Genomic DNA, 56580 nt, shown 5'->3' on the forward strand with positions numbered 1-56580 from the left:
GGGCGAGAACATTTACCGACATGTTCAGCGCTCTCGCGGAAATATGCGACCTCTTCTCCCCGGACGAGTGCTGGAATTACTTCAAGGCTGCCAGATATGTCTCAGGTTAAAAGTCGGATGCTTTAGGGCTGAGAACAGACTTCCAATTCGGATCTGAAAATGGGAGCCGTGGGAAATCACGTATCAATCGGTCTACAGCCCTCTCTGTGAAACTGTTCCGATCGGTGCTGCAACGCGTCGACGCAGGCTCTGGACAAAGCGGCTCAGCTCCAAGCTAAGAAGCACCGGCCGGCATGTCCGCTGTGTGGCGATCCCGTTGCCGTTGAGGAAAAGGTGATCGCTATATATTGCTCATGGCGATGCGCCAACCTTGTCAGCCAACGGCGCAGCAGAGACGCGGCCAAGATAGGCCGAACCTGTAAGCTGTGCGCGGCGCCTATCTCGGTGGAGAAGAAGGTTACAGCGCAGTACTGCAGCACGAAGTGTAAGAAAGGCGCTTGGCAGCGGCAACGGAAGCAAAGGGGAAGGTGAGCGCTGTTACTTGTCCGGCACCTCAAGACCATACTGGCGACATTTATCTATCAAGAACTCAAGCGCCGAATTGATCACGGATTCGACAACACGATACCACCGCTCAGGCACGCGCCTACAGCAAAAGCGCGGATACCCGGAGGATCATTCTGGGAACAAAAGTTGACAACTCACCGGAATAAGTCGTCAAAAACAGTCACAAGTAATTGATTTTACTTAGCGTTTTTTCGCGGTGGCGGACCGAGGAGGATTCGAACCCCCGACCCCCTGATTCGTAGTCAGGTACTCTATCCAGCTGAGCTATCGGTCCGTCAGGCAGGCATCTATCGCCAGTCGGCGGGCAATGCAAGGGGATCGGATCAAGTTTTCTGCTTCGACCCTCACAGCGTTCCAAACGAGCCTTTCGGCAGAGTGATGAGAAAGGTGGTGCCATCGTCGCCGGTGTCACTCAGGGCAAGGTTTCCGCCATGCCCGCGCACGAGATCCGCCGAAATCGAGAGGCCAAGGCCCGTCCCCCCTTTGCGGGCGCCGCCCTGAAACGGCGTGAACAGATGATCGCGCGCCTTTTCGGGAAGGCCCGGCCCGGTGTCGCGCACCCGCAGATACCACGCCTTGTCATCCTCCTCGGCAGTCAGCCAGATATCGCCCTGCCCGCCACTCGCCGATATGGCCTGCCGGGCATTGCGCACAAGGTTCGCAATCACGCGATAAAGCTGTTCGGCATCGGCACGGATGGTCATGCCCTCGGGCACATCGTCGTGGAAGGCGATCCCGCTTTCTTCGCCTACCGCCAACCGCTCGCTGGCCAGCACATCCTCGACGATTTCGGCCAGCGGCACGATGGCGAGCGTGGGCGACGGTTCTTCGGCCTTGCCGAAAGCAAGCGTCGATTCGCATAGATGCACAGCGCGCTTGATCGACCCCACAAGCTTGGGTGCCAGACGCCGCACCGCAGGATCCTCGCTCATCTCGATCCGGTCGGTAAAAAGCTGGGCCGACGTGAGAATGTTGCGCAGGTCGTGGCTCACCTTCGCGACAGCACCGCCAAGCTGCGCAAGCCGCTCTTTCTGCCGCAGCGCATGGGTGAGCTGCGTTTGCAGAACCTGCAACGTCTCCTCGGCCTCGCGCAGCTCGATCACCCCCGCCGATGGCATGATGAACCCGCGGGCGTCCTCGGGGGATTCGGCGTAGGTCTTCATATTGCCGACCACGCGCTTGATCGGCTTCACGAGGAAAATGCGCACCGCGACGAAAAGCATGACCGCGGTGATGATCGAGATGACCGCCGAAAGGACGAGGATTCGCAGCCCGTAGTCGATCATCGCGCTTCGCAGTTCGGCGGTGTCCATGGTGATCTCGATCAGAAGGCCGCCCATGCGCAATGGCTCTCCCATCACACGTATCACCTCGGGCTCGGGCGTCATCAGGCGATTGATCGCGTCCCGGATCAACCCGAGCGCCGTGGTATCGCGCAAGTCGTATGTTCGTGAAATGGGCTCCGGCATGGGCGAATCCAGCATGAGTTGTCGTGCCTCGTCGCGCCTGAGCACGATGTTGAAAACCCCCGCATTGGCCAGCAACTCTTCCTCAAGGTCCGGGCTGATCTCTTCCCCGGCCAATAGCGCCAGAGACGCGATCTGAGACCGCTCCAGCCGCGACAGAAGAAAGTCCTCGCGATAGCGTGCCACGGAAGGCACGAAAATCAGAACCTCGGCCAGCATCACGAAGATGGCTGTAAGGATCAAGAACCGCCCCGAAAGTGAATTGAGCATTCGTGTCCCCCGACGCCTCTAAGGCAGCCATCTCTGAACAAGTCCCACGATGCGCTTTACCATGGAATTTTCAAAGAGTTTTGGAGAAAAATATGCCCCCGCCGCCCGCTTGTTGATTTCGCCGATGGTCGGGTATGGCGCAACCATGTTGGCCACGTGCTTCATCTTGAGCCGGTTCGCGATGACCAATGCCCAGAGGTTGATCAATTCACCCGCCTGATAGCCCGCGATCGACGCGCCGACGGGACGGCCCTTGACCACCATCACCTTGATCAGGCCGGTCGTCTTGCGCTCGGCGATGGCACGGTCATTGTGGCTGTAGTCAAAGCGCGCCACCTCGAGCTTGTCACCATGCGCCTTCCGGGCTTCGGCCTCGGTCAGGCCCACCTGCGCAAGCTCGGGCTGCGTGTAGGTGGCCCACGGGATATGATCGGTGCTTTGCTTGGCCGGAAGCCCGAACAGGGCCGACCGGATCACAAGACCCGCGTGATAGCCTGCCACATGGGTGAATTGCAGGCCGCCCGCCACGTCGCCAATGGCATAAACACTGCGGTTCGTCGTTCTCAGCCCCGCGTCAACCTTGATCCCGCCGCGTGTCGTCTCGATCCCCGCGGCGTCAAGGTTCAACCGTTCGGTATTCGGCTTGCGTCCAACCGCCATGAGAAGATGCGTGCCCTTGAAAACGCGACCGTCCTCGGTGTCGATTTCGATTGCACCTGCCGTGCCGCGCACTTCCTTGGCCATGGCGTCTTCGGCGATCTCGATCCCTTCGTCACGCAGATGCTCAAGAACGATGGCCGCAAGTTCGGGGTCATCCTTACCGAGCGCCTTGGCGCCTTCGATCACCGTCACCTCACAGCCAAGCCGCCGATGCGCCTGAGCCATTTCCATGCCGATGGGGCCGCCCCCCACGATCAGCAGGTGACCGGGTTTATCCCTCAGCTCAAAGAGCGACTCGTTGGTCTCGAACGGCACCGTATCAAGGCCGGGCACAGGCGGCACGAACGGCGAAGACCCCGTTGCGATGACGATACGTCGCGCAGTGATCACATCCTCGCCCGCCCGCACTTCGGTGGCCGAGATGAATTCCCCATAGGCACGGATCACCTTCACACCCAAATCCTCGAACCGCTCTTGGCTGTCCACCGGGGCGATCTGCGCGATGACATCGGCAACATGATCCTTGGCCGCGGCATAATCCGCCTTGGGGTCCACATTCGCCACCCCGAATTTCGCGGCGGTGGTCTGCGCATGCGCCGCCTTTCCACTCGCGATAAGCGCTTTCGAAGGGACGCAGCCATAGTTCAGGCAGTCGCCGCCCATCTCTCCGCCCTCCAGAAGGATCACGTCAGCCCCCATCTGCACCGCGCCCGCCGCGACCGAAAGCCCGCCGGACCCCGCGCCAATGACCAAAAGGTCAGTTTTCAGGTTGGCCATGTTTCAAATCTCCTTGCGGCCACGAACGGCCCTTATGATAATAGGCAGCGCCGCGAGCACGCTGAGACCCAGAAGCGGGCCGATGATCTGCGGTTCCCACAGAAGGCTGAGGTCCGGGCTCTCGCCCCGGTCAAACACCTCGCCCAACCCGACGCCGATCCATGTGAACACGATGGCCCCCGGGATAATGCCGAAAACCGTCGTGATCGCGAAATTACGGAATTTCACCCCCACAAGCGCGGGCAGCAGGTTGGCCACGAAAAACGGCACCGCAGGCACGAGGCGCAGAAGAAACAGCACGCTGATCTCGTTTTCATGCAGGCCTTGCTTGATCTTCTTGATGGTTCCTTCATTCGCCTCCATCTTCGCCGCAAGGGTCTTGCCCAGACCCGCACGCGCCGCCCAGAAGATCGCGAACGCCCCCAGCGACGCGGCCAGCACGTTGAATGTCGTGCCGATCACCAGATCAAAAAGAAACCCGCCCGTGACCGACGCCACCGCCGCCCCCGGGAGCGAAAACGCCACGATCATGAAGTAGATCAGGATAAAGGCCAGCGCCAACAGTAGAAAATGCTCGTTCCGATAGCTCAGAAGCGCCTCACGATTGTCGCGCAGGGTGTCAAAAGTCAGGTAATCACCGAGTGTAAAATATCCAACGATCGCGGCCACAATGATCGCGGTCAGCGGCGCATGGCGCAAAATGCCGTGCCGGGATTTTCGGGGGGCGTCATCCATCTTGTTCTTGGGCCTCGCTTGTTTCGTTTCGCTGCCAACATGCGCGGAGCCCCGCCATAATCATAGCCGGATCACGAGCGCTTGATCCGGGGTGATGTCGCGGAGGCGGATATAGGGTCAATGTTGCGGTGCTTGTAACATCCCCCTGTGTTGAACGTCGGGTATTTGTTGCATTTCCTGCCTTGTCGGGGTTTGACTTGCCAGCGCGCGCCCTCTATAGACCGGGCTTCGAGTTACATGGGCTGTGATCCGCGATTCCCGCCGGGTCCGCCACGACAATCGGAGACGGAGCGATGAAACGCACCTTTCAACCATCGAACCTCGTTCGCAAGCGCCGTCACGGATTCCGTGCGCGCATGGCCACCAAGGCCGGCCGCAAGATCCTGAACTCGCGCCGTGCGCGTGGTCGTAAGTCGCTCAGCGCCTGAGCCTGAGCCGCGTCACAGGTTAGACAGACATGACACCGCCGGAGGCCCCCGCAACGCATACGGGGAACAGCCACCCGGCGGTTTTGTCGTGTCTGGAAACCTTGAAAACGCGCCGCGATTTTCTCGCCGCCGCACGCGGCCTGCGGCATGGGACTTCCTCGATGATGGTCCAGGCCCGCAATCGCCGCGACACCTCCGCCACGATCCGTGTGGGCTTTACCTGCTCCAAGAAGGTCGGCAATGCCGTTGCCCGCAATCGCGCCAAGCGGCGGCTCCGAGAGGCGGCGCGCGCCGTGCTGCCGGTCTCGGGTCGGCCCGGCTGGGATTACGTTCTGATCGGACGCGCCGAGGCGACCGCCACCCGCCCCTTCCAGGCACTCAAGAGCGATCTTGAACACGCCCTTCGAAAGCTGCATACGCGATGACCCCGCTGGCCCATCTCTTGGCTCTACCGATCCGGGGTTACAGACTGGTTTTCTCGCCCTGGGTCGGACATGGCTGCCGGTTTCATCCGACATGTAGCGCCTATGCCCTTGAGGCACTGCGAAAACATGGCGGGCTGCGCGGTGGCTGGCTTACCCTGCGCCGGATCGCACGGTGCCACCCATGGGGCGGCTCTGGCATCGACAACGTGCCCTGACCTGCGCGGGGGCTGCGGCACGGCCCGCCGACATGCGGGCCGCCTCGGCTCAGCCGGCGTAGGTGCGCCCGCGCCGATCCATGCGCAACGCGGCATAAAGCACATGCGTCCGCCAGCGACCATCAATCTGAAGATAACTTTGCGCGACGCCCTCATATTTGAAACCGCATTTCTCCAAAAGCCGCCGCGAGGCGGTGTTCTCCGGCAAACAGGCCGCCTCGATCCGGCTGAGGTCAAGCCGGTTATACGCGTAATGCACCACGGCATCGATCGCTTCGCGCATGTAGCCCTGCCGCGCATGGCTCTGCCCGATCCAGTATCCCAGCGTTCCCGCCTGCGCCGGGCCGCGCCGGATATTGTCCAGCGTGATCGCCCCAAGAAGGGTCTCGTCTTCACGCCGGACAAGGAAAAGCGGCAGGGCCGACCCGTTGCCGATTGATCGCTGCGCCCAGTAGACCCGGCTGGTGAACGACTTGCGGGTAAGGTGATCGCGCGCCCATGCGGGCTCCCATCGACACAGGAAATCGGCGCTGTCCCGGCGCAATCCAGCCCACATGCGGTGGTCGGTCATCATGGGTTGGCGCAGGGTGAGACGTTCGGTCTCGATCCGCACTTTGCGCCGAGGAAGCAGCATTACGCAGCGCGCCTTTCCTGCAACTCCTCCAGGCTTGGCGCATCCTCAACAGGACCGTAAAGCGCCAAGGCGGCAGGGGCGGTCGCGGCAGTCTCCGCTGCGAAGTCGCGCACATCGCCCAGCGTGACGGCGTCGATTCGCGTGATCACCTCTTCCAGATCGGGCACCCGGCCCCAAATCTGCAACATCCGCGCCATCCGCTCTGCACGGTTCGACGGGCTTTCCAGCCCCATCAGAAGGCCCGCCTTCATCTGCGCGCGGGCTCGCTCTATCTCGTCGGGGCGCATGTCGTCTGCGGCGCGCTTGAGTTCATCCACGGTAATCTCGGCAAGCCCGGCCAGCTGATCCGCGGCGGTGCCTGCATAGATCGTCGTCATGCCGGTATCCGAATAGGCGCCGGCCTGCGCGAAAATGGTATAGCAAAGCCCGCGCCGTTCGCGCATCTCCTGAAACAGGCGCGACGACATGCTCCCGCCCAACGCGTTGGCATAAATCTGTGCAGTGTGAATCCGCGGATCGCGATAGTCTGGCCCCTCGATCGCCAGCGCGAAATGCGCCTGTTCAAGCGGTTTGACCACCCGGCTCTCACCGCCTTCGAACCGCGCAGGCATGAGCACACTGCCCTCGCCCCGAGACATATCCGAGAACGTCGCTTCGGCCTGCTTGACAAGCGCGTCGTGATCCACGGCCCCGGCCGCCGCAAGGATCATCTGCTGCGGCTGATACTGCTCGTCCACGAACCGCTCAAGATCTGGCCGGTCGAAGGCGCGCACCCGCTCCTCGGCCCCAAGAATGGTGCGGCCCAACGGGTGATCGGGATAGGCCTTCTCCTGCAACCAGTCAAAGATCACATCGTCCGGCGTATCAAGAGCCTGCCCGATCTCCTGAAGGATCACTCCGCGCTCGACCTCGATCTCATTGGCGTCAAAGACAGGGTTGCGCAGGATATCCGCAACCACGTCCAGCGCGAGCGGCACGTCCTTCTCAAGCACCCGCGCATAATAGGCTGTCACCTCGCGCGTGGTGTAGGCGTTGATATAGCCCCCCACATCCTCGATCGCCTCGGCAATGGCCAGCGCGCTGCGCCGCTTGGTGCCCTTGAAGGCCATATGTTCGAGAAAATGCGCGATGCCGTTCTGCTCGGAGCGTTCATGACGCGCGCCGGCCAGCACCCAGATGCCGATGGCCGCCGATTGCAGGCCCGGCATCTTCTCACTCGCGATACGAAAGCCATTCGGCAGTTCGGTCAGTCTGACGTTCAATTCCCGGTCCGCTTCTTGATGAGGTTTTCGATCTCGGCAAGGTCGTTGCCGACCCGCGTGATCCGCTCTGACCGCTCATACAGGTCCGCCATATGCGGTGGCAAGGGGGGGCGAAGGCCTGTGGCCTCTTCCACGGCATCGGGGAATTTCGCGGGATGCGCGGTGGCAAGCGTGATCATCGGGGTTCCCGGCACGCGCTGTGTATCGGCCACCTTCGTGCCGATCGCCGTATGCGGGCACAAAAGCTCGGCGGCATCGCGCATCTGACGGGCGATTTCACCGCGTGTTTCGTCCTCGTCCACACGCGCACTGTCATAGACCTCCGAAAGGGCCTCGCGCGCGCCCTGACTGACGGTGAACACGCCCGCCTTGAGCTCGTCCATCAACTGCGCCACGGCCTTGCCATCCCGGCCATAGGCCTCGAACAGGGCACGCTCGAAATTGGAACTCACCTGAATATCCATCGACGGGCTGATCGACGGGATCACACCGTCTGGGCGATATTCCCCGCTGCTCAGACAGCGGTGCAGAATGTCGTTCTGGTTCGTCGCCACCACCAGCCGCTCGATGGGAAGGCCCATGGTCCGCGCGATATAGCCCGCGAAAATGTCACCGAAATTGCCCGTCGGGACGGTAAAGCTCACTTTGCGGTGAGGCGCGCCAAGGCTCACGGCCGAAGTGAAGTAATAAACCACCTGCGCCAGAACCCGCGCCCAGTTGATCGAATTCACACCGGCAAGACTGACCGCATCGCGGAACTCGAAATCGTTGAACATATCCTTCACGAGCGCCTGACAATCGTCGAAATGTCCGTCAACGGCCAGCGCGTGAACATTCGCCTCCTCCGGCGTGGACATCTGGCGCCGCTGCACTTCCGATACGCGGCCATGCGGATAGAGGATGAACACATCCACCGCCTCAAGCCCGCGAAAGGCTTCGATGGCGGCGCTGCCCGTGTCGCCACTCGTGGCCCCAACGATACAGACCCGCTTTCCCGATCGCTTGAGCGAAAACTCGAACATCTGCCCGATAAGCTGCATCGCGAAATCCTTGAACGCGAGGGTCGGACCATGGAACAGCTCAAGCAGGAAATGACCCGGCGCAAGCTGCTTGAGCGGCGCACGCGCAGACACGGCGAACCCTTCATAGGTGCGCGCAATAATGCCGCGAAATTCCTCGTCGGTGAATGTGTCGCCGACAAAGGGCCGCATCACCCGAAAGGCGACCTCCTCATAGGGCAGGCCTTCGAACTCCACGATCTCCGCGGCGCTCAGATGCGAGATCGTCTCGGGGAGGTAGAGCCCGCCATCACGCGCGAGCCCGGTCAGCATCGCTTCCTCGAAATTCAAGGCCGGGGCTTGCCCCCTCGTCGAGATATATCTCACGTTTTCTTACCCTCTGCCGGACGCCTCGTGCGCCACAGGAAAAATCCGGTCATCCCGGCCCAAATCGCGGCCAGCGAAAACCAAGTGATCGCATATTCCAAGTGATCGTTCGGAATGCCCGCACTGTCCAGCCTCAGCGGCGTCGCGAACGGGTCTGTTTCCGACGTCTTGCTCGCAATCACCAGAACCGGCCGCGTCTCCAGATGCGCGGCCATGCGCGGCACATCCCGCGCGAACCAGATGCCAGCCTCAAGATCGGGTTCGGGGGTATATCCATCCACCTCATCAGGCCAGTGAAGATTGCCCGTGATACGCACATCGCGCGACGCCTCCGGGCCGCCCTCGGCATCCGTTCGCGCAAATCCCCGGTCGACAAGAATACGACCGGTCTCCGTCTCCATCACCGAAATGTAACGATACCCCGCGCCCACTTGCTTGAGGCTCACCAGAACACGAATGCCCTCACCGGTGAAATCGCCCTCAACCACCACAGGCAAGTATTTATCACTTTCGGGGTCGGGCGCGTCTGGAAGGGTCACGGGCTCGGCGGCGATGCGCGTCTCGATATCGGACAGAATACGGTTCTTCCATTGAAGCCGCTGAACCTGCCAGACCCCGAGGCTCACCAGAATGGCCACCCCGATGATGCCGAACAGCAAAGGAACGATCACATTTCGCCGCATACCCGATCCTCAAACGGAAAATGCGGAGGCCCTCCCCCGCACTTTCTTCTTGCTTTAAATATCCCCGGCGCACCGCCGGAAGAAGTGGCCAAGATTTTTCGTGCGAAAAATCAGCCGCCCCAGATGTAGATCGCGGCGAAAAGGAAGAGCCAGACCACATCGACGAAGTGCCAGTACCACGCCGCCGCCTCAAAGCCCACATGCTTCTCGGGCGAGAAGTGACCACGATAAAGCCGCATCAGGCATACGAAAAGGAAGATCGTGCCGATAACCACATGCGCCCCGTGAAAGCCCGTCGCCATAAAGAAGTTGGCGCCATAGATATTGCCGCTGAAGCCGAAGGCCGCATGGCTATATTCATAGATCTGGAACGCGGTGAACAGGGCGCCCAGCGCGATCGCGATGATCAGGCCCCATTTCATGTCTTCGCGGTTGTTCTCATGAACAAGCGCATGGTGCGCCCACGTCGCCGCCGCACCCGAGCACAAAAGGATCAGCGTGTTGATCAGCGGCAAATGCCAGGGGTCGAAAGTCTCGATCCCGACGGGGGGCCAGACGCCATCAATGCCAGGGCTTTGGTCACCCATGGGATAGAGCGCGTGCTTGAAAAAGCTCCAGAACCATGCCGCAAAGAACATGACCTCGGACATGATGAACATGATGAAGCCATAGCGCAGACCGATCCGGACAACCGGGGTATGGTCGCCCACTCGGCTTTCTTCGACAACATCGGACCACCATCCGAACATGACATAAAGAACGCCCACAAATCCCACGAGGAACATCCAGGGGCCGTTATCGTGGAACCACAGAACCGCCCCGAAAAGCATGACGAAACCCGCGACCGCGCCCAGGAAAGGCCAGACCGAGGGGTTCAGAATGTGGTAGTCGTGATTTTTTTCATGTGCCATTTAGCTATCCCTCGCATGAAGGCTCAGTTCACGTTTTTATCGTTTTTGTCCGTCTGCACAAGGGCCGCCTGGGCCTCGGGCAGGTCGATCTCATAGAAAGTATAGGACAGCGTGATCGTATGCGCGTATTTCGCGTCCCGGTCCGTCACGATCTCGGGGTCCACATAAAAGCTCACCGGCATCTGAACACGCTCTCCGGGCTCAAGCACCTGTTCGGTGAAACAGAAACAGTCGACCTTGACGAAGAAATTGCCAGCCTCGTAAGGCGTCACGTTATAACTCGCTTGTCCCGCGATGGGCCGGTCTGTGGGGTTATAGGCCTCATAGAAGGCCAGCCCGTTTTCACCGATGCGCAGCTCGATCTCACGCGCCACCGGTTTGAACTCCCAGGGCATGCCCCGCGCCTTGCTCGCGTCGAACCTCACCTTGATCGTCTGGTCAAGGATTTCGTCCGATCCGGCATCGGCGGTATTGGTGACACCGCCAAACCCCGTCACCCGGCAGAACCAGTCATAGAAAGGCACCGATGCCCAGGCGAGCCCTCCCATAAGGGCAACGACACCCACAAGGCGCGTGACTGTTTTGGTCTTCGGATCCATGGCCATTATTCATCGCTCCCGATCTTTTCGGAATTCGGAATCTCGAAATTCTCCTGACCTACCTTGGCAATTGTCAGTCCGAAAATCAGTGCGACAAATCCGACCAGCACGAGGCCAAGGCCAAGGTTCCGCCCGAACCGGCGTTTATGCATGTCGTGCTCGCGCGAAAGACCCATCGATTACCAGCCTCCGAAGCCATAAGGCGCCAGCATCGCCTGCGCGAGAATGGCAAGGAAATGACCGAAAAGATAAAAGAGCGAGAGCGCAAACACCCGCTTTTCCGTGCGGTAAGCGTCGGCCTGCGCCATGGTCTCGTCCCGGCGCCAGATATCCCACGCCCCCTTCAGGAACGCGAGGTTAAGCAGCACCGCAACCACGAGGTAGATCGGCCCGCCGATCGATGTGAACCCCAGCGCCAAGGCGACCGGTGTCAGAAGCACCGTGTAGACAAGAATATGCTTTCGCGTCGACTTGCGCCCATGCGTGACGGTCAGCATCGGAACACCGGCGGTTTCGTAGTCCGATTTCATAAAAAGCGCGAGCGCCCAGAAATGCGGCGGCGTCCACATGAAGATCAGCAGAAACATCAGAACCGATTCGGGCGCGATCCCGCCCGTCACCACGGCCCAGCCGATCATCGGCGGAAAGGCTCCGGCCGCTCCACCGATCACGATGTTCTGCGGCGTCCAACGCTTGAGCCACATGGAATAAACCACGACGTAAAAGAAGATGGTAAAGGCCAGCAGCCCCGCCGCCACAAGATTCGCGGCAAGGCCAAGCATGACCACCGATATCCCTGCCAGTGCGATCCCGAAGGCAAACGCCTCGCTCTCGGTGATCCGGCCTGCCGGAATGGGCCGGTTGGCGGTGCGCTTCATCACCCGGTCGATATCGGCATCCCACCACATGTTGAGCGCGCCTGAGGCGCCGCCGCCGACCGCGATGAACAGGATGGCGGCGAATCCAACCACCGGATGCACGCCGCCGGGTGCGGCCACCAGCCCCACGAAGGCGGTGAACACCACGAGAGACATGACACGCGGCTTGAGCAAGGCGAAATAGTCGCCGAACCCGGCGTCATACTCACCCAGCCCCGTTTCGCTGGCATTTAGACTCGCGTCGGTCATCTTAACCCCTGAGAGGCGGGCAGAGCGCCCACCTTACGCTTCTAGTTTACGATGGTAGGGCGGACATCCGGCCCGCCCAGTCTTGGTCACTCGACCGCGGCCACGTTGTAGTCGCGCGGCGTGCCTGCGTATTCCTCGATCGCGCCGTCCAGCCATTGCTCATAGGCGTCCTCGCTCACCACTTTAACGGTGATCGGCATATAGGCGTGATCCTTGCCGCAAAGCTCGGAACACTGACCGAAATACACGCCTTCCTTCTCGGCTTCGAACCAGAGCTGGGCAAGCCGCCCGGGCACCGCGTCTTGCTTCACGCCAAAGGCCGGGATGGTCCAGCTATGGATCACGTCGGCACCGGTGACAGTCATCACAACCGTCTTGCCCACGGGCACGACCACGGCGGTATCGGTGGCCAGCAGGAACTCGTTACGGCTATAGCCGGCCTCCTGAAGCTGTGCTTCCACGTTGTCGTCCAGCACATAGTTGCCGCCGGTTGCGGGCTGACCGATCATGTAGCTGTCGAACGCGAAATCGTGGTCGGTGTATTCATATCCCCAATACCACTGGTATCCCGTGACCTTGATGTTGATCTCGCCTTCCGGGATTTCCTGCTGTTTGAACAGCACGGGAAGCGAGAACGCCCCGATAAAGACAAGGATGATGATCGGAATGATCGTCCATGCGATCTCAACGGGCGAATTGTGGGTGAACTTCGCCGGGTTCGGGTTGGCCCGCCGGTTATAGAGCACGATGCATGCGCCGATCAGCGCCACGACGAAGATCACGATCGCGGTGATGATCACGAGCAGCATCCCGTCAAGCCAATGCAGGTCGCGGGCCAGTTCCGTTCCCGCCGGCTGAAAGCCCATGGCACCGGATTCGGGCGCGCCGATGATTTCAAGATCCTCCCCGACTTGCTGAGCGGCAGCGGGAATGGCGGTCATCGCGGCCAACGCGGCCAGCATCTTGGAGAAAATTCGCATAAATGCACCCTGATCGGTTGTGGCGTATACGGTATCTTCGGGGCTTTTCGGCGGGTCGCGCCGGATTCCCGTTGTTTCAGGCTCGTGTAAAACCATATTCTGACCCGGCAGACAAGAAAGACCATTGCGGCAAACCGACGCTTTTTCTGATCTGGATCAAAAACACCGCGCGTCACACACCCTCCGCGAGCAAGGACAAACCATGAGCCAGACCGCTTTTCGCCCCTTTGAAACCCTTCTCGATCAGGACACCGCCCTGCGGCGGCTTCGCGATGCCACCGATGGGGCCGACGACGGAGAGCTTTTTCTCGAACGTCGCCGCTCCGAGGCGCTGATCTTCGATGACGGGCGCGTCCGCAACGCCAGCTATGACGCCTCCGAAGGGTTCGGCCTGCGCGCCGTGCGCGGCGAGGTGACGGGCTATGCCCATTCCACCGATATTTCCGACGGCGCGCTGGGCCGCGCGGTCGAAACCGCGCGGCTTGCGGTGGGCGATGGCGGCGGCACGCTGGCCGACGCGCCGGCCCGGACCAATAAACACCTCTATACAGATACTGACCCGATCGCCGGCGCGACCTTCCCGGTCAAGCTCGAGACCCTGCGCGAGATTGACGCCTTCGCCCGCGACCTCGATCCGCGCGTGGTGCAGGTCACGGCCTCGATCTCCGCCTCACTGCAAGAGGTGGTGATCTTGCGCCCCGACGGACAGCTTGTCGCCGACACCCGGCCCATGACGCGGGTTCAGGTCTCGGTCATCGTGGATCAGGACGGCCGGCGCGAATCCGGCACTGCGGGCGGCGGTGGCCGCGTCGGGCTCGATGGTCTTCTCGAACCCGCCTCGTGGCAGGACAAGGCACGCGAAGCACTGCGCATCGCCCTCGTCAACCTGCGGGCCGAGGCCGCACCCGCCGGCGTGATGGACGTGGTGCTCGGCCCCGGCTGGCCCGGCATCCTGCTACACGAGGCGATCGGCCACGGGCTCGAGGGCGATTTCAACCGCAAGGGAAGCTCGGCCTTCGCCGGTCTCATGGGCAAGCGGATCGCCGCCCCCGGCGTGACCGTGCTTGATGACGGCACGATCCCCGACCGCCGCGGATCGCTCACCATTGACGACGAAGGCACGCCTTCGGGGCGCAATATGCTGATTGAGGACGGCATTCTCACCGGGTTCATGCAAGACCGCCAGAACGCCCGCCTCATGGGGGTCGAACCCACCGGAAACGGGCGCCGCGAAAGCCATGCACATGCCCCGATGCCGCGCATGACGAACACATACATGATGGGCGGCGATAGCGACCCCGCCGATATCCTCGCCGATCTCGAGGACGGCATCTATGCAGTCGGCTTTGGCGGCGGGCAGGTCGATATCACAAACGGCAAATTCGTCTTCTCCTGCACCGAGGCGTATCGCGTGAAAAACGGCAAGGTCGGCGCGCCGGTGAAAGGGGCGACCCTCATCGGCGACGGCGCCACCGCGCTTCAGCAAATCCGAGGCTTGGGCAACGACATGGCCCTCGATCCGGGTCTTGGAAACTGCGGCAAGGCCGGTCAGTGGGTGCCCGTCGGCGTAGGTCAGCCCACGGTGATGATCGGCGGACTGACGGTCGGGGGGTCTGCGGCGTAGGGGGTGGGGGTGACCAGGTGCAGCAATTAACGCTAACGCCCACGACGCGCAGCGAGCGGGGCTTGCAAAGTTGTGTCCATTTCTCGACAGAGGCAATTCGTGTCAAATGCGGCAAATTCGGGTTCGAGCCCATCGCAGTCATTGATTTTGTCAAAAATTTATCGGAAACTTTGTTTGTTGTCGGCATACTTAACGACGACGGTGCCGCGCGTTTCTCCAAAAGGGAATGCGATATATGACAGATGATAGGCTGTTGTTTCACTACTGCAGCACACAGACTGGATTTGCCATACTCCAGAAACGAGAGTTTAGGCTTTCGGCTCTGTCTTCAGCGAACGATACACTTGAAGGTCGGGTTCTCGGTCGAGTATTTGCCCAGCTTCTTCGCAACACTGACTTGCCGCCGGAACTGGTGGATGTCGCTTCAGTGATCGTGGAAGGATACGCTGACTCAACCGAAGGATTTGCCTTTTGCCTTTCAGAAAAAAGCGACCTTTTGAGTCAATGGCGGTCCTATGGGCGAGACGGTTCGGGAATAGCCATTGGGTTCTCGCCCGATGTCCTTATGACGGACTTTGGTGAGGTTAACTTTGGGGCAAAATTTTATGAGCTGGTCAAAGTAGAGTATGGTGAAGAAGGTTTGCAGAATTCGCTGAAACCAGTTGCAGATGCGGTGGGAGCGGAGTTTGCAAAGTTCGGAGTTTTTGCAAGTCTCAAAGATGGAATGACGAAAGAGCGTGCCTTGTTGCTGCTTGCTGATCGTGAGCAAGCAGCAAGGGTATTCGCCAGCGCGAACGATAACGCATCCGAGCTTCTAGATCGATTATTGAAATCCCTCGCTCCACTTCATTTCCAGATCTACGGAACCAAGTCAGCGCACTTCTATGAGGAATGTGAATGGCGTTTGCTTCGCCATCGACATAAGGTTGCGTTGCCTGACATCGAGTATTTTGCCGATGAACACTCGATTCGACCCTACATCACATCCCTAGTTGCAGACCCAGCTAGGGAAGCGATTGAGGAAGTAATACTTGGCCCCAAAAATCGAACAAGTCTAGAATGGATGCGGGCATTTTTGACATCTGTTGGGTTGCCAAATGTTCGGGTAAGGCGTTCTGCAATCGATAGTTACAGATGATTGCTTCGTATACGAAGCAGCCTTCAATGTGACTAATTCGAATGACAGCAAAGCCCCGCACCTTACCAATTCGCGACCCGTGCGGCGAAGGTCAGCTATCGCAACTTCGCTTCCAGGGACGTGGGTCCGCCCCGGGCTGAGAGTCCCATCGCATCCAACAGGATGAACGATAGGTCAGCCCTACCAAACGGGCCACCCAAGCCCCCACCTTCATCTTTCCCAAAATACTCATGTCGCCCGGCGCACCGCTTGTCATCCCGTGCCAGCCCTGCGCGCCCCGGTCACACTCGGCCCCCGTCAGCACCCCCTGCATCCGCCACCGACGCGATACCGACAGGATGCCGACGCGATACAGACACTGGCCAATTCCCAAACACAAAAACAATTATCACGACATATCAAAATCTTAGGAGAAATTCCCGAAAAACCCGCGACGCACCCGATTGCGGTTTACCGGGCATTAACCACACGAGCGCTAAACATGTCCCTGCAATCAGGCGGAGTCATGCCGGTCTTGGAACTACATCCTTCCACTCACCCCCCACTCCCACCCACCACGGAAGAATGCCGGCTGGCATGGCTTCGTCTGTTGCGCTCTCGCCGCGTTGGTATCGCGACCTTCTACAGGCTTCTGTCCGAACACGGCACCGCCGGTGATGCGCTCGCCGCCTTGCCGGATGTGGCCCGCGCCGCCGGGGTCGACAACTATTCCGTCTGCCCCGATGGCGTGGCAAAGGCCGAATTGCGCGCGGGACAGCAACAGGGCGCGCGCCTGCTGGCCGTGACCGACGCTGAATATCCCGATCTTCTGCGCGCGATTCCGGATCCGCCGCCACTTCTCTGGGTCACTGGCGACACGGCTCTTCTTGCGCGGCCCGCCGTTGCCATCGTGGGCGCGCGCAATGCTTCGTCTCTGGGGCTGCGCATGGCCCGCGCGCTGGCGACCGATCTGGGCGCCGCCGGGCACATGGTCGTCTCCGGGCTCGCCCGCGGGATCGACACCGCGGCACATCTTGCAACGCTCGACACCGGAACGGTCGCGGTGATGGCCGGGGGCGTCGATAACATCTACCCGACCGAGAATACCCGTCTTGGCGAAGATATCGCCAAACAAGGGCTGCGACTATCCGAGGGCCCGATGGGCATGGTGCCGCAGGCCCGCCACTTTCCGCGCCGCAACCGGATCATCAGCGGGCTGGCCAAGGCCGTTGTCATCGTCGAGGCCGCGGCGAAATCCGGGTCGATCATTACAGCACGCACCGCTCTCGATCAGGGGCGCGAGGTGCTGGCGGTGCCGGGCCATCCGTTCGACGCGCGCGCCGCGGGCTGCAACATGCTGATTCGCGATGGCGCGCGTCTCGTTCGCTCCGCCGAGGACGTGATCGAGGCGCTGGCCGAATTGCCCGCCGAACTGCCCCTAGAAGCGCCGCCCGATCCCCCTGCGGCAGCGCCGCCCGATCGCAGGACACTGCGCGACACCGCCACTCTGCATCAACGCATCCTCGACCGGCTCGGCCCGTCGCCGCTGGCCGAAGATCAATTGATCCGCGATCTTGGCAACACCGCGCATGATGTCGCGCCCGTGCTTGTCGATCTCGAACTCGAAGGTCACATCACCCGTCAGGCCGGTGGCCTTCTGTCGCGCAGCGCCTGATCAGACCGTATCAAGACCCTGGATCACGGATAAACTGTGCGGTTCAGCCTGTGCAGCCATCGGCGTCATTGACAAATCCCCCCGACACCCCACATGTTCCGCCGCCACACCATACGCCCCGAGTCGAAAGGTCCCTTGATGCCAGTTGTTGTCGTAGAATCCCCGGCCAAGGCCAAGACAATCAACAAATATCTCGGGTCCGATTACACCGTCCTCGCGTCCTATGGCCATGTCCGCGATCTGCCGCCCAAGGATGGTTCGGTCGATCCCGAGGCCGGTTTCGACATGACCTGGGAGGTAGGAAACGACTCGAAAAAGCACGTCAAGGCCATCGCCGACGCGCTTAAGGACGACAACGCGCTCATCCTCGCCACTGACCCCGACCGCGAAGGCGAGGCGATCAGCTGGCACCTCGAAGAGGCCCTGCGCAAGCGTCGCGCCATCAAGAAAGACACACCGGTGAGCCGCGTGGTCTTCAACGCCATCACCAAGAGCGCCGTGACCGAGGCCATGAAAAACCCCCGCGAGGTCGATACCGACCTTGTCGAGGCTTATCTCGCCCGTCGCGCGCTGGATTATCTCGTGGGGTTCAACCTTTCGCCCGTGCTCTGGCGCAAACTCCCCGGCGCGCGTAGCGCGGGCCGCGTTCAATCGGTTTGCCTGCGCCTCATCGTCGAACGCGAGATGGAGATCGAGGCATTCAATCCCCGCGAATACTGGTCTGTTCGGGCGCTTCTTTCCACCCCGCGCGGGCAAGAATTCGAGGCGCGGCTCGTCACCCTCGCGGGCAAGAAGCTCGATAAATACGATCTTGAGAACGCCACACAGGCCGAACTCGCGGTGCAGGCCGTCACATCCCGCGACCTCACCGTGCAGTCGGTCGAGGCGAAACCCGCCTCGCGCAACCCGTCGGCCCCTTTCATGACCTCCACGCTTCAGCAAGAGGCCAGCCGCAAGTTCGGCATGGGCGCACGTCAGACGATGTCGACCGCCCAGCGCCTTTATGAAGCCGGGTACATCACCTACATGCGGACCGACGGAATCGACATGGCCCCCGAGGCGGTCGAGGCGGCGCGCGGCGCGATCAAGGATCGCTTCGGCGCCGATTACGTCCCCTCCAAGGCTCGCATCTACAAGAACAAGGCCAGGAACGCGCAAGAGGCGCATGAATGCATCCGTCCCACGGACATGAGCGCCGATGCCGCGGCGCTGAAACTCCGGGACGCCGATCAGCAAAAGCTTTATGACCTGATCTGGAAACGCACGCTGGCCTGCCAGATGGAAGGCGCACGGCTTGAGCGCACCACCGTCGAAATCGGAAGCCAGGATGGGCAGGTCGGCCTGCGCGCCACCGGTCAGGTCGTGCTTTTCGACGGCTTTCTGCGCATCTACGAAGAGGGCCGCGACGATACCGGCCCCGAGGACGACGACAACCGCCTGCCACAGATCGCTGAAGGTGATCGCGCGGCTTTCGGCGCAAGTTCGCTTCGGGCACAGTTCGACAAGGCGGCACCGGATGACACGGCGACCACCACGGCGGAGGGCTCCAAATCGGACATCCGCGCCAATGGCGGCGCACTCCTGTCGGATAACGGTGCCGTGCTCGGGCTTCAGCACCATACACAACCGCCGCCCCGCTATACCGAGGCGACCCTCGTCAAGAAGATGGAAGAACTGGGCATCGGTCGCCCCTCGACCTATGCGTCGGTTCTGACCACGATTCAGGACCGCGAATATGTGCGCAAGGACGGCAACCGTCTTTTCCCCGAGGATAAAGGCCGCATCGTCACGATCTTCCTGCTGAATTTCTTCCGCAAATATGTGGGTTATGAATTCACCGCCAACCTTGAGGAAGAGCTTGACGTGATCAGCGCCGGTAACGCCGATTACAAGGATGTGCTGGCACGCTTTTGGCGCGATTTCTCGGCGGCCATCGCCGAAACCTCCGAACTCCGCATCTCCGAGGTGCTCGACGTGCTTGACGAGGCGCTCGCGCCCACCCTCTATCCCCCGCGGGAAGACGGAACCGATCCGCGCATCTGCCCGCTTTGCGGCGAAGGCAAGCTCCACCTCAAGACATCGCGCTCGGGCGGGTTCGTGGGCTGCGGCAACTATCCCGAATGCCGCTACACGCGCCCCATCGGGGGCGAGGCCGCCGAGAACGAGGATCGCATTCTGGGCGAAGACAACGGCGACGAGATCAGCCTGCGGTCAGGCCGCTTCGGCCCCTATGTGCAACGCGGCGAAGCAACCCCAGAGAACAAGAAACCGCCCCGTGCCTCCCTGCCCAAGGGCTGGACCCCTGCCGCGATGGACCTCGAAAAGGCGCTCACGCTGCTCAGCCTGCCGCGCGAGTTGGGTGAACATCCCGAAGGCGGCATGATCAGCACGAATTTCGGGCGCTTCGGGCCATATGTCTTTCACAAGGGCCCCGAGGATGAGAAAGGCGTCTATGCCAATCTCAAGGATCCCAATGACGTGTTCGAACTCGGCATGAACCGCGCTGTCGAACTTCTGGCCGAAAAACGGGCCAACCCGGGTCGCGGACGGCGCGCCGCCGCAAAGCCGCTCAAGGAACTGGGCGAACATCCTGAAAATGGCGGGCCGGTGAACATCATGGATGGCCGCTATGGCCCTTACGTCAAGTGGGACAAGGTGAACGCCACACTGCCCAAGGACACCGAACCGGATCAGGTGACGATGGACATGGCCGTCGCCCTGATTGATGAAAAGGCCGCCAAGACAGGCAAGAAAAAGGCCACACCAAAGAAGAAAGCCGCCCCCAAGAAGAAGACGGCCTGATCGCCGCCGCGTCCGGGCGTTGCGCAGCGTGTCGCGAAAATCCGCGTCTCGGGTTGTTCGCGAAACGCCCTAGCCCGCGAAATAGCTTCGGTCGCCCCGGCTCTTGACGGCGCGGGCGATGCGCTCAACAGCGAGCGAGTAGGCGGCTTCGCGCGCGGGCACATCCTCCTCGTCCATACGCTCGAACACGCGTGTCGCGGCATCGACCATGCGCGACTTAAGCCGGGCCTCCACCGTTTCGGCATCCCAGTGCGCACCGCTGCGCGATTGCATCCACTCATAATAGCTTACGGTCACACCGCCCGCATTGACGAGAACGCCGGGCAAAAGCGTGTGATCGCGCCGGGTGAGAGTTTCGTCGGCCTCCGCGCTGACCGGGCCGTTTGCCAACTCCACGATCAGCGGCGCCTTGATGTCTCCCACGTTCGCCTTGGTGACCGCATCCTCCATCGCGGCCAGCGCCAGCACATCAACATCAAGCTTGAGAAGATCGTCTTGCGCGATTTCCTCCTGCCCGTCCTGATCGGCCACGGACGAGCTGCAATAAAGCATATCGCCCTCCTCTTTCTCTGCCTGCTTGCAAGCAAAGATCGGGACAGGATCAATCCCCTCGGGATCGCGGATCGCGGCCTTGCTGTCCGACACTGCGACAATGCGAAACCCCGCTTCATGCGCCAGACAGGCAAAATTGCCACCCGCACTGCCAAAGCCCTGCACTGCGATGGTGATGTCTTCCGGGCGCTTGCCCTGTCGCGCGATCCATTCCTGCAAGACGATAAGCGCACCGCGCCCCGTGGCCGTCATCCGCGCCTCACAGCCGCCAAGCTCATAGGGCTTGCCGGTCATCGCCGCAGGCTGATGGCTGCGCGCGATCTTGGAGTATTCGTCGGCCATCCACCCCATAATGCGCGGATTGGTGTTCACATCGGGCGCGGGAATGTCGCGGTCCGGACCGATCAGATCGGCCACCGCGGCCACATACCCCCGCGCGAGTCGCTCGACCTCGAGCGGCGAAAGAGCTTTGGGATCGACCTGAATACCGCCTTTCGCGCCGCCGAACGGCAAATCGAGAAGCGCGCATTTCAACGTCATCCAGAACGACAGTCCCGTCACCTCGGCGCCGCAGACAGCGGGATGGAAACGCACCCCACCTTTGCCCGGCCCGAGGGTGGTGTCGTATTGCACACGCCATGCCGGATAGGCGTCCAGCGTGCCATCGTCGCGCCGCAACGGGATGGTCACCCGCAAGGCGCGGATGGGCGTGGTCAGAAGGGCACGGGTGTCCCCCGACACCTCGGAGCGATCGAAAACACGGTCAAGCAGGGCGGGAATTTCGAAATCTGACATTTGACCTCGGCCTTGTTGCAATCCCTCGCACAACGCTGCGGGCGCCGCGCTGTTCCCTTCCCTGACAAGCCTGTGATCATGCGATCGGCGTTGGCCCGCGCCGCGCCTCGCGAAAATCTGTGTCCCGGGGTTTTCGCGAAACGCTTTAATCACCGGACGTGCCGTTGACTTGCCCGCCTCTGGGGGCCACAACGCTGATCGGATCACGACAGACAGGAGGGTGACGTGGACAAGATCTATGGCTCCGCGGCCGAAGCGCTAGACGGGCTGCTATTCGACGGGATGACAATCGCGGCAGGCGGATTCGGCCTTTGCGGCATTCCCGAGTTGCTGCTTGACGCCATCAGAGACGCAGGCACCAAGGATCTCACCTTCGCGTCCAACAACGCGGGTGTTGACGATTTCGGCATCGGCATTCTGCTTCAGACCCGACAGGTGAAAAAGATGCTCAGCTCCTATGTGGGCGAAAACGCTGAGTTCATGCGTCAGTATCTTTCGGGCGAGCTTGAGATCGAATTCAACCCCCAAGGCACCCTGGCCGAGCGTATGCGCGCCGGTGGCGCCGGCATCCCCGGCTTCTACACCAAGACAGGTGTCGGAACCCAGGTGGCCGAGGGCAAGGAACACAAGGATTTCGACGGCGAGACATATATTCTCGAACGGGGCATCTTTGCAGACCTTTCGGTCGTCAAGGCATGGAAGGCCGACGAGACCGGGAATGCCATCTTCCGCAAGACCGCCCGCAACTTCAATCCGCCGGCGGCCATGTGCGGCAAGACCTGCGTGCTTGAGGTCGAAGAGATTGTGCCCAAGGGCACGCTCGACCCCGATGCCATCCACCTGCCCGGCATCTACGTGCACCGCCTCATTCAGGGCGATCACGAGAAACGCATCGAACAACGCACCATTCGGGAGGGCTGAGATCATGGCTTGGGACCGTAACCAAATGGCCGCGCGCGCGGCACAGGAACTCGAAGACGGTATGTATGTGAACCTCGGCATCGGCATTCCGACGCTGGTGGCCAACTATATCCCCGAAGGCGTTAACGTGACGCTTCAGTCCGAGAACGGGATGCTGGGCATCGGCCCCTTCCCGACCGAGGACGAGGTTGACCCCGATCTCATCAACGCCGGCAAGCAGACCGTTACCGCCCTCCCCCACACCGCCTATTTCGACAGTGCGCAAAGCTTTGGCATGATCCGCGGCGGTAAGATCGCGATGGCCATTCTCGGCGCCATGGAAGTGGCCGAAAACGGCGACCTCGCGAACTGGATGATCCCCGGAAAGCTCGTCAAGGGGATGGGCGGCGCGATGGACCTCGTTGCGGGCGTGCGCCGTGTGGTGGTCGTCATGGACCATCAGAACAAACACGGCGTGAGCAAACTGCTCAAGGAATGCACCCTGCCGCTGACCGGGGCGGGCGTCGTGAACCGCATCATCACCAATCTCGGCGTGCTCGATGTCGTCGACGGAGGCCTGAAGATCGTGGAATGCGCCGACGGCGTAAGCGAGGCCGAACTGCGCGCGGCAACCGAGGCCACGGTCGTCTGATCATTGCTTGTCTGGCGCGGCTCGGTTGCGGGCCGCGTCACTTCACCGACGCAAGAGTGAGCGCACAGCCATCGGTGATGAATTGCGGCCGTGTCTTGCACAGGCCCCGCGCGACGTCATAGGCGGCCAGCACCTTGGGCACATAATCCCGCGTCTCGGCAAACGGCGGCACGCCCTCATGTTTCCTGACCGCGTTTTCCCCGGCATTGTATCCCGCCAGCGCGAGGATCGGATCGCCGTCGAACTCCTTCAATAGCCAGTCGAGATAGGCGACCCCGCCCTTGATGTTCTCGACGGGCTCAAGACTGTCGGCAACCCCGAACCTGTCCGCCGTGTCAGGGATAAGCTGCATGATCCCTTGCGCGCCCGCTTGGCTCAGAGCGTCGGCGCGCCCCCCCGATTCCACCGCGATCACCGCCAGCACAAGGGCCGGAGACACATCCGTCCCAGTCGTTGCCCTAAGGATATGCGGTCCTTGTTGCGCCGCGATTTCCTGAAGCATCTGCAACCGGAACTGGGGCGCGGCTTCGCCCACCGGGGGCTTGGTCAGGCGGATCAGCGCGGAATCCAGCCGCAAGATGGCGCTTTCGCTTGGCCCTGTCGGTACCGTGTCCCAGAACCATCCATAAAGCCCCGAGGCTTCTTTGGTGGGCGCGGGCACCGCCTTGTCATCTTGCGCCGCGACGGCGTCGTCCGATCCGGCGGCACCTCTGCCTGCCTGCGCCGCGAACTCCTCGGCGGTGACCTGAACATTGATCCGCTTCTTGGCCGTATCCTTGGGCGGCGTGCCCATCTTGAAGGTGAAGTCGGGAAAGGGCGCGGGCTCCTCCGCGACCACCATAGGCGCGATCACAGATAGAAGCGCCACCACCGCGACGCACCCAATCCCCGAAGGTTTGGTGATAAACTTCATGAAACTGCCTGCCCGTCTCGATTATATTTTGGAGTCAGTATCGCAGAAACCGGCCTTTGAGGCCAGAAAATCAGACAAAAACCCCAGTAAATTAACGTTTTTTACAGATCAGGGAATTTTTTTGAGAAATTTATTCTTTTATTATCAATACGTTAACAATTGCCACAAAGCTTAACCTCAAACGAACGAAAAAGGCACGAATCGCGCCCCATTCCTGCCTGATTTCGCTGGCTATATCTACGCATACCACGGCGCTGAGGGCCAACAGAGAGAGGCGGCCCAGACCAGCAAAATGGTTGCTAACCTGAGTAAAACTGATCCTTTGGAGGGACCAACAATGATCAAATTTTTCAAAAACTTCAAAAAAGACGAAGACGGTGCTGTGACGGTTGACTGGGTCGTTCTGACCGCAGCTGTTGTGGGCCTTGGTGTTGCCGGTGTCGGCACGGTCAAAGGCGGCATCGACAGCCTGGCAGCAGGCATCTCCTCGGGCGTTTCGGGCACCACTGTCGGTCAGTAAGCTGACCATTCCAGACCCGATTGAGAGCCGCGGATCATCGTATTTGCGGCTCTCGTCATTTCCATATGAGTGCAGCGAATCCGGTTATGGACGCTTTGACGTTCCTCCGGGTCGACCGAGGCAAAACGCCCGCTCACCGTTGCATGCAGGTCAATCTGCAAAAAGGTGAACAGGCTTATGAAATTTTCCATCAAATCTTTCCACAAAGACGAATCCGGGGCCATCACGGTTGACTGGGTCGTTCTCACTGCCGCCATTGTCGGGCTGGGTGTGACCGCGATCGTCACAGCCAAGACCGGAATCTCCGGCATTTCAACCAAGATCAGCACAGCGGTAAGCGGAACCGGCGTCGGCTCCTGAAGCCGTTGAAATACCATGTGCGGGCCGTGTCTTTGCCACAATTCACCCGCATATTTCTGTACTGGGTGACGGGCTGCGCGACCGCGCAGGGCCCTCACCATAGGTAAATTGAAAGGAACATCCCATGCGAGCAGTATTTGGATTGGTCCTGATTGTCGGGATCGGCCTCGCGGGCTTTGCGGTCTATATGGTCAACGCGATGCTGGAAAATGCCCAGGCAGAGGCCGACAGGCTTCGCGCATCACAAGGCCCCGCCATCAAGACAGTCGAGGTGTATGTCGCCACCAAGCCCCTCGCATATGGTCACCGCCTGACCAAAGAGGATGTGAAACTCGTCCAGTTTCCCACCGCTTCACTTCCCGAAGGCGTGTTCAGCACCGAAGAGGCGCTGATACCCGAAGGCAAGGATAGAGCGCGCACCGTCCTACGCAACATGGAGAAGCACGAGGCGATTCTCGAAGTCAAAGTGACCGCGCCGGGCGAAGATGCCGGCATCACCAACAAACTTGCGCGCGGCATGCGTGCTTTCGCGATCAAGGTCGACACCTCCTCTGGCGTCGCGGGCTTCCTGCGCCCGGGTGACCGCGTTGACATCTACTGGACCGGCAACATCGGCCGCGCCGGATTGCGCACCGAGGGTGAGTCCCAAGGCGACGTGACCAAGCTTATCGAAACCGGGATCAAGCTCATCGCCGTGGACCAGACCTCCGATGACAACACGACAGGCGCGATTCTGGCCCGCACCGTCACCGTCGCCGCATCACCACAGCAGGTGGCATCGCTGGCTCAGGCACAATCTACCGGAAAGCTGACCCTGTCGCTTGTCGGGTCCACGGATGACACCGTCGCCGAGGCGATCGAGGTCGATCAGACATCGCTTCTCGGTTTGGCTCAGGCCGAGGTGAAACGGGCCAAGCCCGAGGCGGAAATCTGCACCATCCGTACGCGCCGCGGCTCCGAAGTGATCATCAGCGAGATCCCCTGCACCAACTGAACAACCATGTCCTATGACATAGCAGAAAAGGGGCGCTCAACGAGGGGCGCCCCTTTTTTGTCGCGTCACTTTCCTGCAACGGTTTGCAATCAGACATTAGAAAAAGGGGCTAACTTCCATTGATTCTTGAAAAATTGGCAAAAATGACGCAGCCTGTGGACAATACGGGCAGCAAGACCCGATTAACGAGGCGTGATCGGAAGGCAGGTCACATGAAAATGAAAAACATCTTTTGGGCGGCCCTGATGGGTGCCGCCGTCATGATCGGGCATGTCCCGTCACCCACAATGGCCGAGTCGCTGCACGTTGTGCGCAAAGGCACGGCACGCGATCTGAGCGTTGCCATGAACCGCGCCATCGTCGTCGAAAGCGATGTGCCGTTCGCCGAACTCAGCATCGCGAACCCGTCGATCGCGGATTTCTCGACACTGTCGGATCGCACGATCTATTTGCTGGGCAAGGCGCCGGGGCGCACGACGCTGACCCTTCTCGATGCCAATGGCAGGCTCATCACCAATGTCGAGGTCCGCGTGGGCGCTGATATCTCCGAATTCAAGGAACGTCTGCGCCAGATCCTTCCCAATGAGCGGATTGAAGTGCGCACCGCGAATGACGGCATCGTTCTGTCGGGCACTGTTTCCAGCTCTCCAAGGCTGCAACGTGCGCTCGACCTCGCTGAACGGTATGCACCCGAACGCGTGTCGAACCTCATGTCGGTCTCGGGCAAACAGCAGGTCATGCTCAAGGTCCGCTTCGCCGAAATGCAGCGCAGCGTGACGAAAAGCCTCGGCACCTCGCTTCTCGTCGATGGTCTTGGCAACGGCATCGGCGCTGCGGTCGCAACACAGAGCATCGGCAACTCGGCTGTAAACGCGACCGGAATCACACCCGGCACCTCGAACGGGTCAGCCAACGCGGGCGCGGCCTTCTTTGGGCTCAACGCTGGCTCGGCTCAGATCGGCATTCTTCTGCAAGCTCTTGAAGAAAAAGGGATTGTTCGAACATTGGCCGAACCCAACCTCACCGCCCTTTCGGGGCAGGAGGCCAATTTCCTTGCCGGTGGCGAATACCCCATCCCGGTCAGCCAGGAAGACGGCGCAATCACCGTGGAGTTCAAGCGTTTCGGCGTCGAGCTCAACTTCGTGCCCCGGGTTCTGGACGACGACGTGATCAACCTCGAAATGGCCGCCGCCGTGTCGTCGCTTGACCCGGCCAACGGTTTCACCAACGGCCAGCTCACGATCAGCGCGTTCCGCCGCCGCGACACGTCGACCACGGTTGCCCTCCGCGACGGCGAAAGCTTTGCCATCGCGGGCCTGCTTCAGGACGATTTCCGCGACAACAACAATCAGGTGCCGTGGCTGGGCGATCTGCCCGTCCTCGGCGCGCTCTTCCGTAGCGCCAACTACCGGCGGTCCCAGACGGAACTGGTGATCATCGTCACCGCGCATCTGGTCTCACCCACCTCGGGCGAAACACTGGCCTTGCCCACGGATCGCGTCACACTGCCGTCGGAAACCGATCTTTTCTTGAATGGTCGGGTCGCCCGCACAGTCCGCGAATCCGAAGGTGCTGTCGGAGAAGTTGCCAAACAGGACTTCACCGGCTCTTATGGCTATGTAATGGACTGAGTTGGGGAGGAGGGGCACATGAAACGCACGGTAACAATCCTGACGCTGTTGGCACTGGCCGCCTGCGCGCGCCCCTCGGGCGAAGTATCGGGGTCCTACTTCAAAGAAGCCGGGTCACTTGTCGATGGCGGCGTATTCGGCAACGCCACGATGCAGAACCATCAGGTGATGACCGGCGAACGCTCTTATGTGTATGACCTGTCGAACCGCTTCGCGAACGAGGTGCTGACCACAGTGAACTTCGCGTTCAACTCGGCTCAGCTTGACGCCGGCGCCCGCGATACCCTGCGTGAGCAGGCCACCTGGATCCGGCAGTTCCCCGAAGTCACCTTCCGGGTTTACGGCCATACCGACAAGGTCGGCTCCGCCGGCTATAACAAGCGTCTGGGCCTTGCTCGCGCGCGTGCGGTCGTGGCGTACCTGACATCTCAAGGCATCAGCCGCTCGCGGCTCGAAGCTGTCGTCTCCTATGGCGAAACGCAGCCCCTGATCGTCACCCAAGGCCGCGAACGTCGCAATCGGCGCACCGTGACCGAGGTGTCGGGCTTCGTTCAGTCGCATCCGATCATCATGGACGGCAAATATGCGCAGGTGGTTTATCGCGGTTACATCGAAAGTGCGGTGCCGAAATCGGATCTCACGCTTGTCACCGGTGGCGAAGGTGACGAAGGCGGCGAAGACGGCGGCTGACGCTTGAATTGATTTCTCCCTGCCCGACCAGTCGGGCCAACTTCAAACCCGCCGTTTCGACGGCGGGTTTTTTCTTTGTCCCGGCGCTCCGCACAATTGCGATGATTTGGTCCTAATGTTGCCCACATTTCCCGGCAGGTTCTCCTCAGGCAAAGCTGCGTCCGGCACCACCGAGTCGTGAGGCAGGAGGCACAGGGGGAGTTCTGCGATCATCGCAAGCCCCGGAACATACCGCCGCAAAGGCGGAAAACTAGGACCGTGTTTTATGACGAGTAGTGCAATGCAACAACCTGAACCAAGTCCGATCGTGGCTTGCACGATCAGCAGGGACGTGCGCAATTTTGACCTTCTGATCGAAGACATGGAAACTGCCATGGGGGAATCCTGGGGCGATCTCGGCTTTCACGAGGCCCTTGCTTTCCTCAATCAAGAGGATGCCGCCACGCTTGAATTCGTGGCCATCGCCATTGACGAAAGCGACGAAAGCAATCTCGACATGATCGGTGACCTGATCACGCTCGCCAGTACCGCGGGCGTCAAGGTAATCCTCATCGCCGATGACGTGAGCCCCTCTGCCCTGCACGCGCTTCTGCGCAAAGGCGCGGATGAATTTGTGCCCTACCCCCTGCCCGAGAATGAGCTTCAGGCCGCCATCGACCGCTTGCGCCGCCCCCCCGAGCCCGAACCCGCGCCCTCGCAAAGCAATACCCCCGCCTCGACCGGGCAAGAAGGTATTCTCTTTGCTGTTCAAGGTGTTGCCGGTGGCACGGGCGCCACGACCCTGAGTGTGAACCTCGGGTGGGAACTGACACTGACGGACAAGAAAAATCCGCCCAAAGTATGCATTCTCGATCTGTCGCTGCAATTCGGATCTGTCGCGACGTTCCTCGATTTGCCGCGTCGCGACGCGATCTATGAACTGTGGTCCGACACCGAAAGCATGGACGAAGATATCTTCCGTTCGGCGCTGCAATGCCACGAAGAAAAGCTCTGGGTTCTGACCGCCCCGCCCGACCTTCTGCCGCTCGACCTGATCGGCCCCGAGGACGTCAGCCGAGTGCTTGATCTCGCGCGGCAGCATTTCGATTATGTTATTGTCGATATGCCCACGACGCTTGTGCAATGGACCGAAACCGTCCTCACGGCGGCACAGATCTATTTCATCACGCTTGAAATGGACATGCGGTCGGCCCAGAACACGCTCCGCCTGAAACGTGCCCTCAAGGCCGAAGAGTTGCCGCTTGAGCGGCTTCGCTATTGCCTCAACCGCGCGCCGAAATTCACCGACCTCACTGGCAAGTCGCGGATCAAACGCATGGCCGAAAGCCTTGAAATCGGCATCGAGCTTCAGTTGCCAGATGGTGGCAAACCCGTCGTTCAGGGCGCTGATCACGGCATGCCCTTGGCAAGTTCCGCCCCCAAGAACCCGCTTCGCCGCGAGATCGCCAAACTCGCGGCCTCGCTGCACGAACTGGGTCAATCAGACGCCGAAGCCGCTTAACGCGAAGGAGACGAGATGTTTTCGAGATACAAAAAATCCGGTTCGGCCGACGCAAAGCCCGTTCAGGCGGCCCCCGCCACCAAGAAAGCGCAACCTGCCGCCGATGCGCCGCTCCCGCCCAAACCCGAAGCCGCGGTGTCGCTTCGCAAGCCGCTGGCCAAAACCCCTGCCAGTTCGGTCCCGATGGACAAGGAGCGCAGGCGCAAGGAGCGCCTGTCCGAGATCAAGCTCGATCTGCACAGGTCTCTGCTCGACCACCTCAACCTGAGCGCACTCGACACCGCGACCGAAGCGGACCTGCGCGCCGAAATCGGCTCGATCGCCGCCGAAGTGCTCGAGGAACGCTCCATCGTGCTCAACCGTGAGGATCGCACGACCCTCACGCAGGAGCTTTACGACGAAGTGCGCGGCCTTGGGCCGCTCGAAACGCTTCTCAAGGACGATTCCGTGAACGATATTCTCGTGAACGGGCCGCAACAGATCTTTGTTGAGCGGGATGGCAAACTCGAACTGTCGGATGTCACGTTCAAGGATGAAAAACACCTCCTGCGGATCATTGACAAGATCGTGAGCGCGGTGGGCCGGCGCGTGGACGAATCAAACCCTTATGTGGATGCCCGTCTTGCCGATGGCTCGCGGTTCAACGCGATGGTGCCGCCGGTCGCCGTCGATGGGTCGCTCGTCTCCATTCGTAAGTTCAAGAAAGACAAGCTCGGCATCGATGATCTGGTAAATTTCGGCGCCTTTTCCGAAGAAATGGCCGCCTATCTTCAGGCCGCCGTGGCCTGCCGGCTCAACATCATCGTGTCTGGCGGGACAGGGTCAGGCAAGACGACCACGCTCAACGCGCTATCCTCCTTCATCGACAATGCCGAACGCATCCTGACGATCGAGGACACGGCCGAACTTCAACTTCAGCAGATCCATGTGGGCCGAATGGAAAGCCGCCCGCCCAACGTCGAAGGCAAGGGCGAGGTCTCCCCGCGCGACTGTCTCAAGAACGCGCTGCGGATGCGCCCGGACCGTATCATCGTCGGGGAAACGCGGGGCGAGGAAGTGATCGACATGCTTCAGGCCATGAACACCGGCCATGATGGCTCGATGACGACGATCCACGCCAACAACCCGCGCGACGGGATCAGCCGGCTTGAGAACATGGTCGCCATGGCCGGGATCGAAATGCCACTCAAGGCTGTGCGCTCACAGATCGCCTCGGCTGTGCATCTTCTGGTGCAGGCCAGCCGCCTGCAGGACGGGTCGCGCCGGATGACCTCCATCACCGAGATCACCGGCATGGAGGGCGACGTGATCTCCATGCAGGAGGTGTTCCGCTTTCAGCGCGTCGGCCTCACTCCCGAGAACAAGATCATCGGCCACTTCACACCTACCGGCGTGCGTTCGCACTATTCCGAGCGTTTCCGGCTCTGGGGCTTTGATCTTCCGACAAGCATCTATGAACCCACGAACGCGGGATAAACCAACATGGCCATTTCCATCGAACCCATCATCTACGGCCTGATCTTCGTCGGCGTGCTTGTGCTCGTCGAAGGGATCTACCTCACGGTGTTCGGCAAATCCATCTCACTCAACAACCGGGTCAATCGCCGGCTCGAGATGCTGGACAAGAACACCAACCGCGAAGAGGTCATGGAAAAGCTGCGCAAGGAAATGCAGCTTCACCTCAAATCCCGCCGCATTCCGCTTTATGCGATCCTGGCCACCAAGGCCCAGAAGGCCGCCATCGCCTTTTCGCCCAAACAGCTTATCGGTCTGATGGCGCTTCTGGGCGCCTTGGCCTTTGTCGGCCTGACCATCGGGACCGGCACCTCCCTTCCGGTGCGCATACTCGTGTCGGCGGGCATGGGGATCGGCGGCATTTTCGTGTGGATTTCGATGAAGGCGAACAAGCGTATGGGCCTGCTCGAAGAGCAGCTTCCCGACGCGATCGAACTCATGGTCCGCTCCCTGCGGGTGGGGCATCCGTTTTCCTCGGCCATCTCCATTGTCGCGAATGAGGTCTCCGACCCGCTCGCGACCGAGTTCGGCATCATCGCGGACGAAAGCGCCTATGGCCGCGACGTGGGCGAGGCGCTCAAGGACATGGCCGAACGCCTTGAAATGCAGGATCTGCGCTTCCTCGCCGTGGCCGTCACCATTCAGCAGCAATCGGGCGGCAACCTTGCCGAAATCCTCGATGGGCTGGCCAAGGTGATCCGCGCGCGCTTTCGTCTCTTTCGCCGCGTCAAGGCGATCACCGCCGAGGCGAAATGGTCGGGCAAGTTCCTCTCGGGCTTCCCGCTGCTTGCGCTTGTCGGGATTCAGCTCGTCGATCCGAACTACTACGATGAAGCGATGCTGCACCCCTATTTCATTCCCGCCTGTCTGGTGGTCGGGGCGTTCCTCGTCCTGAACCTGATCGTGATGCGGGCTCTCGTGAACATCAAGGTATGAAAAGGTCCACGCAATGAGCTTTGTAAACGATATCCTGACCGGCGCGCTTGGCCCCTTCGGCCCGTTGATCGCCGTGGGCGCGCTCGGAGTGATCCTCATCCTCGTCACCGTCGTGATGATGATCAAACAGCCCGAGGACCCGCTGGACCGTCTCAAGCGCACACAACAGGAGGCCGCAAGAGGCAAGAGCAAGACACAGTCCCTGCGCGCGGGTCAGCGCAACGACAAGCTCGACAAATACGCGGGCTTCCTCGAACCGCAGGACGAAAAGCAGCTCTCGGAGGTGCGCAAGAAGCTCATGCAGGCCGGCTATCGCGACCGCGACGCGGTGCGGTATTTCCACTTCGCGCAATTCGCCCTCGCGATTGGCCTGCTCATCGTCGGCGTCGTCTATTTCATCACCGCGGTTCAGGGGCCCGAGACCACGACGCAGCAAATGCTGATGTATATTCTCGGCCCCGGCGCCGTCGGATACATGATCCCGAAATACTGGGTCACCAAACGCCAACAGCAACGTCAGGAAGAAATTCAGGACGGCTTTCCCGACAGTCTCGACATGATGCTCGTCTGCGTCGAGGCAGGACAATCCATGGATCAGGCCATCGTGCGCGTGTCGAACGAAATCCGCGCGTCCTTTCCCGCACTCGCCGACGAATACGAGATCGTCGCACAACAGATCAAGGCAGGGCGCGACAAGGCGTCGGTTCTCAACGAGATGGCCGAACGCTGCGGAGTTCAGGACGTGTCCTCCTTCGTGACGGTCCTTGTCCAGAGTCAGACCTTCGGCACATCGATCGGCGATGCGCTTCGCGTCTACGCCGCCGAGATGCGCGACAAGCGCGTGATGCGCGCCGAGGAAAAGGCCAACAAGCTGCCAACAAAGATGACATTGGCCACGATGATGCTTACAGTGCCCCCACTACTGATCATTCTGGTCGGACCGTCTGTTCTTGGCATCATGGAGCTTACGGCGATGTCCAAATGATGATCCGGGCAACGACACAGAGGCCGAATGGCACGGGCAGTCTTGATTATCTTTGCGGCACTCGCGCTGGCGGGCTGTGCGGATAGCACTGCCCTCCCCGAAAACCCTTATGCGCCGGGCGTGGCACAGTCGGGCGAGGCCGTGGATGGCCTGACCGTCGGCCACAGGCTGATGCGTGCGGGCGAATACGAACTGGCCCTCGAAGCGTTCTCGCGCGCCGCACTCGAAGACGGTGGACTGACACCCGAAATCATGGCCGGGATGGGCAGTGCCAACCTTGGCCTCCGGCGTCTCGGACAGGCAGAAAGCCTCCTGCGTGACGCGATTGACACCGAAGAGACGGTCCCCGAGGTCTGGAACAATCTCGGTGTCGTGCTCATGGAAAAGGGCGAAGTGTCCGAAGCGGCCCAGATGTTCCGCCGGGCCTACGCGCTCGATAATGGCCAAAGTGACTCAATTCGTGACAATTTGCGCTTGGCACTCGCAAAACTCGAAAATTCTGTTTATGATCCGAAAGAAGAGCAAGAATATAAATTGGTACGGCGCGGTAGCAGCGACTATCTGATACGCCAGATACCATAAAATAAAAAAGGCGCCCCCGATTAGGGGTGCATGAGGCAGAGGCAGTAAAAGGACGCAAGCATGCGCCATCCTATCCTTTTTTCGCTGTGCATTGCGGCATTCGCGGGTCTGTCGGCCTGTGATGACAAAAATCAAGACGCAACGCGTGCGGTCGCAGGCGTCAACGTCATTGACGAAACCAACCTCAATGACGTGATGCTCACCGTGGCCGACCCGAACGAGGCGGTCACGTATTTTCAACGCGCCACCTCCGAACAACCCGACCGGATCGACCTGCATCGCGGGCTGGCCAAGTCGCTCGTGCGCGCCAAGCGCAACGTCGAGGCGGTAAGCGCGTGGAAAACCGTCACAGCGCATGAAAACGCGGTCGACGAAGACCGCGTCGATCTGGCCGACGCCTATATTCGCAACTCCCAGTGGGAAGAGGCCGAAACGACGCTCGACGCCGTGCCGCCAACGTTCGAGACGTTCAAACGCTATCGGCTCGAGGCGATGGTTGCCGACAGCAACAAGGAATGGAAACGCGCCGACAGTTTCTATGAAACCGCCGTCGGCCTGACCACCAAACCCGCCGGTGTCATGAACAACTGGGGCTATTCCAAGCTGACGCGCGGCGACTACAAAGAGGCCGAACGCCTCTTTGCCGATGCGATCCGGCTTGATCAGTCTCTTTTCACCGCAAAAAACAACCTGATCCTCGCCCGTGGCGCACAAAAGAAATACTCGCTTCCGGTGCTTCCCACGACACAGCCCGAACGCGCGCAGCTTCTCTATTCGCTGGGGCTGTCTGCGGTCAAACAGGGCGACACAAGCATCGGAAAGGGGCTTCTGCGCGACGCCATAGAGACCCATCCGCAACATTTCGAGGCGGCGGTGCGTTCACTTCGCGCACTCGAAGAAAACGTCGTGAACTGACGCAGACGCGGGGTTTTCGCCATGACCATCTCCAGCAACGCAGCGTTGTGGTTTCTACCCTTTGTCCTGCCGATCTGCCTCTGGGTCGCCTATACGGATTTGCGCTGGATGAAGATCCTGAATATCGCGGTGATCGCGCTACTGGTGGTGTTCCTCATCGTCGGCCTCGTGGCTCTCCCCTTCGATGTCTACGCATGGCGGCTCGCTCATATCGCGGTCATGCTGGCGCTTGGCGTCTTGATGAACGCGGCGGGCCTTGTGGGCGCGGGCGATGCCAAGTTCGTGGCCGCCGCCGCGCCGTTCATCCCGCTGGGAGACGTGCGCCTCGTGCTGGTGATCCTCGCCATCTGCCTGCTTGCGGGTTTCATTGCGCACCGCCTTGCCAAGCACACGGCCCTGCGCCGCCTCGCACCCGGCTGGGAAAGCTGGGATCGCGGCAAAAAATTTCCGATGGGGCTTTGCCTTGGTGGGGCGCTGGCATTTTACCTCTGCCTCGGGGCGCTTTACGGCGTCTGAGCATGCCGCGTTTCGCACCGACGCGATACCGACGTGAATGCCGACGTGTATACCGACGTTCCGTGCGCCGCGTTAACCCGGCCAATACCCTGCCCGCTTGAGACCATAATTTGCCCGCATTTGCCGGGCAGACTGCGTCTGAAGCAGCACGGAAACAAAGGGCCGGACCCATGAACATGCAAGCCACCCAAACAGGCGTCCAACCCCCGCCCCCGCCCAGCCGGATCGAGGACATGCGCCTGCCTGTTGTCATGATGCGCAACATCCTTCTCAAGACGATGTTCCGCAAGAATCTCGATCTTGTCACCCAGATTTCCGAGGCGATTTGCCTCCCCCGCGCTGTCACCCAAGAGCTTGTGGACATGGCCCGCGAACAGCGCCTGCTCGAGGCGACGGGCACGCTCAACGCCAATTCGGGAAGCGAGATGGGCTATCAGCTTACCGATGCCGGCAAGAGCCGCGCGCATGACGCCTTGGCTCAGTCGGAATATTTCGGCGCCATGCCCGTACCGCTCGACGTCTACCGCGAACAGGTTCAGCGCCAATCAATCCGCAACATTCAGATCACACGTCAGCAACTGACCGACGCGATGGGGCATCTCGTCCTGCCCAACAGCCTTCTTGATCACCTCGGACCCGCCGTATCGGCGGGGCGCTCAATTCTCATGTATGGCCCCCCGGGCAATGGTAAATCGAGTATTTCCAATGGCATACGCGATGCGATGGGTGACAAGATATATGTGCCCCGCGCCATCGAATACGCCGGTCAGGTGATCACCGTTTATGATCCGATCGTGCATTCCAAAGCCGAGGTCGAGACCGACGAGCCGGGCTCACTGCGCCGTCGCCGCACCTTTGACACGCGCTATGTGCGCTGCGAACGCCCCACCGTCATTACCGGCGGCGAACTGACGCTCGACATGCTCGATCTTGTTTATAACCCCACGGCTCGGACCTATCAGGCTCCGCTTCAGCTCAAGGCGACGGGTGGCATCTTCATCGTGGACGACCTCGGACGTCAGGCCGAACCACCGCAGAACCTCGTCAACCGCTGGATCGTTCCGCTCGAGGAAAACAAGGATATCCTCGCCCTTCAATCGGGCGAGAAGTTCGAGGTGCCCTTCGATACGCTCGCGATCTTCTCAACGAACTTTCACCCGAACGAAATCTTCGATCAGGCCGCGCTTCGTCGGATTTTCTACAAGATCAAGATCGACGGACCGTGCCAGTCGGACTTTCTCAAAATCTTTGCGATGATCGCCAAGAAAAAGGGCATGCCCTTGTCCGAGCCGGCGCTTGTCCACCTCCTCAAGAAGAAATATCCGGCCATCAACAACGTCTATGCGAATTACCAGCCGGTCTTCCTGATTGATCAGATGATCTCGATCTGTCAGTTCGAAGGTATGGAGTTTCAGATGACACCCGAGCTTATTGACCGTGCTTGGGCGAACATGTTCGTCACGGACGAGGAAATCATCAAGTAACGCGTTTCGCAAAACGCGGCGCATGATCCCACCGTTGCACGCGGGGCGGAACCTGCCCGGCATATGGGCCGTTCCCCTTGAAATAAAAGGGGAGCCACCATGACAGAAAACCGCAAACCACGCCTTGTCGGCATCAACCACGTTGCGCTTGAAGTCGGCGACATAGACGAGGCACTTTCGTTTTACGGGCGCCTTTTCGAATTCGAATTGCGGGGCGAAACCCGCGACGACGACGGCACTCGCAGCATGGCCTTTATCGATATGGGCGATCAATTTCTCGCCCTGTCGCGCGGGCGTGAGGGCGGGCCGGACGCGCATCGTCATTTCGGCCTTGTCGTCGATGATCGCAGCCAGATCGAAAAACTGGCCCGCGCGGCGGGGGCAGACATGGTCGAAGGTCCGTTTCTCGACATTCGTGATCCGTGGGGCAACCGCATCGAAATCGTGGAGTATCGCGACCTGCAATTCCTGAAATCCGATGCGGTGCTTGAGTATCTGGGCGTATCGCCCGAGAAAAGCGACCAGGCGAAAACGGACCTGTCCGAAAAGGGCATCGCGGTCTGACGCCCTGTCCCGTTCAGGGGGGTCGCTTTCATGGCCGGCTTGCTCTCCGGGCTGTGCTACATCGCCTGCCATGAGCATGTTGCCCCCTCTCTTTGCCCGGTGGTTCACGGCGCGCGGTTGGCAGGTTCACCCGCATCAACAGGCGATGCTTGAGCGTGCGGGCGACCCCTCGCTCCTGCTCATAGCTCCCACCGGCGGGGGCAAGACACTTGCCGGTTTCCTGCCCACCCTTGCCGAACTGCACGATGATCCCGCACCCGGGCTGCACACGCTCTATATCTCGCCGCTCAAGGCCCTTACCGCCGATATACGCCGCAATCTGCGCACCCCGGTCGAGGAGATGGAGCTACCGATCCGGATCGAGGATCGCACCGGCGACACCTCTTACACGCAGAAGCGCAGACAGCGCGCAGACCCGCCTCATATCCTTCTGACCACCCCCGAAAGCCTCGCGCTCATGACCTCATACGAGGATGCGCCACGCATCTTCGCAGGGTTAAAGCGCGTGGTGATTGATGAGGTTCACGCACTGGCCGAAAGCAAGCGCGGCGATCAGCTTTTTCTCGCGCTCTCTCGCCTTCAGACGCTCTGCCCCGGTCTGCGCCGCGTGGGCCTGTCGGCGACGGTCGAAGACCCCGGTGCCATCGCCCGCCTCATGGCCTGTCACCCCGACCCATGCGAAGTGATCCACGCCGATCCGGGGCCCGAACCCGATATTGCCATGCTCGACGTGCCCCATCCTCCACCGTGGGCAGGCGGCGGCGCGGCGCATGCGATTCCCGCCGTGCTTGACGAATTGCGCCGGCACAGGACGACGCTCATATTTCATAACACCCGCGCGCAGGCCGAGATTTTCTTTCACAACCTCTGGATGGCCAACGAAGAGGCGCTGGCCATTGGCATCCACCACGGCAGCCTTGACCGTGTGCAGCGCGAAAGGGTTGAGGGCGCGATGCAGCGCGGTGAACTGCGCGCAGTGGTCTGCACCGGGAGCCTCGATCTTGGCCTTGACTGGGGCGATGTCGATCTCGTGATTCAGATTGGTGCGCCCAAAAACGTCAAACGCCTTGTTCAGCGCATAGGCCGCGCCAACCACCGCTACAATGCCCCGTCCAAGGCGCGGCTCGTACCCGCGAACCGCTTCGAAGTGGTCGAATGCCGCGCCGCGCTCGAGGCGGTGCGCGCGCGTGATCTTGATGGAGACCCGCGCGGGCCCGGCCCGCTCGACGTGCTGTGTCAGCATATCCTGATTGCCGCCTGTTCCGGCCCGCTCTGCGCCGATGCGCTTTACGGCGAAGTCACGACTGCCGGACCCTATGCCAGACTTGCGCGCGCGGACTTTGACGATTGTCTGGATTTTTGCGCCACCGGGGGTTACGCGCTGCGCGCCTATGATCAGTGGCAGCGCCTGCAAAAGCGGCCCGACGGGCTTTGGCAGTTGCGCGATCCGCGATCTGCCCGTCTCATTCGCATGAATATCGGCACGATACAGGACGCCGACCTTCTCAAGGTCCGGCTTCGGAAATCCCGTGGCGGCAAACCGCTGGGCGAGGTCGAAGAGGCGTTCGCCGCGTCGCTCACACCCGGCGATACCTTTTTGATCGGAGGTCAGATCGTGCGCTATGAAGGGCTTCGCGAAATGGTGGTCGAGGTCACGCGCAATGCGGCGAAAAAGCCCAAGATCGCCGTCTTTGGCGGCACCAAATTCGCCACCTCAACTCAGCTCAGTCAGCGCATTCTGGGGCTTCTGGCGCAAAAGGACTGGCCGGAGCTTCCCGATCACACACGTGACTGGCTCTCGCTTCAGCGTGAAATGTCGCGCATGCCCCGCGCCGACCGGCTCTTGATCGAAAGCTTCCCGCACGAGGGGCGCGAACACGCCTGCATCTACGGGTTTGCGGGGCGCAACGCACAACAAACCCTCGGCCTGCTGCTCAGCAAACGGATGGAAGACATGGGCCTTGACCCTCTGGGGTTCGTCTCGACCGACTATGCCACGCTGATCTGGGGGCTTGAGCCGCTCTTGGATGCAACGGGCCTATTGGATATTCATGCCTTGCGCGCGGGCCTCGATCAGTGGCTGACCGGGAACGCGGTGATGAAACGCACCTTTCGCGCGTCCGCCACGATCGCTGGCCTCATCACCCGCAACACACCAGGGGCGCGCAAATCCGGTCGGCAGGCCACGATGTCTTCGGATATACTCTATGACACCCTGGCGAAATACGACCCCGATCACCTGATGCTGCGCATCACCCGCACCGAAGCGATGCGCGGCCTTGTTGATTTCGCCCGGATCGAAGAAATGGCCGCACGGATCGGGGACCGTATCGACCTTTTGCGCCTGCCGCGGGTCACCCCGTTGGCCGCGCCGCTGTTTCTCGAAGCGGGCCGCGTGCCGGTGGCAGGCGCCGCCGAAGAAAGGCTGCTGGCAGAAGAGACCGCACGACTGATGGAGACCGCCGGATTGACGGCGCCCTGACCTGCATACCGCCCGGAGGCTTGCAAAACGCCTTGAAACGGGCCACAAGAACGGACCATGAACGATTATAGCTTCACGCTTTCGGGTGCGACACTCATCGCTATGGGGTCGGGCGCGCTTTTCTGGCCTGATCAGGACATTCTTTGCGTGTCCGACCTGCACCTTGGAAAATCTGGGCGGCGTGCGCGCCTTGGCGAAGTAGGGCTGCCCCCCTATGAAGGGCGCGACACCCTTGCGAGGCTAGAACGCGACCTTGGGCGCACAGAGGCGAAAACCGTGGTCTGCCTTGGCGACAGTTTCGATGACCGACAGTCTGCCGAAGCATTGCCGGAGGATGAGAAAGCCTGGATCACGACCCTTCAGGCTGGCCGCCGTTGGGTCTGGATCGAGGGCAATCACGACCCCGGTCCGCTCGATCTGGGCGGCACCCATCTGGCCGAACTGCCCCTGCCGCCGCTTTGTTTTCGGCATATCGCACGCTCTGGCCAAAGTGGTGAGGTTTCCGGGCATTATCACCCCAAGATGACGGTGCGCCTGCGCGCGCGCTCGGTCTCTCGGTCCTGTTTCCTGATTGATGCGGATCGGGTCATTATGCCCGCCTATGGAACCTATACCGGCGGCCTGCGCTGCACCGATCCCACCTTGCGGGGCCTGATGCGCCGCGATGCGATGGCGGTTTTGACCGGGGCCGCGGCCTATCCGGTTCCGCTCGGGCCGAAGGGCGAAAGCCAGCAGGCTCGGTAAACTCCGTCACCCCTCCAACGCGGTTTTGACCTGCTTTCGGTAACTGCGGCTTACCGGAATGACATCGCCATTCGTGAGATAAAGCTGCGCCTTGTGGGCATTCAACGGCTCGAACCGGTCCATCGCATCCCGCGTCACCCAATGCGACCGATGCACTTGGAGACCCTCGACCGGTTCCATTTCGGCAATGGCATCGGCAAGCCGCAAACGAAGCTGATGGCGCCCCGACTCGGTGACGACCTCCACGAAATGCCCCTGCGCCGTAAGACGGACCACCGGGCCAACCAGATGCTCCACCCGGCGCATCAGGCGCGGTGTGGGCGCGCGCTGAATATCTTCAACGGCTGGGGTGCTCGGGTCGGACTCCATCACACTCTCTGGGAGAGTAATCGCCCCGTCGTTGTCGTGAACAAAATCAAGCGGGCTCAGCCCGGGCGCCAGACGCCGCACACCAATGATGGCCACCGAAGCCAGAGATGCCCCGCCCAAAGCACATATGAACGAAAGCGGCTCGAGCGAGGAAAACGTCCTGAACGCGGCCCAGACCACGATCACCGCAGGCGTCAGGATGGACGTCATCAGGATGAGTGAAACTAGGTCAAAACGCGCCACCATACGCGACGGCACGAACCGCCCCGCCACCGCACGCACCAGGTATGTCACAAGAACCACAACCGAAATGATCACGGCCCACAGGCCAAGCCGTACCGGCCATGCCGCCACCGTGTCAGTATGGAAAGGTTCGGATATGGTTGCCAGAAGCACCGCACAGAGCCAGACAAACACAGTGAACGGTGCGGTCATATCCTGCATAAGTGATTTTAAATCAGGATGTTTTCGCGGTTTCTCCTCAGGGTTCAAATTCATTCTCCAAATTTATTTTTCGCCAAGCGGCCCTGAAAACGGCAGCTGCCCCCGCTCTGGTATCAGCCATTGCGATCGGGCCAATTATGTCTAAGGTCATCAAAATGCGAGGTTTCTAAAATGGGAAAAAACGCCACTCCGTCCCCCTCGGTCAAGGCACGTATCACACACAGCTTTCAACGCCAAAGCCTGATGACCACTCTGGACGCGCGGATTGACGATATCGCGCCGGGATGCGTGACGATTTCGGCCCCGGTCACGCGCCACGTTTTGCAACAGCACGGCGTGGCGCATGCGGGCATGACCTTCGCCATAGGCGACAGCGCGGCTGGCTATTCGGCCCTCAGCCTGATGCCCGATGATCACGAGGTTATGACGACCGAGATGAAGATCCACCTGCTCGCCCCGGCACAGGGTGAGCGGCTCGTGGCGCGTGGGCGGGTGATCAAACCGGGGCGACGCCTGATGATCGTGCAAGCGGACGTATTCGGACAGCGCAACGGTGAGGAGGTGCATGTGGCGCTTCTGACCGGCACGATGATCCCTCTGCCCACAAAGTGAAACCCCCACACCGGGTGGTGCGGGGGTCACGATCTTGCTGTCTAAGGTTGTTCCCGACAGTTACGCGGTCAGGCCCTCGGGCTCGCTCAGGTCGTTGGCCCGGCAACAGGCGGTGACCGTATTGGCCAGCAAACAGGCGATGGTCATCGGACCTACACCACCCGGAACCGGGGTGATCGCCCCTGCCCGTTCCGCGCAGCTTTCGAAATCGACATCGCCCACCAGCTTGTTCTTGCCGTCGCGCTCAACCCGGTTGATGCCCACGTCGATCACGGTGGCCCCTTCCTTGATCCAGTCACCCGGCACCATCTCTGGGCGGCCGACCGCGGCCACGACGATATCGGCGCGGCGCACCACTTCGGGCAGATCCTTGGTGCGGCTGTGCGCGATGGTCACGGTGCAGCTATCGCCCAAAAGTAGCTGCGCCATGGGCTTGCCCACGATGTTGGACCGGCCAAGCACCACCGCATCCATGCCCGACAGGCTACCGTGGTGATCACGCAGCATCATCAGACAGCCAAGCGGCGTGCAAGGCACCATGCTTTTCTGCCCGGTGCCAAGCAGGCCCACATTCGAGATGTGAAAGCCGTCCACGTCCTTGGCCGGATCGATCGAATTGATCACCAGATCGGAATCGAGATGCTCGGGCAGTGGCAGTTGAACGAGTATCCCATGCACATCGGGATCATTGTTAAGCTTGTCTACGATGGCCAGCAGATCCTTTTCGGACGTGTCGGCATCAAGCTTGTGTTCATACGAATTCATGCCCACCTCAAGGGTCTGCTTACCCTTCGAGCGGACATAGACCTGACTGGCGGGGTCTTCACCCACGAGAACGACGGCAAGTCCCGGCGTGATCCCGTGTTCTTCCTTCAGACGCGCCACGTGGCCCGCCACCTTTTCACGCACGGTGACCGCAAAGGCCTTTCCGTCAATAATCTGCGCTGTCATTCAAGTAGCTCCCTACGGTATGTCGTGACCGCCTCGAAAGTCCGGGCAAACCCGGCAAGCGGCACGACAAGCTGCCCCTCACCCCAATCCCAGACCAGAGATTGTCCTGATTTCATGTCTTCGACGAGAGTGTCGACCACCAAGGGCTCTCCGATCGAGATCATGTGCGACGGGTCGTCATATTCGCCCCAGTTCGCAAAGTAATCCTCATCCTCGGCAAGCGTCATCTCGCTTCCGTCGATGGTCATGCTCACCGATCCGCCGATCTTCTGCGGTGCACCCGTGGCAAAGAAGGTCAAGCTATAGCCTTCATCGCCCCACGGCTCCCACCAAAGCGTCACCTGCCCCGGTCCGGCATCGTCCTGAGCGCCGACCGTGGTCTGCGCATGGCATTGGAACGGTTGATCCACTTGACACATCCCGACCCAGTCACCGGCGAAAACCCATGCTTCGCCCGGGGTCAGGTCATGCCATGTCTCCGCCACCACAGGGGCGGCGGAGACACAAAATATCGCGGCTGCGATAGCCCCACGCATCAGAAGAGACCTTCGATCTCTCCCCCGTCGTTAAGACGGATCGATTCCGCCGCAGGCACACGCGGTAGTCCGGGCATGGTCATGATCTCACCACAGACAACCACAACGAACCCTGCACCCGCGCTCAGGCGCACTTCACGCACCGGAACCGAATGGCCGGTGGGCGCGCCACGGCGGTTGGGGTCGGTCGAGAAGCTGTATTGCGTCTTGGCCATGCAGACCGGCAATTCGCCATATCCCTGCTCTTCCCAAAGCTTGAGCTGATCGCGGATCTTCTGATCGGCAAGCACTTCGTCGGCGCGATAGATGCGTTTGGCGATGGTCTCGATCTTCTGGAAGAGCGGCATGTCATCGGCATAGATCGGCGAGAATTGCGATTGGCCGCTATCGGCCACCTCGGCCACCCGGCGCGCAAGGTCTGCCGACCCTTCGGAGCCAAGCTCCCAATGGCGCGACAGGATCGCTTCCGAGCCTTGCTCGGCAGCGAAATCCTTGATCGTTTCGATTTCCGCATCGGTATCGGTGACAAAGTGGTTGATCGCCACGACGACCGGAACGCCGAACCCCTTGAGGTTCTCGATATGCCGGCCAAGGTTGGCACAGCCCGACTTGACAGCATCCACATTCTCTTGGCCCAGATCGGCCTTGGCCACGCCGCCGTTCATCTTCATCGCCCGGACCGTCGCGACAAGCACGACGCAATCGGGCGCAAGACCTGCCTTGCGGCATTTGATGTTCATGAATTTCTCGGCACCAAGGTCCGCGCCGAAACCGGCTTCGGTCACGACATAATCGGCCAGCTTGAGCGCGGTGGTCGTCGCAGTGACCGAGTTGCAGCCATGCGCGATGTTGGCGAACGGACCGCCATGCACAAAGGCGGGGTTGTTCTCGAGCGTCTGAACAAGGTTCGGCTGCATCGCGTCCTTGAGAAGAACGGTCATCGCACCTTCGGCCTTGATGTCCCGGCAGAAGACCGGGCTGCGATCACGGCGATAGGCGATGATCATATCGCCCAGACGACGCTCAAGATCCTTGAGACCGCTGGCAAGGCAGAGAATCGCCATGACTTCGGACGCCACGGTGATGTCGAAACCGTCCTCGCGCGCAAACCCGTTGGATACACCGCCCAGCGACGACGTGATCTGCCGCAGTGACCGGTCGTTCATGTCCACTACGCGGCGCCATGTAACGCGGCGGGTGTCGATCTCGGCGTCATTGCCCCAGTAGATGTGGTTGTCGATCATCGCAGACAGAAGGCTGTGGGCACTGGTGATCGCGTGGAAATCGCCGGTGAAGTGAAGGTTCATGTCCTCCATCGGCACGACTTGCGCATAGCCACCACCCGCGGCGCCGCCCTTCATTCCGAAGTTCGGCCCGAGCGAGGCTTCGCGGATGCAGATCATCGCTTTCTTGCCGATCGCGTTGAGCCCGTCGCCAAGACCCACGGTCGTGGTCGTCTTGCCTTCACCCGCCGGTGTCGGGTTGATCGCGGTCACAAGGATAAGCTTGCCCGACTTATTGCTCTGAACCGAGTTGATGTAGTCTTGGCTCACCTTCGCCTTGTCGTGCCCGAAGGGCAGCAGATGGTCGCTTGGAATACCCAGCTTGTCCCCGATTTCCTGGATCGGTTTCTTCTTCGCTTCGCGGGCGATTTCGATATCGGATTTATGGCTCATTGGTTTTCCTCTCAGGGGGCAGACGGGCCGATTATGATGCCCCTCATACAGAGTCGCCAATGGTATGCAGAATGCGAATCCGACACTTGCGGCCCCTCTTGCGTCGGGCTTGGACCCAAAGTTTCGGATCGGAAACGCCTGAACGCTTCCGTGCCGGAACTTCACCAAGGGGGGTGCCGTTATATCCCTACGTGAGCACCTTGCGGCGCGCCGGCGGGTCCGCTCACCCGATACATCAAGGCGCGCCCCGGAAATTCAGATGTACGGGAGACTATTATGACCAAGTTGACCACAGCAATCATGACCACGACCGCGCTTGTTGCGGCACCTGCCTTTGCCGCGGAAGAAGATATGGCGGGTTTCTGCGAGAATGCGTTCTACGCGGGTGACAAGAATGCCGATGGCACCCTCACCCAAGAGGAAATCGCGGAACTGCGCGACGCCGAATTTGAACAGCTTGACGCCGATAAAGACGGCTCAATCAGCCGCGCCGAATTTCGGACCTGCATGGCGCAAAAGCGCGACACGGCAGCCGAGCAAGAGGCAAAATCCGGCGAAGACAAGGCCGAGTGGTCTGAGCTCGCCTCGGATGGGTCCGAGAGCCTGACGCGTGAAGAATTCGTAAACGCGGTCGAATTCGCATGGGAAGGTGATGAGGATTCCAAGAACACCCTCTTCAAGGAGCTTGCCGCGAACATGGAGGACGCCATCGACGAGAAAGACAGGGAAGAGGGCTTTGCCCAAGCTGCTATATCCCGGTTTCAGACCGCTGATACCAATGGTGATGGTGTCCTGACCCAAGAGGAATTCGAAACGCCTGCGCGAGAAAAAACCTTCAGCGATCAGGGTCTCGATAAACAGTTTCAGGAAATGGATGCAGATAATTCCGGGGCGATCTCGCCTCAGGAGTATCGCGCCGCAGGCACGTGGAGCACCAACGCCATGGGCACACAGACCAGCGGCTCTGACGATGCGACCAGTGCCGAGGTCGAAGTGGAAGTCCCTGTTATCCGCTATTACATCCTGACCTATTAAAACGGTTCGCCTTTATCCTGAGAGATCGGCGAAAGGCGAAACGCGTGCAACGCTTCAAGTCACCCAAGAGCGCCGATTGACCGGCATATGCCAAACCAACGCCCCGCGACATCGCGGGGCGTTTTTCGCAGCCCCCTCACGCTTTGCGGGCGGTCGCGCTCAGAGTTTTGTCAAGATGGGTCCAGACCCTTTGATCCGGGATATGCAATGAAAGGTCATCGCCCACGGCAAGGGTGCCTTCGCGCTCGACCCATGCGGTGACACCCCGCCGCCCACGCGCCGCAGGCATGAAATCCTTGCCCCGTCCGGGGTGATCGCTCTCGATTTCGCGGGCGGGAAACTGACAGGGGCGGTTCTGCATGTCGATCACGAGGGTTGTCCCGTCTGGTGCCTGAAGCCGTGACGACGGGGGCACATGGGTGAAATCTTCGATCCCCTCGATCACCATCGTCGCGCCAAGCCAGACGGGGTCGACACGGTCCAGCCCCATATCCTTGGCCACGGCCGAAAGCTCCTCGGCCGACACGATGGAAAACTGCCGCACATTGCGGATCTCTGTGCCCTCCTTGTGCATGTCCTTCACACGCACACAGGACGGGCGGATCACACCCGAATGCCGATCTCCCTTGGGGCCGTCATACCCGGCCACGATCCGCTCGACACTGCCCGAGCGTATGCCTTGGGCACCCTGATCGCACACCAGCCCAAGCCAGACGATTCTCGCCGTGATATCTGTTGCCATAAGGGCGGGCATGTCCTGATCCTCGCTGATGTGTCCGGCGTCAGTTAGACCCCCGCAAAGAGCGGTGGTCAACCACACAGGCATAGGCTCAGACTGTCAGCGTAAGAAACATGCGGCGGAACGGAAACAGGACCGATCCATCCTTGCGCACGGGATAGGCCACATGCATCGCCTCTTCGTAGCGACGGATCAATTCGGCCTTTTCCTCTGCATTCAGCGCATCAAGAACCGGGCGCGCATATGTGCTCTCGGTGAAGCGCCGCACGGGATGGCTTCCCGCCTCGGCCACAAGGCGCTGATAATACTCGGTCTCCCAAAGTCGGAAGCGGCCCAATGGCGACAGAAGCTCTTCGTATTTCTGCGGGGCCATGACACCGGGTGTGCCCATCTTCTCGACCCGGTTGGCAAACATTTCTTCGCTCAGCGAAAGCCAGACACGATGCGATGGCGCCTTGTTCTGATGCGGCATCTGTATGGCCAGCGTGCCGCCACGGGTCAGCATTCTCGCCAGTTTGGGCAAAAGCTTTTCGTGTTCGCCCACCCAATGCAACGCCGCGTTCGAAAAGATAAGGCCCGGCGCGCGGCGCGGGTGCCAGTCCCGGATGTCGGCCTGTTGCAGGCTGTCATAACATGCCGCGCCCCGCGCCTTTTCAAGCATCGCAGGCGACGCATCCACGCCGATGATCTGGCGGCCCTCGGCCCGCGCCTTAAGGGCCGGGCCAAGCTGTCCGTTGCCACATCCCAGATCGACCACGTCGCCCGCCGCCTTCTGATCTATGGCGTTCAACAGGTCCAGACCGGGCCGCAGGCGCAAATCCCGGAACCTTGCATAGGCTCCGGGATTCCAGTCCGTCTTATGGGCCGCGGTCGTCACGTCGACGGTTCGGGCTCAAGCCCGCCATCGTCACTGCGGGGTGGTTTCGGTTTGGTTTTCGGAATGGCCGTGACCGAAGGCGCACTGCCTTCGTCCGAACCGCTATCACCGTCATCGTCCAGATGAGGCGGCTCGCCCCGGATGACGCGCGAAATTTCTTCGCCGGTCAGCGTCTCGTATTCCAGAAGCCCTTGGGCCAGACGCTCCCATTCCTCTTTCTTCTCACTCAGAATGCCATGCGCACGCTGATAAGCTTCGTCGATCAATCGCTTGACCTCTTGCTCAACCAACTCCTTGGTGTGGGCGGAAACCGAAAATCCACCGGCGCCATTTCCCATGTATCCTTCATGCGCCTGCTCATAGTCGACATTCCCGACCTTGTCGGACATGCCCCAGCGGAGCACCATCGCCCGCGCAAGTCCGCTGGCCTGCTGAATGTCACCGGCAGGGCCGTTCGACACCTCGTCGTCGCCGTATTTCAGGATTTCAGCGGCCTTCCCGGCCATCGTCATGGCAAGCTTCTGCTCGCATTCCGACTTGTGCCAGTTCAGGCGATCAATCTCCGGCAGGCTTACCACCATGCCCAAAGCGCCGCCGCGCGGAATGATCGTCGCCTTGTAGACCGGATCGCATTTCGGAAGCTCAAGGCCCACGATCGCGTGGCCCGCCTCATGATAGGCGGTCTTTTCCTTCTGATCGGCCGTCAGGACCATGCTGCGGCGCTCGGCGCCCATCATGACCTTGTCTTTGGCCATCTCGAAATCTTCCATCGAGACGAAGCGCCGCCCGATCCGCGCCGCCATCAGCGCGGCCTCGTTCACGAGGTTGGCAAGGTCCGCGCCGGAAAAACCCGGCGTGCCGCGCGCGATGATGCGCAGGTCCACATCCGGACCAAGCGGCGTCTTGCGCGCATGCACGCCAAGAATTTTCTCGCGGCCCTTGATGTCGGGATTGGGAACCGTGACCTCCCGGTCGAACCGGCCGGGGCGCAGCAATGCAGGGTCAAGCACGTCCTTACGGTTGGTTGCGGCAACGATGATCACGCCTTCGTTGGCCTCGAACCCGTCCATCTCAACCAGAAGCTGGTTGAGGGTCTGTTCACGTTCGTCATTGCCCCCGCCATAGCCAGCACCACGATGGCGGCCCACGGCGTCGATCTCGTCGATGAAAACGATGCAGGGCGCGTTTTTCTTGGCCTGCTCGAACATGTCGCGCACGCGGCTCGCGCCGACACCCACGAACATCTCCACGAAGTCAGAACCGGAAATGGTAAAGAACGGCACACCCGCCTCACCCGCAATGGCGCGCGCCAGCAGCGTCTTACCAGTGCCCGGAGGGCCCACCAGAAGGGCGCCCTTGGGGATCTGCCCGCCAAGGCGGCTGAACTTCTGCGGGTTGCGCAGGAATTCTACGATCTCTTCCAGCTCTTCCTTGGCCTCGTCGATGCCCGCCACGTCATCAAAGGTCACGCGGCCATGCTTCTCGGTCAGCATCTTGGCCTTGGATTTGCCAAAGCCCATGGCACCGCCCTTGCCGCCGCCCTGCATACGGTTCATGAAATAAATCCACACAGCGATCAGCAACAGGAAAGGCGCCAGCGTCAGAATGAACGCCTGAAAGCCGGATTGCTCCTGTGCCTCGGCTTCGACGGGGATACCTTTCTCGATCAGAAGGTCGGTGACCTTGGCATCCTCGGGCTTGATCGTGACATAGTTCATGCCGTCTTCGCCGCGATAGCGCACGTTCTCGCCATCCAGCGTCACGTCGCTTACGGTTCCTTCATTCACGGCTTCGACGAACTCGGAATACGGAATCGGTTTGCTTTGCAGGGTGTTTCCAGACCCGCTGAACAGGTTGAACAGAGCCAGAATCAGCAGGAACAGAACCAGCCAGAAGGCGATCGTGCGTGCGTTGCCCAAGGCAAATCTCCAATACAATGGTCGGCCCCGGCTCTAGCACAGGGGTCACAGGTCATAAATAGCAATCATGACGGGTTCTTCAATGCGACAGAAGAATGTCGTGATATTCATGCTCAGAACGAAGCAATTCCGCCGACCATTGCTCTCCCAGCCCCGCCAGCGGCGCCGCGACAAGCACTTCGTCGCGCCAAACCGACGGCGACGCGACAAGCGACGCAGCGGGCAGGCCGCTTTCGGCCCGGTCAGGACAAAGCCCCAATGCAGCCTCGCCCAAAAGGCGCACGGTGTCGCCGGGTTGCGCGGGCCCGGTCACCCGCCAACGCCCGTCCCAAATCTCTCCCGGCACCGTATGCGCGCCCACAACCGCCTGCGCCTCGCGCGTGATGCGCACCGTCTGCGGTGTGGCCATAACCCGGCACCCGTGCAGCACCGTGTCGCACCCCTCGCTGAGCCCGGACAGGGCGTCCTCGACGGCACGACCGCGCGCTCCGTAGTCCGCACCGCTCACCCAGCGTAGCGCAGCCTGCAACAGTCGTCGCCGCATGTCGGCACGCAACTGGGCCCATTCGGCCCTGTCGAAAACGATATCGCCCCTGTCGAACCGCGTGATCTTTTGCGCTGTTTCAACGGCATAGACGCCTAGCGTCTCGCGCGCCTCGCGCAGGTGCCCCGCCACCTTGGCCAGCCCCTCGACGCTCAGACCGCATTCCTCGAACGCGGTCAGCGCCTGCCGGATGCGCACGCGCCGGAACTGAGTATCCTCGTTGCTTGGATCGTCGATCCACCGGATGCCGCGTTCGCGCAAGAAGGCTCGCAACACATCGCGCCGCAGATGAAGGAAGGGGCGGTGCAGCGTGACATCGCCCCACCGGGCGCGCGGCGCCATGCCCGCCAACCCGTCAAGGCCGGCCTGTCGTGCCAGCCGCATCATCAGGGTTTCGGCCTGATCGTCAGCTGTATGGCCCAGAAACACATGATCCAAACCCTGCGCGCCCGCCCACTCACTCATCAGCGTATAGCGCGCGCGCCGCGCGGCGTCTTGTAGATTGCCCTTCCCGTCCCAACCCGTCCAACGCAGCGTGTCATGCGGCACCCCGAGATCGGAACAAAGCGCCGCCACATGTGCGGCCTCATCGGCCGCCTCGGACCGCAATCCGTGGTCGACCGTCACCGCCACAAGGGTGACGCCCGCCAAAGCCGCCCATTCCCGCGTGGCCAGAAGAAGTGCTGTCGAATCGCTCCCGCCCGAGATAGCGACGGCAAGCTTACCGGGCCTGACATCCGCCCCGAAATGTCTTGAAAGGGCCGCGACCGGCCCGTCTTCGTCCTGCGTCACTGACAGCCCAGATTGGTCATCGCCGAGTCCGCCTCGGACACGGCCTCGCTGCCCGGAAAGCGCGCGGGCACTTCGGCCAGTGTCAGACAGGCTTCGTTGGTCTGCCCAAGGCGGCCCAGCGTCCGGCCCAGACGAAAGAGAGCATTGGGCGCCTCATCGCCTTCGGGGGCCGCGGAAAACGTATCGAGGTAAGCCCGCGCTGCCCCCGTTAAATCACCCGTCGCCTCAAGGGATTCACCCTGCAACACACCGGCGCGATCCGTCATCGGCCCGCCCGGATAGGCATTGCGGAACTCGGCGAAAAGCTTGGCGGCCTCGGCATGGTTGCCCGCCTCAAAAGCGGCTTTCGCACGATCAAAATCATCCTGCTCCCCAACAGCAAGGGTCATGCCTTGTGTCTCGTCCTCGGTCGTGCTCCCTTCCGGATCCGCAACCGCGGCCTCGGATCCGCCGGGAATATCACCGCCAAGCGTGCTCACCTCGCCCAGTTGGCTCACATCCCCGCCCTCAAGCTCGACAAGGCGGAATTCAAGGTCACCAATGCGCTTGGTTCCGTCTTGCACGACCCGGTTTATCCGAAGCTCAAGCTCTTCGGTCTTGGCGGTCAGACGCTGCAACTCGCTCTCGATCGCGTTCACACGATCAATGAGCGTGCCGCCACTGTTCGCCCCGCTCACCCCGCCCGTCGTGCTAAGTTCGCGCTTGAGCTTTTGAATATCGACGTAAAGAACCGTCAGTTCCTGTCGGATATCCGCCAGTGTCTCATCCCTCGACTGGGCGTCGGCCGCAACCGGGCCCAGCATCACGAGGATCAGCGCAAATCGAACCAAATACCGCATGCCGCGAACCTCCCCGGGATCAGACGCCCGTGCCGATGGAAATGATTGTCACCGCCCGGCGGTTCTGCGCATAGCAGCTTTCGGTGGAACAGATTTCGAGGGGCCGTTCCTTGCCATAGCTCACCACCCTGAGCCGGCTTGCCGGCACACCTCGGGAGACAAGGTATTCATGCACCGAATTCGCGCGTCGCGCACCCAGTGCGAGGTTGTATTCGCGTGTGCCCTGTTCGTCCGCATGCCCTTCGATCAGCGCATCATAGTCGCTGTTGGTCAAAAGCCATTCGGCCTGAGCGTCCAGCGTCGACTGTGCCGCGTTGGTCAGCGTGTGCTGATCAACGGGGAAAAGAACCCTATCACCAACGGCCTGCTGAAAATAGGCGGGCGATGTTGGGTCCGATGCGCTTCCGGCCACGGACCCGGCCGAATTGTTGAGGTCGACCGCGCTGTCGCTGCCGAACCTGTCGGGGCTTGTGCATGCCGCAAGCGTCAGGCCGGCCCCCAGAATGAATGCCTTGTTCAGAAATGTCTTGGTCATTGGACTGCCCCGTTTGACTGTTCGTGTCATGATCAACCTTGCCTCGTTTCGTTTCTACCATAGGCGACGGCCCAAGGGAATCGCCGCCCGTCACCGCCGCACATTATTGCAACGGCGACCACGACGGATCGCTCGCGCCGCCCGGCGTCGAAACCTGCCGCAGGTTCCGACCGGTGATATCGACCGAATAAAGCCGCGATTGCCCCTGTTCGCCCTGCGTCTCACGGGTGAACATGATCACCCGGCCGTTGGGCGCCCATGTCGGCCCTTCATCAAGGAAGGATGCGGTAAGCAGGCGCTCCTCGCTGCCGTCGGTGCGCATGACGCCGATGTGGAACCGCCGCTTGGATTGCTTCGTGAACGCGACAAGATCACCGCGCGGCGACCAGACCGGCGTGCCGTATTGGCCGTCGCCCTTGCTGATGCGCCGGGCGTCTCCGCCATCTGCGCTCATCACGTAAATCTGTTTGCTGCCGCTCCGGTCACTTTCAAACACGATCTGGCTGCCATCCGGGCTGACGCTTGGCGCTGTCTCGATCGACGGCGCACTGGTCAGGCGCGTGCTCTGGCCGGTACCGATATCCATCTTGTAGATGTCGGTGTTGCCGCCCCGGATCAGGGAATAGACCACGGTCCGGCCGTTCGGGGCAAAGCGCGGGGCAAAGCTCATCGTGCCGTCCTGACTTTCCAGAACCCGTCGGCTCACACTCGCGATGTCAAGCATGTAGACCCGCGGAAACCCGCTTTCATAGCTGGTATAAAGCACGCGGTCTCCGGTGGGTGAAAATCGCGGCGCCAGCACAAGCGACGAACTGTCAGTCAGATATTTCACGTTCGCGCCATCGTAATCCATGATCGCCAGACGCTTGGCCCGCTGTCCCTTGGGTCCGCTCTCGGCGACGAAAGCGACGCGTGTGTCGAAATACCCTGTCTCACCGGTGATCCGGCTATAGACCTGATCGGCGATCTTGTGCGCGATCCGTCGCCAGCCATCCTGCGTTCCAGAGAACTGAAGCCCGTTGCCAAGCTCCTGCCCCGCGAACACATCCCAAAGCCGGAACTTCGCCGTGACCTTGCCGCCCGCATCCACGTTGACCGCGCCGGTCACAAGGGCCTGCGCGTTGATCGCCTTCCAGTCGGCGAATTGCACGGGGCTCGAAAAACTCGTGACCGGGCTGATAAAGGCGTCGGCCGGGATTTCGCGGAACAGGCCGGTGCCGCTCAGATCGGCGGCGACGACACGCGCGAGATTGCGCGCCAGTTCATTCGCGGCAGAACTCTCGGCAATGAAATCCGGCACCGCGAAGGGCAGCGGCTCGATCACGCCTTCGGTGATCTCGATCCTGAGCGGCCCATCCTGCGCCCTCAGCGCCGGAGCTTGGATCAGGGCCAAGACGGCCAGCACTATGGTCATGAAGCGATACATCATTTGATCCTCATGTTCTCCGGGTTGAAGGTCATCTCGATTGTCTTCCAATGGTCGTATTTTTCAACCGGGAGGTCAAAACCGCTGTTGCCACAGCGGATGATCGCACGCCGCGCCGCCTCATAGGCCTGCCGTGCCGCGGTTGTTCCACCGCCCGACGCGTCGATCATCCGGATCGAGCCGGTGACCGGCGTGCCATCCTCGGACATATCCACCGCGACCACAACCGTCGTGCCCAACGCCTCGGTGCTCAGAGAGCCGACGTTCCAGCATTTCTGCACAGCGACACGCAGCGCATCCTTCTCGCCGCGCGTCATGGGCTGACCGATGGGCCGGGTCTCGGACGTTGTATCGGATGTCTGCCCAAGTGCCGCGGCAAGGGCATCCTCAACCGCGCTCGGGGCGGATTCGGCGTCCGGCTCCGGCTGTGTCGCGGGGGCGGGCTCGGCCACCTCTTGTTGCGGCGGGCTGGCTGGGCGCGCCTTGGGGCGCACGGAACTCACCGGCGCGGCGGCGGCCTCCTCGGCCTCGGTCACGATCTCGGTGGCGGCCTCCTCGGGGGCGGTCGCCTCGGCTTCCTCCTGCACCGTCTCCGCCTCTTCATCCGGCACGACCTCCTCGCGGGCGACATCGTCTATGGCGGTGTCGGGATCGGGGGGGGCCACTTGTTCGGGGGCAACACGCTTCGACGGGCGCGGCTTGGGCCGCTGCGATGTGTCAGGCAAAAGAACCGCTGTATCCTCGCTCGGACTCATAAGCTCGGGTGGTTCCTCGGCGACATCGGCTTCGGCGGGCGGGGTTGTCTGTGTTTCTTGCGGCGCACTGTCCGGATCAGCCGCCTCTGCCGGGTCAGGCTGAGTCGTGGTGGTGTCCGCATCGGTTTGCGACGACATATCGGGCGTGGCCGCATCCGCCTCCGGCGCCTCGGGCATAGCCACGCTCGACACCGTCTCGGGCGGGCGCTCGGCGGCCATGATCGCCTCGAACTCCTCGTTCGAGATGGCCGTCACCTGCGTCACCTCGAAAGGGATCGGATCAGACTGAAACACGCCTCCGAAAAGCGCGAACAGGATAAAGCCCGCGTGCCCCAGCCCCGATATGATCTGCCCGATATTCATTTCCCGGCATCAACCGTCCGTCTCGTCAAGGGTCGGCCCGCCCGCGTCGGTGACAAGTCCGATATCGTCGAACCCGCCGCGATTGAGCGCGCCCATCACCTGCACCACGTCGGAATAGGGCACGGCACCATCCGCGCGCAGGAACACCTTCGTGCTGTCGCGTTCCGCTGCGATCGCCCGCAACCGCGCCACCAGTTCGTCGCGCGCCACCTCGGTCGTCTGGATCATAACCACGCCATCCGCCGTGATCGTGATGGCCAGCGGCTCTTCCTGTTCGCCCGGCAGGGCATTTGCCGCCGTCTTCGGCAATTCCACCGGCACGCCCACCGTCATCAGCGGCGCGGCCACCATGAAGATGATCAAAAGCACGAGCATGACATCCACGAAGGGCGTGACATTGATCTCGGCCATTGGCCGTGACCGCCCTCGCCCCCGTCTGCGGCGTCCGCCCGCATCCGGTTTCTGTGCGACTCCGGCCCCCATGGCTCAGCTATCCAGCTGGCGGCTGAGAATGGTCGCGAATTCATCGGCGAAGGCTTCGTATCCCGCCACGATCCTATCCGCGTCCGCACTCAGCTTGTTGTAGAAGATCACCGCCGGTATGGCCGCCAGAAGCCCAAGGCCCGTGGCCAGCAACGCCTCGGCAATACCGGGCGCCACGACAGCAAGGTTTGTGTTCTGCTCTTCGGCGATGCCGATGAAGGCGTGCATGATGCCCCAGACCGTGCCGAACAACCCGACGAACGGCGCAGTCGAACCGACTGTGGCCAGAACGTTCAGCCCACTTTGCAGGTTCTCGCTTTCCTTCACGATCGCCACGTCCATGCTCCGGTCTATCCGGGCCGTCGCGTTTGCGATCATGCCGCCATCGTTGCGGTGACTGCGCCGCCATTCCATCATACCGGCGGCAAAGACGCGCTCGGACTGACCATTAGGATCGGTGCCGATCTCCTGAAACAGCTCGTCCAGCGGTTCACCCGACCAGAATCTTTGATCGAAACGCTCCGCCTCCCGGCGGGCCTTTCGGTACATGATCAGCTTCTGAATGATGATCGACCACGCCCAGAACGAGGCGATGATCAGCATCAGCATCACGAGTTTCACGACAAGTGTCGCCCGTGCGAATAGGGCCCACATGGAGAAATCCATCTCCTGCGCCAATGCGAGGGTTTCTGCTTCCATCTGCCTGCTCTTTTTGTCTGGCCGTTGTTATTTGGCCTTGTTTTGCAGGAAAACTAGACGAGTTTCGCGGGGAAAGCCAACACCATCGGCGTCATGGGCGGAAAAATTCGCCCTCAGTGCAAAAGCAGGCGGATATTCGCCGGAAGGCGCACCGGCTGACCGGCATCGTTGATGCACACGATGGTCACCGTCGCGTGAAAAAGCGCGTCTTCGCCGCGCCTCACCACCTGCTCCATCACAAGCCGCGCACCCGACACCGACAGGGTGCGCGTCTCCACCTCGAGTTGGTCATCGAACCTCGCCGCCATCAGGTATTCCGCCTCGAGCTTGCGCACGGCAAAAGCCACGCCCTCGGATTTCATCACGACCTGATCGACACCCATCTCGCGCACCCAGTCACTGCGCGCACGTTC

Annotated in this window: 56 protein-coding genes and 1 tRNA gene (1 of these 57 only partly in view); 26 read left to right on the forward strand and 31 right to left on the reverse strand. The window is 61.0% G+C overall.

Annotated elements, in window-relative coordinates:
• Positions 1-764 precede the first annotated feature (764 nt).
• The 4 genes from V8359_RS18520 to V8359_RS18535 all read right to left on the reverse strand — a co-directional run bounded on the left by V8359_RS18520 (position 765) and on the right by V8359_RS18535 (position 4475).
• A tRNA-Arg gene (locus V8359_RS18520) sits at positions 765-841 on the reverse strand.
• Positions 842-911: 70 nt separating this feature from the next.
• On the reverse strand, positions 912-2303 hold the full coding sequence (locus V8359_RS18525) for a sensor histidine kinase (protein ID WP_336430603.1): 1392 nt from the start codon (positions 2301-2303) through the stop codon (positions 912-914).
• Positions 2304-2321: 18 nt separating this feature from the next.
• Positions 2322-3740: a dihydrolipoyl dehydrogenase family protein gene (locus tag V8359_RS18530; protein ID WP_336430604.1), complete on the reverse strand. Its 1419-nt coding sequence runs from the start codon at positions 3738-3740 to the stop codon at positions 2322-2324.
• Positions 3741-3743: 3 nt separating this feature from the next.
• Positions 3744-4475 (reverse strand): TVP38/TMEM64 family protein, encoded by a 732-nt coding sequence (locus V8359_RS18535; RefSeq protein ID WP_336430606.1) that lies wholly within the window; start codon positions 4473-4475, stop codon positions 3744-3746.
• 293 nt (positions 4476-4768) lie between these two features.
• On the opposite strand from V8359_RS18535, the gene rpmH reads away from it, so the two are divergent.
• From rpmH to yidD, 3 genes are read left to right on the forward strand one after another with little or no spacing between them, the layout of a single operon-like run.
• Positions 4769-4903 (forward strand): 50S ribosomal protein L34, encoded by a 135-nt coding sequence (rpmH, locus tag V8359_RS18540; protein WP_092371094.1) that lies wholly within the window; start codon positions 4769-4771, stop codon positions 4901-4903.
• 29 nt (positions 4904-4932) lie between these two features.
• Positions 4933-5328, forward strand: coding sequence for a ribonuclease P protein component (gene rnpA / locus V8359_RS18545; protein ID WP_336430607.1), 396 nt, complete (start codon positions 4933-4935; stop codon positions 5326-5328).
• Positions 5325-5543 carry a membrane protein insertion efficiency factor YidD gene (gene yidD / locus V8359_RS18550; protein WP_336430608.1) on the forward strand — a complete coding sequence of 73 codons (219 nt, stop codon included), beginning with the start codon at positions 5325-5327 and terminating at the stop codon, positions 5541-5543. The genes rnpA and yidD overlap by 4 nt, the downstream gene beginning before the upstream one ends.
• Positions 5544-5592: 49 nt before the next feature.
• Here yidD and V8359_RS18555 read toward each other — a convergent pair whose 3' ends face one another.
• The 9 genes from V8359_RS18555 to coxB all read right to left on the reverse strand — a co-directional run bounded on the left by V8359_RS18555 (position 5593) and on the right by coxB (position 13124).
• Entirely contained in the window at positions 5593-6177 is a 585-nt protein-coding gene (locus tag V8359_RS18555; RefSeq protein WP_336430609.1) for a GNAT family N-acetyltransferase, read from the reverse strand.
• Entirely contained in the window at positions 6177-7439 is a 1263-nt protein-coding gene (locus V8359_RS18560; protein ID WP_336430610.1) for a M16 family metallopeptidase, read from the reverse strand. Before V8359_RS18560 ends, V8359_RS18555 begins: the two co-directional genes overlap by 1 nt.
• Positions 7436-8824 (reverse strand): threonine synthase, encoded by a 1389-nt coding sequence (gene thrC / locus V8359_RS18565; RefSeq protein WP_336430611.1) that lies wholly within the window; start codon positions 8822-8824, stop codon positions 7436-7438. Before thrC ends, V8359_RS18560 begins: the two co-directional genes overlap by 4 nt.
• Positions 8821-9507, reverse strand: a complete 687-nt coding sequence (locus tag V8359_RS18570) for an SURF1 family protein (RefSeq protein WP_336430612.1) — start codon at positions 9505-9507, stop codon at positions 8821-8823. Before V8359_RS18570 ends, thrC begins: the two co-directional genes overlap by 4 nt.
• Positions 9508-9617: 110 nt before the next feature.
• Positions 9618-10418, reverse strand: coding sequence for a cytochrome c oxidase subunit 3 (locus V8359_RS18575; protein WP_336430613.1), 801 nt, complete (start codon positions 10416-10418; stop codon positions 9618-9620).
• Between the two features lie 23 nt (positions 10419-10441).
• Entirely contained in the window at positions 10442-11023 is a 582-nt protein-coding gene (locus V8359_RS18580) for a cytochrome c oxidase assembly protein (protein WP_336430614.1), read from the reverse strand.
• The gene (locus tag V8359_RS18585; protein ID WP_336430615.1) at positions 11023-11169 is read right to left on the reverse strand and encodes a hypothetical protein; all 147 of its coding nucleotides are present in this window, start codon (positions 11167-11169) and stop codon (positions 11023-11025) included. The genes V8359_RS18580 and V8359_RS18585 overlap by 1 nt, the downstream gene beginning before the upstream one ends.
• A 27-nt stretch (positions 11170-11196) precedes the next feature.
• Entirely contained in the window at positions 11197-12144 is a 948-nt protein-coding gene (gene cyoE, locus V8359_RS18590; RefSeq protein WP_336430616.1) for a heme o synthase, read from the reverse strand.
• 86 nt (positions 12145-12230) lie between these two features.
• Positions 12231-13124, reverse strand: a complete 894-nt coding sequence (coxB, locus tag V8359_RS18595; protein WP_336430617.1) for a cytochrome c oxidase subunit II — start codon at positions 13122-13124, stop codon at positions 12231-12233.
• Positions 13125-13326: 202 nt separating this feature from the next.
• Here coxB and tldD point away from each other — a divergent pair, with 202 nt between their 5' ends.
• The 4 genes from tldD to topA all read left to right on the forward strand — a co-directional run bounded on the left by tldD (position 13327) and on the right by topA (position 20342).
• A complete protein-coding gene (gene tldD / locus V8359_RS18600; protein WP_336430618.1) occupies positions 13327-14748 on the forward strand; it encodes a metalloprotease TldD in 1422 nt (473 codons plus the stop codon).
• Between the two features lie 235 nt (positions 14749-14983).
• The gene (locus V8359_RS18605) at positions 14984-15886 is read left to right on the forward strand and encodes a DUF2971 domain-containing protein (protein WP_336430620.1); all 903 of its coding nucleotides are present in this window, start codon (positions 14984-14986) and stop codon (positions 15884-15886) included.
• A gap of 481 nt (positions 15887-16367) precedes the next feature.
• Complete coding sequence (gene dprA, locus V8359_RS18610; RefSeq protein ID WP_442970407.1) at positions 16368-17540, forward strand: DNA-processing protein DprA; 1173 nt, start codon at positions 16368-16370, stop codon at positions 17538-17540.
• Positions 17541-17678: 138 nt separating this feature from the next.
• Entirely contained in the window at positions 17679-20342 is a 2664-nt protein-coding gene (gene topA / locus V8359_RS18615) for a type I DNA topoisomerase (protein WP_336430622.1), read from the forward strand.
• A 69-nt stretch (positions 20343-20411) separates the two neighbouring features.
• Here the strand turns inward: topA and V8359_RS18620 are convergent, their stop codons facing one another.
• The gene (locus V8359_RS18620; RefSeq protein ID WP_336430623.1) at positions 20412-21689 is read right to left on the reverse strand and encodes a Glu/Leu/Phe/Val family dehydrogenase; all 1278 of its coding nucleotides are present in this window, start codon (positions 21687-21689) and stop codon (positions 20412-20414) included.
• 225 nt (positions 21690-21914) lie between these two features.
• On the opposite strand from V8359_RS18620, the gene V8359_RS18625 reads away from it, so the two are divergent.
• Both V8359_RS18625 and V8359_RS18630 read left to right on the forward strand, forming a co-directional pair.
• Complete coding sequence (locus V8359_RS18625) at positions 21915-22610, forward strand: CoA transferase subunit A (protein ID WP_336430624.1); 696 nt, start codon at positions 21915-21917, stop codon at positions 22608-22610.
• Positions 22611-22614: 4 nt separating this feature from the next.
• A complete protein-coding gene (locus tag V8359_RS18630) occupies positions 22615-23241 on the forward strand; it encodes a 3-oxoacid CoA-transferase subunit B (RefSeq protein WP_336430625.1) in 627 nt (208 codons plus the stop codon).
• A 37-nt stretch (positions 23242-23278) separates the two neighbouring features.
• On the opposite strand, the gene V8359_RS18635 is transcribed toward V8359_RS18630, so the two are convergent.
• On the reverse strand, positions 23279-24154 hold the full coding sequence (locus V8359_RS18635; protein ID WP_336430626.1) for a lytic transglycosylase domain-containing protein: 876 nt from the start codon (positions 24152-24154) through the stop codon (positions 23279-23281).
• A 337-nt stretch (positions 24155-24491) separates the two neighbouring features.
• Between V8359_RS18635 and V8359_RS18640 the strand changes: the two genes are divergently transcribed.
• Entirely contained in the window at positions 24492-24674 is a 183-nt protein-coding gene (locus tag V8359_RS18640; protein ID WP_336430627.1) for a hypothetical protein, read from the forward strand.
• Here V8359_RS18640 and V8359_RS18645 read toward each other — a convergent pair.
• On the reverse strand, positions 24668-25051 hold the full coding sequence (locus tag V8359_RS18645) for a hypothetical protein (RefSeq protein WP_336430628.1): 384 nt from the start codon (positions 25049-25051) through the stop codon (positions 24668-24670). The two genes, V8359_RS18640 and V8359_RS18645, sit on opposite strands and share 7 nt — an antisense overlap.
• A gap of 107 nt (positions 25052-25158) precedes the next feature.
• Between V8359_RS18645 and cpaB the strand changes: the two genes are divergently transcribed.
• From cpaB to pdeM, 14 genes are all read left to right on the forward strand, one after another.
• The gene (gene cpaB / locus V8359_RS18650; protein WP_336430629.1) at positions 25159-26028 is read left to right on the forward strand and encodes a Flp pilus assembly protein CpaB; all 870 of its coding nucleotides are present in this window, start codon (positions 25159-25161) and stop codon (positions 26026-26028) included.
• 245 nt (positions 26029-26273) lie between these two features.
• Positions 26274-27659 (forward strand): type II and III secretion system protein family protein, encoded by a 1386-nt coding sequence (locus V8359_RS18655; RefSeq protein ID WP_442970408.1) that lies wholly within the window; start codon positions 26274-26276, stop codon positions 27657-27659.
• 18 nt (positions 27660-27677) lie between these two features.
• Positions 27678-28349, forward strand: coding sequence for an OmpA family protein (locus tag V8359_RS18660; protein ID WP_336430631.1), 672 nt, complete (start codon positions 27678-27680; stop codon positions 28347-28349).
• A gap of 280 nt (positions 28350-28629) precedes the next feature.
• The gene (locus V8359_RS18665) at positions 28630-29850 is read left to right on the forward strand and encodes an AAA family ATPase (RefSeq protein ID WP_336430632.1); all 1221 of its coding nucleotides are present in this window, start codon (positions 28630-28632) and stop codon (positions 29848-29850) included.
• Positions 29851-29865: 15 nt separating this feature from the next.
• Entirely contained in the window at positions 29866-31326 is a 1461-nt protein-coding gene (locus tag V8359_RS18670) for a CpaF family protein (RefSeq protein ID WP_336430633.1), read from the forward strand.
• A gap of 6 nt (positions 31327-31332) precedes the next feature.
• A complete protein-coding gene (locus tag V8359_RS18675; protein ID WP_336430634.1) occupies positions 31333-32301 on the forward strand; it encodes a type II secretion system F family protein in 969 nt (322 codons plus the stop codon).
• A gap of 13 nt (positions 32302-32314) precedes the next feature.
• Complete coding sequence (locus V8359_RS18680; protein WP_336430635.1) at positions 32315-33286, forward strand: type II secretion system F family protein; 972 nt, start codon at positions 32315-32317, stop codon at positions 33284-33286.
• Between the two features lie 27 nt (positions 33287-33313).
• Positions 33314-33868, forward strand: coding sequence for a tetratricopeptide repeat protein (locus V8359_RS18685; protein ID WP_336430636.1), 555 nt, complete (start codon positions 33314-33316; stop codon positions 33866-33868).
• A gap of 60 nt (positions 33869-33928) precedes the next feature.
• On the forward strand, positions 33929-34783 hold the full coding sequence (locus tag V8359_RS18690; RefSeq protein WP_336430637.1) for a tetratricopeptide repeat protein: 855 nt from the start codon (positions 33929-33931) through the stop codon (positions 34781-34783).
• Between the two features lie 21 nt (positions 34784-34804).
• The gene (locus tag V8359_RS18695; protein ID WP_336430639.1) at positions 34805-35299 is read left to right on the forward strand and encodes a prepilin peptidase; all 495 of its coding nucleotides are present in this window, start codon (positions 34805-34807) and stop codon (positions 35297-35299) included.
• 170 nt (positions 35300-35469) lie between these two features.
• A complete protein-coding gene (locus tag V8359_RS18700; RefSeq protein WP_336430640.1) occupies positions 35470-36783 on the forward strand; it encodes an ATPase in 1314 nt (437 codons plus the stop codon).
• Positions 36784-36882: 99 nt separating this feature from the next.
• On the forward strand, positions 36883-37347 hold the full coding sequence (locus V8359_RS18705) for a VOC family protein (RefSeq protein ID WP_336430641.1): 465 nt from the start codon (positions 36883-36885) through the stop codon (positions 37345-37347).
• A 70-nt stretch (positions 37348-37417) separates the two neighbouring features.
• On the forward strand, positions 37418-39829 hold the full coding sequence (locus V8359_RS18710) for a ligase-associated DNA damage response DEXH box helicase (protein ID WP_336430642.1): 2412 nt from the start codon (positions 37418-37420) through the stop codon (positions 39827-39829).
• Between the two features lie 57 nt (positions 39830-39886).
• Positions 39887-40573, forward strand: coding sequence for a ligase-associated DNA damage response endonuclease PdeM (pdeM, locus tag V8359_RS18715; RefSeq protein ID WP_336430643.1), 687 nt, complete (start codon positions 39887-39889; stop codon positions 40571-40573).
• Positions 40574-40579: 6 nt separating this feature from the next.
• On the opposite strand, the gene V8359_RS18720 is transcribed toward pdeM, so the two are convergent.
• A complete protein-coding gene (locus V8359_RS18720; protein ID WP_336430644.1) occupies positions 40580-41386 on the reverse strand; it encodes a LytTR family DNA-binding domain-containing protein in 807 nt (268 codons plus the stop codon).
• Positions 41387-41557: 171 nt separating this feature from the next.
• On the opposite strand from V8359_RS18720, the gene V8359_RS18725 reads away from it, so the two are divergent.
• On the forward strand, positions 41558-41998 hold the full coding sequence (locus tag V8359_RS18725; RefSeq protein WP_336430645.1) for a PaaI family thioesterase: 441 nt from the start codon (positions 41558-41560) through the stop codon (positions 41996-41998).
• 60 nt (positions 41999-42058) lie between these two features.
• On the opposite strand, the gene folD is transcribed toward V8359_RS18725, so the two are convergent.
• From folD to V8359_RS18740, 3 genes are read right to left on the reverse strand one after another with little or no spacing between them, the layout of a single operon-like run.
• A complete protein-coding gene (gene folD / locus V8359_RS18730) occupies positions 42059-42949 on the reverse strand; it encodes a bifunctional methylenetetrahydrofolate dehydrogenase/methenyltetrahydrofolate cyclohydrolase FolD (protein WP_336430646.1) in 891 nt (296 codons plus the stop codon).
• On the reverse strand, positions 42946-43485 hold the full coding sequence (locus V8359_RS18735) for a hypothetical protein (RefSeq protein WP_336430647.1): 540 nt from the start codon (positions 43483-43485) through the stop codon (positions 42946-42948). Before V8359_RS18735 ends, folD begins: the two co-directional genes overlap by 4 nt.
• On the reverse strand, positions 43485-45161 hold the full coding sequence (locus tag V8359_RS18740) for a formate--tetrahydrofolate ligase (protein ID WP_336430648.1): 1677 nt from the start codon (positions 45159-45161) through the stop codon (positions 43485-43487). Before V8359_RS18740 ends, V8359_RS18735 begins: the two co-directional genes overlap by 1 nt.
• 276 nt (positions 45162-45437) lie before the next feature.
• On the opposite strand from V8359_RS18740, the gene V8359_RS18745 reads away from it, so the two are divergent.
• On the forward strand, positions 45438-46196 hold the full coding sequence (locus tag V8359_RS18745; protein WP_336430650.1) for an EF-hand domain-containing protein: 759 nt from the start codon (positions 45438-45440) through the stop codon (positions 46194-46196).
• 136 nt (positions 46197-46332) lie between these two features.
• On the opposite strand, the gene V8359_RS18750 is transcribed toward V8359_RS18745, so the two are convergent.
• The 11 genes from V8359_RS18750 to ybgC all read right to left on the reverse strand — a co-directional run.
• Positions 46333-46950 (reverse strand): MOSC domain-containing protein, encoded by a 618-nt coding sequence (locus V8359_RS18750; RefSeq protein ID WP_336430651.1) that lies wholly within the window; start codon positions 46948-46950, stop codon positions 46333-46335.
• Positions 46951-47026: 76 nt separating this feature from the next.
• Positions 47027-47812 carry a methyltransferase domain-containing protein gene (locus V8359_RS18755; protein ID WP_336430652.1) on the reverse strand — a complete coding sequence of 262 codons (786 nt, stop codon included), beginning with the start codon at positions 47810-47812 and terminating at the stop codon, positions 47027-47029.
• The gene (gene ftsH, locus V8359_RS18760) at positions 47809-49731 is read right to left on the reverse strand and encodes an ATP-dependent zinc metalloprotease FtsH (RefSeq protein WP_336430654.1); all 1923 of its coding nucleotides are present in this window, start codon (positions 49729-49731) and stop codon (positions 47809-47811) included. Before ftsH ends, V8359_RS18755 begins: the two co-directional genes overlap by 4 nt.
• A gap of 79 nt (positions 49732-49810) precedes the next feature.
• Entirely contained in the window at positions 49811-51067 is a 1257-nt protein-coding gene (gene tilS, locus V8359_RS18765) for a tRNA lysidine(34) synthetase TilS (protein WP_336430655.1), read from the reverse strand.
• The gene (locus V8359_RS18770) at positions 51064-51906 is read right to left on the reverse strand and encodes a tetratricopeptide repeat protein (protein ID WP_336430656.1); all 843 of its coding nucleotides are present in this window, start codon (positions 51904-51906) and stop codon (positions 51064-51066) included. The genes tilS and V8359_RS18770 overlap by 4 nt, the downstream gene beginning before the upstream one ends.
• Positions 51907-51925: 19 nt before the next feature.
• On the reverse strand, positions 51926-52441 hold the full coding sequence (gene pal / locus V8359_RS18775; RefSeq protein WP_336430658.1) for a peptidoglycan-associated lipoprotein Pal: 516 nt from the start codon (positions 52439-52441) through the stop codon (positions 51926-51928).
• A gap of 103 nt (positions 52442-52544) precedes the next feature.
• Positions 52545-53867 carry a Tol-Pal system beta propeller repeat protein TolB gene (tolB, locus tag V8359_RS18780; protein ID WP_336430659.1) on the reverse strand — a complete coding sequence of 441 codons (1323 nt, stop codon included), beginning with the start codon at positions 53865-53867 and terminating at the stop codon, positions 52545-52547.
• Positions 53867-54985: an energy transducer TonB gene (locus V8359_RS18785; RefSeq protein WP_336430660.1), complete on the reverse strand. Its 1119-nt coding sequence runs from the start codon at positions 54983-54985 to the stop codon at positions 53867-53869. The genes tolB and V8359_RS18785 overlap by 1 nt, the downstream gene beginning before the upstream one ends.
• Before the next feature lie 9 nt (positions 54986-54994).
• Positions 54995-55468 (reverse strand): protein TolR, encoded by a 474-nt coding sequence (gene tolR, locus V8359_RS18790; protein WP_336430661.1) that lies wholly within the window; start codon positions 55466-55468, stop codon positions 54995-54997.
• A gap of 3 nt (positions 55469-55471) precedes the next feature.
• Positions 55472-56167 (reverse strand): protein TolQ, encoded by a 696-nt coding sequence (tolQ, locus tag V8359_RS18795; protein WP_336430662.1) that lies wholly within the window; start codon positions 56165-56167, stop codon positions 55472-55474.
• 113 nt (positions 56168-56280) lie between these two features.
• Positions 56281-56580, reverse strand: the 3' portion of a protein-coding gene (gene ybgC / locus V8359_RS18800; protein WP_336430663.1) for a tol-pal system-associated acyl-CoA thioesterase. 87 nt of this gene lie beyond the right edge of the window; 300 of the gene's 387 nt are visible here — the last part of the coding sequence; its start codon lies off the right edge, out of view — the gene reads right to left on this strand; it ends in the stop codon at positions 56281-56283.

The sequence above is a fragment of the Roseovarius sp. E0-M6 genome (assembly GCF_037083845.1).
Taxonomy (GTDB): domain Bacteria; phylum Pseudomonadota; class Alphaproteobacteria; order Rhodobacterales; family Rhodobacteraceae; genus Roseovarius.

Excerpts from the sequence above, each read along its gene's own strand:
- V8359_RS18555 (WP_336430609.1), bottom strand. The coding sequence starts at position 6,177 with ATGCTGCTTCCTCGGCGCAAAGTGCGGATCGAGACCGAACGTCTCACC.
- V8359_RS18640 (WP_336430627.1), top strand. The coding sequence starts at position 24,492 with ATGATCAAATTTTTCAAAAACTTCAAAAAAGACGAAGACGGTGCTGTG.
- V8359_RS18655 (WP_442970408.1), top strand. The coding sequence starts at position 26,274 with ATGGGTGCCGCCGTCATGATCGGGCATGTCCCGTCACCCACAATGGCC.
- tldD (WP_336430618.1), top strand. The coding sequence starts at position 13,327 with ATGAGCCAGACCGCTTTTCGCCCCTTTGAAACCCTTCTCGATCAGGAC.
- cyoE (WP_336430616.1), bottom strand. The coding sequence starts at position 12,144 with ATGACCGACGCGAGTCTAAATGCCAGCGAAACGGGGCTGGGTGAGTAT.
- folD (WP_336430646.1), bottom strand. The coding sequence starts at position 42,949 with ATGACAGCGCAGATTATTGACGGAAAGGCCTTTGCGGTCACCGTGCGT.
- yidD (WP_336430608.1), top strand. The coding sequence starts at position 5,325 with ATGACCCCGCTGGCCCATCTCTTGGCTCTACCGATCCGGGGTTACAGA.
- V8359_RS18740 (WP_336430648.1), bottom strand. The coding sequence starts at position 45,161 with ATGAGCCATAAATCCGATATCGAAATCGCCCGCGAAGCGAAGAAGAAA.
- topA (WP_336430622.1), top strand. The coding sequence starts at position 17,679 with ATGCCAGTTGTTGTCGTAGAATCCCCGGCCAAGGCCAAGACAATCAAC.
- dprA (WP_442970407.1), top strand. The coding sequence starts at position 16,368 with ATGTCCCTGCAATCAGGCGGAGTCATGCCGGTCTTGGAACTACATCCT.
- V8359_RS18635 (WP_336430626.1), bottom strand. The coding sequence starts at position 24,154 with ATGAAGTTTATCACCAAACCTTCGGGGATTGGGTGCGTCGCGGTGGTG.
- V8359_RS18535 (WP_336430606.1), bottom strand. The coding sequence starts at position 4,475 with ATGGATGACGCCCCCCGAAAATCCCGGCACGGCATTTTGCGCCATGCG.
- V8359_RS18785 (WP_336430660.1), bottom strand. The coding sequence starts at position 54,985 with ATGAATATCGGGCAGATCATATCGGGGCTGGGGCACGCGGGCTTTATC.
- V8359_RS18690 (WP_336430637.1), top strand. The coding sequence starts at position 33,929 with ATGCGCCATCCTATCCTTTTTTCGCTGTGCATTGCGGCATTCGCGGGT.
- coxB (WP_336430617.1), bottom strand. The coding sequence starts at position 13,124 with ATGCGAATTTTCTCCAAGATGCTGGCCGCGTTGGCCGCGATGACCGCC.
- V8359_RS18525 (WP_336430603.1), bottom strand. The coding sequence starts at position 2,303 with ATGCTCAATTCACTTTCGGGGCGGTTCTTGATCCTTACAGCCATCTTC.
- V8359_RS18630 (WP_336430625.1), top strand. The coding sequence starts at position 22,615 with ATGGCTTGGGACCGTAACCAAATGGCCGCGCGCGCGGCACAGGAACTC.
- V8359_RS18670 (WP_336430633.1), top strand. The coding sequence starts at position 29,866 with ATGTTTTCGAGATACAAAAAATCCGGTTCGGCCGACGCAAAGCCCGTT.
- V8359_RS18705 (WP_336430641.1), top strand. The coding sequence starts at position 36,883 with ATGACAGAAAACCGCAAACCACGCCTTGTCGGCATCAACCACGTTGCG.
- rnpA (WP_336430607.1), top strand. The coding sequence starts at position 4,933 with ATGACACCGCCGGAGGCCCCCGCAACGCATACGGGGAACAGCCACCCG.
- V8359_RS18770 (WP_336430656.1), bottom strand. The coding sequence starts at position 51,906 with ATGCGGTATTTGGTTCGATTTGCGCTGATCCTCGTGATGCTGGGCCCG.
- V8359_RS18675 (WP_336430634.1), top strand. The coding sequence starts at position 31,333 with ATGGCCATTTCCATCGAACCCATCATCTACGGCCTGATCTTCGTCGGC.
- tolB (WP_336430659.1), bottom strand. The coding sequence starts at position 53,867 with ATGTATCGCTTCATGACCATAGTGCTGGCCGTCTTGGCCCTGATCCAA.
- V8359_RS18735 (WP_336430647.1), bottom strand. The coding sequence starts at position 43,485 with ATGCGTGGGGCTATCGCAGCCGCGATATTTTGTGTCTCCGCCGCCCCT.
- V8359_RS18745 (WP_336430650.1), top strand. The coding sequence starts at position 45,438 with ATGACCAAGTTGACCACAGCAATCATGACCACGACCGCGCTTGTTGCG.
- tolR (WP_336430661.1), bottom strand. The coding sequence starts at position 55,468 with ATGGGGGCCGGAGTCGCACAGAAACCGGATGCGGGCGGACGCCGCAGA.
- V8359_RS18710 (WP_336430642.1), top strand. The coding sequence starts at position 37,418 with ATGAGCATGTTGCCCCCTCTCTTTGCCCGGTGGTTCACGGCGCGCGGT.
- tolQ (WP_336430662.1), bottom strand. The coding sequence starts at position 56,167 with ATGGAAGCAGAAACCCTCGCATTGGCGCAGGAGATGGATTTCTCCATG.
- V8359_RS18530 (WP_336430604.1), bottom strand. The coding sequence starts at position 3,740 with ATGGCCAACCTGAAAACTGACCTTTTGGTCATTGGCGCGGGGTCCGGC.
- V8359_RS18585 (WP_336430615.1), bottom strand. The coding sequence starts at position 11,169 with ATGCATAAACGCCGGTTCGGGCGGAACCTTGGCCTTGGCCTCGTGCTG.
- V8359_RS18680 (WP_336430635.1), top strand. The coding sequence starts at position 32,315 with ATGAGCTTTGTAAACGATATCCTGACCGGCGCGCTTGGCCCCTTCGGC.
- V8359_RS18725 (WP_336430645.1), top strand. The coding sequence starts at position 41,558 with ATGGGAAAAAACGCCACTCCGTCCCCCTCGGTCAAGGCACGTATCACA.
- V8359_RS18720 (WP_336430644.1), bottom strand. The coding sequence starts at position 41,386 with ATGCAGGATATGACCGCACCGTTCACTGTGTTTGTCTGGCTCTGTGCG.
- V8359_RS18605 (WP_336430620.1), top strand. The coding sequence starts at position 14,984 with ATGACAGATGATAGGCTGTTGTTTCACTACTGCAGCACACAGACTGGA.
- V8359_RS18620 (WP_336430623.1), bottom strand. The coding sequence starts at position 21,689 with ATGTCAGATTTCGAAATTCCCGCCCTGCTTGACCGTGTTTTCGATCGC.
- V8359_RS18645 (WP_336430628.1), bottom strand. The coding sequence starts at position 25,051 with ATGGTATTTCAACGGCTTCAGGAGCCGACGCCGGTTCCGCTTACCGCT.
- V8359_RS18580 (WP_336430614.1), bottom strand. The coding sequence starts at position 11,023 with ATGGCCATGGATCCGAAGACCAAAACAGTCACGCGCCTTGTGGGTGTC.
- cpaB (WP_336430629.1), top strand. The coding sequence starts at position 25,159 with ATGCGAGCAGTATTTGGATTGGTCCTGATTGTCGGGATCGGCCTCGCG.
- V8359_RS18660 (WP_336430631.1), top strand. The coding sequence starts at position 27,678 with ATGAAACGCACGGTAACAATCCTGACGCTGTTGGCACTGGCCGCCTGC.
- pal (WP_336430658.1), bottom strand. The coding sequence starts at position 52,441 with ATGACCAAGACATTTCTGAACAAGGCATTCATTCTGGGGGCCGGCCTG.
- V8359_RS18700 (WP_336430640.1), top strand. The coding sequence starts at position 35,470 with ATGAACATGCAAGCCACCCAAACAGGCGTCCAACCCCCGCCCCCGCCC.
- rpmH (WP_092371094.1), top strand. The coding sequence starts at position 4,769 with ATGAAACGCACCTTTCAACCATCGAACCTCGTTCGCAAGCGCCGTCAC.
- V8359_RS18750 (WP_336430651.1), bottom strand. The coding sequence starts at position 46,950 with ATGCCCGCCCTTATGGCAACAGATATCACGGCGAGAATCGTCTGGCTT.
- V8359_RS18575 (WP_336430613.1), bottom strand. The coding sequence starts at position 10,418 with ATGGCACATGAAAAAAATCACGACTACCACATTCTGAACCCCTCGGTC.
- V8359_RS18685 (WP_336430636.1), top strand. The coding sequence starts at position 33,314 with ATGGCACGGGCAGTCTTGATTATCTTTGCGGCACTCGCGCTGGCGGGC.
- pdeM (WP_336430643.1), top strand. The coding sequence starts at position 39,887 with ATGAACGATTATAGCTTCACGCTTTCGGGTGCGACACTCATCGCTATG.
- V8359_RS18570 (WP_336430612.1), bottom strand. The coding sequence starts at position 9,507 with ATGCGGCGAAATGTGATCGTTCCTTTGCTGTTCGGCATCATCGGGGTG.
- V8359_RS18695 (WP_336430639.1), top strand. The coding sequence starts at position 34,805 with ATGACCATCTCCAGCAACGCAGCGTTGTGGTTTCTACCCTTTGTCCTG.
- V8359_RS18665 (WP_336430632.1), top strand. The coding sequence starts at position 28,630 with ATGCAACAACCTGAACCAAGTCCGATCGTGGCTTGCACGATCAGCAGG.